This window comes from Rhizobium sp. LjRoot258, from assembly GCF_964254185.1.
GTDB lineage: Bacteria > Pseudomonadota > Alphaproteobacteria > Rhizobiales > Rhizobiaceae > Rhizobium.
Window position 1 is genome coordinate 3,770,916 of record NZ_CAXUST020000001.1, and the last position, 57,671, is coordinate 3,828,586.

Consider the following 57,671-nt stretch of genomic DNA (forward strand, 5'->3'; position numbering starts at 1 on the left):
CTGTCGCGGCGGCCATCGTGGTGTTCGCCCGTGCAATTACTGCCGTGCGCGCCATCTGGCCGAATGACGGCATTCCCGAGGGGCAGTGTGTTTATTTTGCCAATCATTCCAGCCATGGCGATTTCATTCTGGTCTGGGCCGTCCTGCCGCCGAGCTTGAGACGCCGAACACGCCCTGTCGCTGGCGCCGAATATTGGCTGAAGTCGTCGATCAACCGTTTCATCGGCCGCGACGTCTTCGACGCCGTGCTTATCGAGCGGGATCGCGACAAGCGCACCCGCGATCCGATTGAAGTCATGGCCGAGGTGGTCGATTCCGGGGCGTCACTGATTCTCTTTCCCGAAGGCACGCGCAACCAGACAGAGGCGCAGCTGCTGCCGTTCAAAAGCGGGCTTTTCCATCTCGCCTCGACCCGGCCGGGCATTCACCTCGTGCCGGTCTGGATCAACAATCTCAATCGCGTCATGCCAAAGGGCGAGATAGTCCCGATCCCCCTTATCTGTACCGTGACCTTCGGCAACTCCATGCAAATCGAAGCCGGCGAGAGCAAGGAAATCTTCCTCGACAGGGCGCGCACGGCGCTGCTCGATCTGTCACCAAAACACCCAGGCGGTAACGAATGAATGCAGCAAACTCCGACCTGTGGACGCTTGTCCTTGGTATCTTCACGCTCCTCGTCGTTTCCTCGGCCATTGGCTACCTGCTGCAGCGACGCCTGCCCGCCGGTAAGTCAAATGCCGCAATCGAAAACCTGAACGCGCGCATCAAGGCATGGTGGATCATGGTCATCCTGATCGGCCTTGCCTTTCTCGCCGGTCGGATCGGCGTGCTGCTGCTTTTTGGCTTCTGTTCTTTCGCGGCGTTGCGCGAGTTCATTACCCTGACCGACACCAAACGTGCCGATCATTGGGCGCTCGCGGCTGCCTTCTTCGTCGTGCTGCCGATCCAGTATTGGCTGCTGTGGGAGAAGCAATACGGTATCTTCTCGATCTTCATCCCCGTCTACGCGTTCCTGCTGATGCCGATCATCTCCGTGTTGCGCGGCGATACCGAGCGTTTCCTGATACGCATTGCCGAAGTGCAATGGGCACTGATGATCTGCGTATTCTGCGCCTCACACGTTCCGGCATTGCTGACGCTGACGATCCCAGGCTACGAAGGCCGCAACGTTCTTCTGATCGCCTTCCTGGTGATCATCGTGCAGCTTAGCGATGTCCTGCAATATGTCTGGGGCAAGCTGCTCGGTCGAACCAAGATCGCGCCAAGCCTGTCTCCGTCGAAGACTGTGGAAGGCTTTGTCGGCGGCGTCGTCAGTGCGACATTGATCGGCGCCGCCCTGTGGTGGATCACGCCTTTTACGCCATTTCAAGCTGGGGTCCTGGCCTTCGTCATCACGATGATGGGCTTCTTCGGCGGTCTCGTCATGTCGGCAATCAAGCGAGATCGCGGGGTCAAGGACTGGGGCCATCTGATCGAAGGCCACGGCGGATTGATCGACCGGCTCGACTCCGTGGTCTTTTCCGCGCCGATCTTCTTCCACATTGTCCGCTATTGGTGGTCGACCACATGATGGCACCCGTTCGCCGGCTTGCCCAAAGCAGTGTTACGCACGTGCTTTTCGCGTTCGTCGCGATGGGCGGTTGGGCGGTCCTTGCCAACAGCAATCACTCTGCGCGACGGGCACTGCTTGCCGGTATCGTGCAGGGCGCACTCTCAGCCTGTCTCACCCTCTTTCTCAAGACGGTGATCGAACGGCTCTCGAAGCAGTTCAAAGGAGGCGCCGGTCTCTGGGCGCCACCGTTGATCGCATGTATTGCGTCGACTGCGGTGCTGATCTCGATCCACGCATTGAGCGGCACGCCGGAGATTCTAAGAACCATTGCGGTGCCGCTGGCCGTCTCGACGAGCTACGCGGCGGTTTACAACTACCTTCTCTATCGAAAGAGGATCAGGGCATGACGGAAACGGGCGATCGGCGGCCGCTGGCAAGCAGAGACACCCAATGGGCGCGGCGCATTGCACAATGGCTGGCAACGAAGTCGGTCACTCCGAACCAAATCTCTCAGGCAAGCATGGTCGCGGCGGCGTTGGCGGGCGGTTCGTTCTTCCTTGCCGGATCTGAAGTGGGATGGGCGCGGGCTCTTCTCCTTGTGTTCGCGGCCGCCTTCTGCCAGCTGCGTCTCTTGTGCAATCTCTTCGATGGCATGGTTGCCGTCGAAGGTGGCAAAGGTGCAGCCGACGGACCGTTCTGGAACGAATTCCCCGACCGTGTCGCGGATATCCTGATCCTGGCCGCTGTGGGGTATGGCATCGGATCGCCCGGGCTCGGATGGGCAGCGGCGTCGTTTGCCGTGCTGACGGCGTATGTTCGCGAGCTCGGTCGAGCAACGGGAACGGCGAGCGACTTCTCTGGTCCCATGGCAAAGCAGCACCGAATGGCGACAATCACGGCCGCAGCGGTTCTCTCCGTTCTCGAGCCACTGTGGAACGGGCACAACCAAATCCTGGTCGCAGCCCTCTGGCTGATTGCCGTCGGCGCCGCGTTCACGGCCATGCGGCGGAGCAAAAACCTCGTTCGGAACCTGAAAGCGGGGCACACCCACAACTGACAGATTTCCTTTTGTCATCGTCAGGCGTACCGAAAAGCCCGAAAGTGCGCTTTGCAGCCGAATGGCCGGGCAATAGAACAGCCGCGCCGCTTCTTCTTTTCCCCGAAGCGGCCTAGGACTAGCCTCGCTTCGGCGAGGCATTTTTCTTCCATCTGCATTTATAAGATTTTTATATCCGCGGCCCGCCGCCGATCTCGAACGCTTATGCGGTTCGGTCGCATATTAACGTCCGAGAGATCCAAGGATATCTCCACGCCAGAAAGCATGAAAGGTGCCGTCCGGTGGATGGCGCCCTTTGTCTTGTCTGACTCCAAAAGAACAACAGGAGTCAAGATCGATGATGGACATAGTTCTACTCGCGACAGCAATCGTATTTTTCGCCCTCTGCTTTGCTTACACCAAAGCCTGCGACCGGCTTTGACCGGAGGAAACGCCATGACCATCGACTATATTCTCAGCGGTGCCGTCACCGTATTTCTCACGGTTTACCTCACCTACGCTCTCATTCGCCCCGAGCGCTTCTAGTATCGCGCCCTCTCCCATTGCGCGACAGGCGGAACCAATCGGGTATTGAAAGTTACCTCCCATGACCCTCAACGGATGGCTTCAGATTCTGCTCTACTGCGGGATCATCATCGTGCTCGTCAGACCGCTAGGCGGTTACATGACTCGCGTCTTCAGCGGCGAACGCACGTTTCTCTCACCGGTCCTCGTCCCGATCGAACGGGGACTTTACGCGCTTGCAGGCACCAGTGAGCGCGAGGACCAGCACTGGACTTCCTACGCATTTGCGATGCTGATGTTCAACCTGCTCGGCGTCGTCGTTCTCTATGCGTTGCTGCGCTTGCAGGCTGTCCTGCCCTATAACCCGGCCGGCATGGCTGCCGTCGGGCCGGAGCTTTCCTTCAACACCGCCACGAGCTTCGTCAGCAATACCAACTGGCAGAACTACGGCGGCGAAAGCACGATGTCTTATCTCAGCCAGATGGCGGGCCTAACCGTTCAGAATTTCGTGTCTGCCGCGACGGGTATGGCGATCGCGATTGGCCTCATCCGCGCCTTCTCGCGCGCTTCGGGCAAGGCCATCGGCAATTTCTGGGTCGATATGGTCCGCAGCACGCTCTATGTGTTGCTGCCGATCTGCATCGTGCTGACGCTGGTCTATGTCTATCTTGGCGTCCCGCAGACCCTGGGTCCCTATGTCGATGCAACAACCCTCGAGGGCGCCAAGCAGACAATCGCCCTCGGCCCGGTCGCCTCGCAACTCGCCATCAAGATGCTTGGCACAAACGGCGGCGGCTTCTTCAATGTGAACTCTGCGCATCCGTTCGAGAACCCCGACAACATCTCGAACATGATCCAGATGGTCTCGATCTTCGCAATTGGCGCCGCCTTCACCAACGTCTTTGGCCGGATGGTCGGCAACCAGCGCCAGGGCTGGGCCATTCTTGCGACCATGGGCATCCTCTTCATTGCCGGCGTGGCTGTCACCTACTGGGCTGAAGCCGCTGGCAATCCGCTGATGCATGCCTTTGGCCTGCAGGGCGGCAACATGGAAGGCAAGGAGGTGCGCTTCGGCGTCGCCATGTCCTCGCTCTTTGCGGTGATCACGACAGCGGCTTCCTGCGGCGCGGTCAACGCCATGCACGGCAGCTTCACGGCGCTCGGTGGGCTCATTCCGCTGATCAACATGCAGGTCGGCGAAGTCATCGTTGGCGGCGTTGGCGCGGGCTTCTACGGCATCATCCTCTTCATCATTGTCGCTGTCTTCGTGGCAGGCCTCATGGTCGGCCGCACACCGGAGTATCTTGGCAAGAAGATCGAGGCGAAGGAGATGAAGATGGCCGTTCTCGCCATCCTTTGCCTGCCGCTCGCCATGCTGGTCTTCACCGCGATCGCCAGTGTGCTGCCCTCCGCAGTCGCCTCGATCGGCACGGCTGGCCCGCACGGTTTCTCCGAAATCCTCTATGCCTATACGTCCGCTGCGGCGAACAACGGCTCGGCTTTCGGCGGCCTGACGGGTAACACTGCCTGGTACAACATCACGCTCGGTATCGGCATGCTGATGGGCCGCTTCCTGGTCATCGTTCCGGCTCTTGCGATCGCAGGTTCGCTGATTACCAAGAAGACGGTTCCCGCCTCGGCAGGTACGTTCCCGACCGATGGCCTACTCTTCGTCGGCCTTCTCAGCGGTACGATCCTGATCGTCGGCGGCCTGACCTTCTTCCCGGCGCTGGCGCTTGGCCCGGTCATCGAGCACCTGGTCATGATCGCCGGCCAAACCTTCTGAGGTGAAGCATGATCCTCCGTCACAGGCTTCGCAAATCCTTTCGATCCACGTCCCGGTTCGCCGGGACGTGACAGCCAGCGGATGGCCCGCGCCTCCGACATCATTCTCGTGATGCTCGCCGGTCTCCTCGTCATCGTCGCGGTACTTCGGATCCTACACGGCTGATCGCACAACGGTCGCCTTACTCTTTCAAGCTGGAGTCTCTTATGAGCCAGGCAAAAACAGCGAGCATCATGGATTCTCGCATTCTCATTCCGGCCGTGGGCGCTGCCTTCAAGAAGCTGAACCCGCGCACCCTTGCCAAAAACCCGGTCATGTTTGTCGTGGCCACGGTTTCGGCGTTGACCACCCTCCTTTTCATCCGCGATCTCGTCACCGGCGGTGAAAATCTCGGCTTCTCCTTCCAGATCAACCTCTGGCTCTGGTTCACCGTGCTCTTTGCCAACTTCGCCGAAGCAGTCGCCGAGGGGCGAGGTAAGGCGCAGGCGGACTCGCTGCGCAAAGCCCGCACCGAGACCCAGGCAAAACTGCTGACGGCCAATAACGGCACAGGCTACCGCCTAGTCCCGGGCACGAGTCTTAAGGTCGGCGATCTCGTCCTCGTCGAGGCCGGCGACATCATTCCCTCCGACGGCGAGGTGGTCGAAGGCGTGGCCTCGGTCAACGAGGCCGCAATCACCGGCGAATCCGCCCCTGTTATCCGCGAGTCCGGCGGTGACCGTTCAGCGGTTACCGGCGGCACACAGGTTCTCTCCGACTGGATTCGCGTCCGCATCAGCGCCGCTGCCGGGTCCACCTTCCTCGACCGCATGATCTCTCTTGTCGAAGGCGCGGAGCGCCAGAAGACGCCGAACGAAATCGCGCTCAACATCCTGCTCGCAGGCATGACGTTGATCTTCGTTCTGGCAACCGCCACGATCCCGAGCTTTGCAAGCTATGCCGGCGGGTCTATTCCAATCATCATCCTCGTTGCTCTCTTCGTGACACTGATCCCGACCACTATCGGCGCGCTTCTCTCGGCGATCGGCATTGCGGGCATGGACCGTCTCGTGCGCTTCAACGTGCTTGCCATGTCGGGTCGCGCCGTTGAGGCAGCCGGTGACGTCGATACGTTGCTCCTTGACAAGACCGGAACGATCACCCTCGGCAACCGTCAGGCGACGATGTTCCGCCCGGTTCGCGGCGTTTCCGAACAGGATCTCGCCGACGCGGCGCAGCTTGCATCGCTCGCCGACGAAACGCCGGAAGGCCGCTCGATCGTCGTGCTCGCCAAAGAGATATACGGCATCCGCGGCCGCGACATGGCGAGCCTGAAGGCTACCTTCGTGCCCTTCACTGCACAGACGCGCATGAGCGGCGTGGATGTCGAAGGCTCGTCGATCCGCAAGGGCGCCGTCGATGCCGTCCTTGCCTATGTCGGCGCCGCGCTGGCACCGGTTTCCGGCAATGCGGCTGTCGCCATCCGCAGCAACACAGAGGTCGTGCGGGAACTGCAGGCCATCGCTGATGAAATCGCCAAGGCAGGTGGCACGCCGCTGGCTGTCGCCCGCGACGGACGCCTTCTCGGCATCATCCAGCTGAAGGATATCGTCAAGGGCGGTATTCGTGAGCGCTTCGTTGAACTGCGCCGGATGGGCATCCGCACGGTCATGATCACTGGCGACAACCCGATGACAGCGGCTGCAATCGCCGCCGAAGCCGGCGTGGACGACTTCCTCGCGCAGGCCACACCTGAGAACAAGCTGTCCCTGATCCGTGAGGAACAGGCCAAGGGCAAGCTCGTTGCCATGTGCGGCGACGGCACGAACGACGCCCCCGCACTCGCCCAGGCCGATGTCGGCGTCGCCATGAACACAGGTACCGTCGCCGCCCGCGAAGCCGGCAACATGGTCGACCTCGACAGCGACCCGACGAAGCTCATCGAAATCGTCGAGATCGGTAAGCAGCTGCTGATGACGCGTGGCGCGCTGACGACCTTCTCGATCGCCAACGACATCGCCAAGTATTTTGCCATTATCCCGGCAATGTTCCTGGCGTTCTATCCGCAGCTCGGCGTGCTGAACATCATGGGACTCGCGACACCGCAGAGCGCCATCCTGTCGGCCATCATCTTCAACGCGCTGATCATCGTCGCGCTGATCCCACTGTCTCTTAAAGGCGTGAAATACCGCGCGATCGGCGCCGGCGCGCTACTTTCCCGCAACCTACTCGTCTACGGCCTCGGCGGCATCATCGTCCCGTTCATCGGCATCAAGGCGATCGACATGGTCATCACGGCCATCGGTCTCGCCTAAGGAGTTGACATCATGTTGAAAGAACTTCGTCCGGCAATCGTTATGATCGTTACCACCACGGCTATTACCGGCCTGCTCTACCCGCTCGCCATGACGGGTGCTGCGCAAGCGCTCTTCCCGGCGCAAGCAAACGGCAGCTTGATAGAAAAGGACGGCAAGGTGATCGGTTCGACGCTGATCGGCCAGGCGTTCACGAGCGATAAATACTTCCACGGTCGTCCTTCTGCCGCGGGCGATGGATACAACGCCGCCTCATCTTCGGGCTCGAACCTTGGCCCGACCAGCCAGAAGCTGCTTGATCGCGTAAAGGCTGACTATGAAACAGCAAAGGCGACCAATCCGAATGCGGAGGTACCGATCGACCTCGTAACCGCCTCGGGCAGTGGCCTCGACCCGCATATTTCACCTGAGGCTGCCTACTTCCAGATACCGCACGTGGCCAAGGCCCGCGGCACGGATGAAGCCAAGCTGAAGGCGATTGTCGATGCTGCCATCGATCACCCCGAACTCGGCATTCTCGGTGAAGCCACCGTCAATGTTCTGGCATTGAACCAGTCCCTTGATGCTTCTATGTCTCAGTAAGGTTGAGAGCCCCGGGCGCCCGCGTGCGCCCGGGGTTTGCTCGTCAGGGAAAGATGACACGCATGCCGGAAGACAACCGCGACAAGGTCGGCAGGCCCTCGCCCGATGCGCTGCTTGAGAAGGCGCGTCAGGAGACCCGCGGCCGTCTGAAAATCTTCCTCGGCGCCGCGCCCGGGGTGGGCAAGACCTATGAGATGCTGGAATCGGGCCGCGCCAAGATCTCCGATGGCGTCGACGTGGTGATCGGTATCGTCGAGACCCATGGGCGCAAGGAAACCCAGGCGCTGGTCGACGGCTTCGAAGTCATTCCCCGCGCCAAGATCGACTACAAGGGCCGCCCTCTCGAGGAGATGGATATCGACGCCATCCTCGCACGCCATCCGAGCCTCGTTCTCGTTGACGAACTGGCACATACGAACGCCGAGGGTAGCCGTCATCCGAAGCGCTACCTCGACGTGAAAGAATTGCTCGACCGCGGCATCGACGTCTATTCGACGCTGAACATCCAGCATGTCGAAAGCCTGAACGACGTCGTCTCGCAGATCACCCGCATCCGCGTCCGCGAGACCGTTCCGGATTCGATCATAGACATGGCCGACGACGTCGAGATCATCGATCTGACGCCAGATGATCTGATCAAGCGACTGCATGACGGCAAGGTCTATGTCCCGAAGACTGCCGAACGGGCTCTGACCAACTATTTCACTCCCGGCAACCTGACTGCGCTGCGCGAACTCGCATTGCGCAAAACCGCGCAGCGTGTCGACGACCAGCTTCTGACCCACATGCAAGCGCATGCCATCCCCGGCCCCTGGGCCGCGGGTGAAAGGGTTCTTGTGTCTGTCGATCAGCATCCGCGCTCCACCTCGCTGGTGCGCTACGCGTCTCGAATGGCTGCGCGACTGCGTGCGCCATGGGCAGCCGTCTATGTCGAGACCAACCGGGCGATCAATCTGACGGAGGCCGACCGCGACACGATTGCAGCCACGCTTCGGCTGGCTGAACAGCTGGGCGGCGAGGCAATCACCATTCCCGGCCGCGAGGTCTCCGAAGAACTGGTCCGGCACGCCGCGGCCAACAATGTCACGCATATCGTCATCGGCGCACCCAGCAAGCCGTCATGGCGTGACTGGTTGCACCGTTCCATAGCCGACGATCTGATCAGAAAGTCTGGCAATATCAGCGTTCACGTGATTTCGGGCAGTGGGAGCGAAGGGGCATCCACGCGCGGCGTCAAAGCCGCTCCTTCTTCGCCGGCATTCAATATCCAAGCCTATCTCTCCGCCACCGCCTATGTTGCAATCGCGCTCATCGCCGGGGTCGTGCTCGATCAAGTTCTTGATGTCCGCAACCTTGCCCTCGTGTTCCTGATGGCCGTGCTGACCTCAGCCGTCATCCACGGCCTTCGTCCAGCGCTCTACACCTGCATCCTCAGCGCGCTATCCTTCAATTTCTTCTTCCTGCCGCCCCGCTACACGCTGACGATCAGCGATCCGGAGAGCGTGCTTGCGCTGTTCTTCTTCCTGGGCGTCGCCGTCATCGCGAGCAACCTGACCGCAACGGTCCAACGCCAGGCCGCGGCGGCCCGGCAGCGCGCCAGAACGACGGAAGACCTCTACCTGTTTTCCAAGAAACTGGCCGGCACCGGCACGCTTGATGATGTTTTGTGGGCCACAGCATTCCAATTGGCCTCGATGCTCAAGGTGCGCGTCGTCCTTCTGCTCCCTGAAGAAGGCACCATCGCCGTTAAAGCCGGCTATCCGCCGGATGACACGCTGGACGAGGCAGACATTGCGGCCGCCCGGTGGGCCTGGGAGCATAATCACGCTGCCGGTCGCGGCGCCGACACCCTGCCCGGCGCCAAGCGCCTCTATGTGCCGCTGCGAACCGGACGCGCAGCCGTGGGCGTGATTGGCCTGGACAATGACCGACGCGACGGCCCGCTCCTGACGCCCGAGCAGCAACGTCTTCTCGACGCATTGGCGGACCAAGCGGCGCTGGCGATCGAGCGCATTCAACTCGTGGCAGATGTTGATCGCGCAAGACTTGCTGCCGAAGCCGACCGTTTGCGCTCTGCCCTGCTGACCTCGATCTCGCATGACCTGAAGACGCCGCTCGCGGCCATCCTTGGCGCTGCGGGCACACTCCGCGACTATCTTGACTCCATGTCTGAGGAAGATCGCGTCGATCTTCTCTCGACCGTCATCGACGAATCGGAACGGCTCAACCGCTTTATCGCCAACCTGCTCGACATGACGAAGATCGAGTCTGGGGCGATGGAGCCGAACTATGCGCTGCACTACCCGGGCGACATTGCCGGCAGCGCGTTGCGCCGCGCCGAGAAAATTCTCGCACACCACAAGACCGTCATGACAATTCCGGCAGACCTGCCGATGGTTCGCGTGGACCCCGTATTGTTCGAACAGGTGCTTTTCAATCTGCTCGACAATGCTGCCAAGTATGCGCCGCAAGGATCATCGATCCGTATCGATGGGTGGGCGGACGGATACAATGTCATGATTGAGGTTTCGGACGAGGGACCCGGTATTCCGCCGGCTGACGTGGATCGCGTCTTCGATACATTCTATCGCGTGCGCAAGGGTGATCAGGTTCGAGCGGGAACGGGCCTCGGCTTGTCAATCTGTCGAGGTTTTGTCGAGGCGATGGGCGGGACGATCACAGCCGGAAATCGCTCCGATCGCTCCGGTGCCGTCTTCACCATCCGTCTTCCAAAGCCAAATGAGATTCAGAAACTGGATGAGCTCCAATGACCGGTTCAGCCGTAAAAATTCTTGTCGTCGACGACGAGCCTCCGATCCGCAAGCTGCTTCGCGTTGGCCTCACCGCGCAAGGCTATGAGGTGCACGAGGCGCCGAACGGCGCTGCGGCCCTACAGTCGGCGAAGGACGTGCCACCTGATCTGATCGTGCTCGACCTTGGCCTGCCGGACAAATCAGGCCACGAACTGTTGAGGGAGTGGAGAGACGCCGGCCTTACCTTGCCGATCGTGATCCTCTCCAGCCGCACAGACGAAACGGGTATCGTCAACGCGCTCGAGGCTGGGGCCGACGACTACCTGACAAAGCCGTTTGGCATGAACGAACTCGGCGCCCGGCTGCGTGTTGCCTTGCGTCATCGGTTACAACAACAGGGTGAGCGGGCGATCTTTCAGGCCGGAGGCCTGTCCATCGATCTCGTCAAGCGCATCGTCAAAATCGATGGCAGGGAAATCAAGCTCTCTCCCAAGGAATACGACATTCTAAGGGTCCTCGCCCAGCACGCAGGAAAGGTCCTGACCCATCAATTCCTGCTGAAGCAGATCTGGGGACCGGCTGCCGACGTGCAGTATTTGCGCGTCTACGTTCGCCAGCTGCGCCAGAAGATCGAACTGAGCCCGGACCAGCCGCAATACATCACGACCGAAACCGGTGTCGGATACAGGCTGAAAGAAGCAGACCCGCCGCCGGTCTAACTTGGTTCATCGGTAGGCACGCTCAGACAACGCACGCATGCCGAGCCCGACCATCACTTCGTAGGCGATGCGGCGCCGCATCGGATTGTGTAACCGGATCGCCTTCGAGCCGAGGAATTCGGTTTCAAGGTGATCGAATGCCTTGAGCTCGGGCGACGTCTTGATCGTGCGCGAGTAAAACTCGTGGAACGGCTGGCGGCAAACATACGTCTTGTATTTCGTCAGGCAGAAAACCGAAAAGCGACCGGCCTCTTCGCGCAGGAAGTCGGTTACCCCGGCAGTGACCTCCGGCCAAGCCGGATTGAAGGTGTCGTCGAAAACGATGATGCCATGCTCGGCAAGCGACGCGGCAGCAAGACGGCTATCGGCCTCGACGTGATGCAGCATGTGGCCGCCGTCAATGCTGAAGAAGCGGACCATGCCGGCTCTTTCGAAAATGTCCTCGGGCCTGAGCAGCGTGCTGTCGCTCTTGATGACGCGCGCTCCATCCACGGAAAGGCCGAGTTGGCGCCCGCCCGCCACGAAACGGTCATACTGCGTGGCACCGTGATCTGGCTTCACGATATCGAAGGGATCGATAGCGACGATCTTCTCCGCGTCTCCGCAGATTTTTCGCAACAGGAAGTAGGATCGGCCGTAGTAAACGCCTATCTCGGCTAAGCCGCCTTGCAAGGATTGCGCCTGCTGGGACCGCAAAACGGCGAGAAATACCAGCGCGTCGGGCGGATCAATGTATCCCTCGATCGCCTGAAGATCATGGAATATGAACTTTCTGATCGACGAAGTCATAGAGATACGCTTCCCGATTTATCGAAGATATTACCAGATTAAACTCCTCTCGCAAAAAATACGAATGCGAGTCAATTCTGTTTAAAATAATACAATAGAAATATATTCTGTCGCGAGAACAATCCGAAAACCGCGGCTACGTTACTTCAAGACATAGCCGTTGCGGGCGTTTCACGAACAGCAAATTCATCAGAAAAACTTCGGTCGAACAATTTGCTAATGCCGTCATCGACAAAATGAAGGCAACGCCCCGCCCCGTACGTTTCTTTCTTTTTCTCGCCATCGACCTGCCCTAAGTCTACCTTCATCCGAAACGGGAATTGAAGGTGGTGCATGGCAGGTGAAACGGTTCTGGTCGTGGGCGGCGCTGGGTATATCGGCTCGCACACGTGTCTCGATCTTGCGAACAAGGGCTTCAAGCCTGTCGTTTTTGACAATTTCTCCAACGGACATCGCGAGTTCGTGAAGTGGGGACCTGCGGAAGAAGGCGATATCCGGGATCGAGCTCGTCTTGACGAGGTTCTGGCCAAGCACAAACCGGCCGCCATCCTACACTTTGCCGCGCTCATCGAGGTCGGTGAATCGGTAAAAGACCCGGTTGCTTTCTACGAAAACAACGTCATTGGCACGCTGACGCTATTGGCCGCCGCTCAGGCGGCTGGCGTCAAGGCATTCGTCTTTTCGTCCACCTGCGCAACCTATGGCTTGCCGCAGAGCGTGCCGCTTGATGAAGCGCATCGTCAGGTGCCGATCAACCCATATGGCCGAACGAAATACATCGTCGAGCAGGCGCTTGCCGACTATGACAGGTACACGGGGTTTCGATCTGTCGTGCTTCGCTACTTCAATGCGGCCGGGGCCGATTTCGAAGGTAGAATCGGCGAGTGGCATCAGCCGGAAACCCACGCCATACCGTTGGCGATCGATGCCGCCCTCGGTCGCCGTGAAGGCTTCAAGGTGTTCGGCACCGACTATGAGACGCGTGATGGCACCTGTGTCCGCGACTACATCCATGTGCTCGACCTCGCCGACGCCCATGTCCGCGCCGTGGAGCATCTGCTGCGGGGCGGGGAGTCGATTGCTCTCAATCTCGGCACCGGCACGGGAACCACGGTGAAGGAACTGCTCAGCACTATCGAGCGTGTGTCGGAGCGGCCGTTTCCTGTGGAATATGCGGGTCGTCGCGAGGGCGACTCGCACACGCTGGTTGCCAACAATGACAAGGCGCGGGAGATTCTCGGCTGGACGCCGCAATATGACTTGTCTGAGATCATCCGTTCGGCGTGGAACTGGCACGCAAAATCAAACCAGCACTAAAATGCATCCATGACCGGTCGACCGAACATCCTGCTGATCACCGCGGACCAGTGGCGCGGTGATTGTCTGTCGGCGACCGGGCATGCGTGCGTCGGGACGCCGAGCGCGCCACCTGCAACTCACGAAACGGGGTCAGCCGCCGGCCGTAAGTTCCATCAGGCGAGGCGTCCGAGATAGTCCATCTTGCCGACCGGAACGCCCTGGTTGCGTAGGATCGCGTGTGCCGTCGCAAGGTGGAAGAAGAAGTTCGGCAGTGCGAAGGTCATGACATACTCGTCGCCGCGGAACGTGATCTTGTTGCCCCCCGGCGAAAGAGTGATTTCCCGCGCTTCCGTTCCCTCGAGTGCAGCAGGCTCGACGGTAGCGAGATAGGCTTCCGTCTTGGCGACACGCTCGCGCAACTGGGTGATCGTCACTTCATTGTCCTCGAATTTCGGCGCTTCGCTACCTGTCAGCCGCGCGATCGCCAGTTTGGCGCTATCGGTCGCGCGTTGATACTGACCCGAGAATGGCAGCATGTCCGAAGACAACCGCGCGGCAACGAGATCCGCTCCGTCGATGCCTTTTTCTTTCGCGAAGTTTTCGGCTTTATCGAGATAGGTCTTGAGGGTTCCAAGACCGTGCTGGAAGACGGGAACTGTCAATCGGTACATCGAGATGGGCATCGGTTTCTCCATGGGAGGCAGCGAACTGCTGCCGTTGGCGCATTTATATAGTTCGCAACAGCGCGCTTTTCAGCGCCATGCGGTTGTCCCGCGAGATTTTCGTAAGGCGTCGGCGGCCTCATCCTTGAATTGGACTTGACGCCCTCGGCAGAAAATGGAATGAATATTCCGCAATAGATATTTTACGGTTCGTTTGTTCCGTTTCTTGACGGACGGCCAACGGGAGATGGCACACAGCGAACAGATACTGGCTTTTGGGCACTGCCCGAAGCTCCGGCGTGAGGAGGGTGCAGCCGGACACCGCTTTGTGGAGGAAAGAAAATGAAGAAATTTATCATGGGCACTGCTATGGCGCTCGTCCTGTCGACGGCCGCTCACGCTGAGACCGTCGGCGTCTCTATGTCGAAGTTCGACGACAACTTCCTGACCGTTCTGCGCAACGGCATGCAGAACTATGCCAAGACGCTGAACGGCGTGACACTGCAGGTCGAAGACGCCCAGAACGACGTCGCCAAGCAGCAGAGTCAGATCCAGAATTTCATTGCTTCCAAGGTCGACGCGATCATCGTCAACCCGGTTGACACCGACGCTACCGCAGCCATGTCGAAGATCGCAGCTGAAGCCGGCGTTCCGCTGGTTTATGTCAACCGTGAGCCGGTCAACGTTGACAGCCTTCCGGACAAGCAGGCTTTCGTCGCTTCGAACGAGCAGGAATCCGGCACGCTTGAGACCAAGGAAGTGTGCCGTCTGCTCGGCGGCAAGGGCAAGGCTGTCATCCTGATGGGCGAACTCTCCAACCAGGCTGCTCGCATGCGCACCAAGGATGTCCATGATGTTGTCGCAACCGACGACTGCAAGGGTATCGCGATCGTTGAGGAACAGACGGCAAACTGGTCGCGCACAGAAGGTTCGGATTTGATGACCAACTGGCTCTCTAGCGGCATCGAATTCGACGCCGTCATCTCGAACAACGACGAAATGGCAATTGGCGCCATCCAGGCCCTCAAGGCGGCCGGCAAGGATCTCAGCAAGATCGTGATCGGCGGCGTTGACGCCACCCAAGATGCGCTTGCCGCGATGCAGGCCGGTGACCTCGACGTGACGGTCTTCCAGGACGCTGCCGGGCAGGGCAAGGGCTCGCTCGATGCAGCTCTGAAGCTTGCAAAGGGCGAGAAGGTGGAGAAGAAGGTTTACATTCCTTTCCAGCTCGTCACGCCTGAGAACGTCAAGGACTTCGTCGCGAAGAACTAACGCTTTGGAGAGCCAGGATGCGGGACATGGTTCCGCATCCTTCTTCAGTCCCTGTCCGGAGGAGATGAGATGGTTGTCAGCCCGTCTACAATGGCTGCAGTGCGTCAGAGTGGCGCTGTTCCGAATGCGGAATACCTGCTGAGCGCAGAAGGTGTTCGGAAGGAGTTTCCGGGTGTCGTCGCGCTCGATGACGTTCAGTTCCGGCTGAAGCGCGGCACAGTGCACGCTTTGATGGGCGAGAATGGCGCCGGCAAGTCGACATTGATGAAAATCCTCGCCGGCATCTATATTCCCGATAAGGGCGAAGTGCGCCTCAAGGGCGTGGAGATTCAGCTGAAATCACCGCTCGACGCGCTGGAAAACGGCATCGCCATGATCCATCAGGAACTGAACCTGATGCCGTTCATGACGGTGGCCGAGAACATCTGGATCCGTCGTGAGCCGAAGAACAAGTTCGGCTTCGTCGATCACGCGGCAATGTTCCGCCAGACGGACGAGCTGTTTCGACGGCTGAATATCGACATCGACCCCGAGATCCAGGTTCGTGAGCTTTCGGTCGCCAACCGGCAGATGGTCGAGATCGCCAAGGCTGTCTCCTACAATTCCGACGTGCTGATCATGGATGAACCGACATCGGCGCTGACCGAGCGCGAGGTCGAGCATCTCTTCAGGATCATTCGCGACCTGAGGGCTCAAGGCATCGGCATCGTCTACATCACGCACAAGATGAACGAGCTGTTCGAGATTGCCGACGAATTCTCGGTGTTCCGTGATGGCCGTTATATCGGCACACATGCGTCAACGGACGTCACCCGCAATGACATCATCCGCATGATGGTCGGCCGCGAAATCACCCAGATGTTCCCGAAGGAGGAGGTGCCGATCGGCGACGTCGTCCTCTCGGTCAAGAACCTCTCGCTGAACAACGTCTTCCATGATGTTTCCTTTGACGTGCGATCGGGCGAGATCCTCGGCGTTGCCGGCCTCGTGGGATCAGGCCGATCGAACGTCGCCGAGACCTTGTTCGGCGTGACGCCGGCGACGTCAGGCACGATCGAGCTCTTCGGCAAGAAGACCGACATCGCCTCGCCGACCGTCGCAATCCGGCATCGTATGGCATTCCTGACCGAGGACCGCAAAGACACAGGCTGTCTGCTGATCCTCAGCGTTCTCGAGAACATGCAGATCGCCGTTCTCCAGGATAGCTTCGTCAAGGGTGGCTTTGTGCAGGAAAGCTCGATCGAGGCGACTTGCGAAGACATGGCCAAGAAACTCCGGGTCAAGACCCCCAACCTCGATGAGCGCGTGGAAAACCTTTCCGGCGGCAACCAGCAGAAGGTTCTGATCGGTCGCTGGCTGCTTACGAAACCGAAGATCCTCATTCTCGACGAGCCGACACGCGGCATCGATGTCGGCGCCAAGGCCGAGATCCATCGTCTGGTGACGGAGATGGCGAGAAATGGAGTAGCAGTAATCATGATCTCGTCCGAAATGCCGGAAGTCTTGGGCATGAGCGACCGCATCATGGTGATGCACGAAGGGCGTGTAACCGGTTTTCTCAATCGCGACGAAGCAACGCAGATCAAGGTTATGGAGCTTGCCGCGCAGTGACGCGCGGCCTCCGGCAACCGAAGGGAGGATATCATGAATACAGACGCAGCTGAGGCGGCAGCCCCCCTCGCAACGCGCGCGCGGAGACGACGTGTTCCGCCTGAACTCAGCATTTTCCTCGTCCTGGTCGGCATTGCGCTCATCTATGAAATTCTGGGCTGGATTTTTGTGGGCCAGAGCTTCCTGTTCAATTCGCAGCGCCTGACGATCATGATCCTTCAGGTCGCCGTCATCGGCATCATTGCGGTGGGTGTGACGCAAGTCATCATCACCGGCGGCATCGACCTATCATCCGGCTCGGTCGTCGGCATGACCGCGATGATTGCGGCAAGCTTCGCGCAGGCATCGACCTGGCCACGAGCGCTCTATCCTTCGCTGACCGACCTACCCTTCTTCATCCCGATCGGCGTCGGCCTCCTCATCGGCCTCGCAGCCGGCTTCATCAACGGACAGCTGATCGCAAAGACCAAGATCCCGCCGTTCATCGCAACGCTGGGCATGATGGTCTCGGCACGCGGCATTTCGAAGTGGTACACCAAGGGCCAGCCGGTTTCGGGGCTCACCGATCAGTTCAATTTCATCGGCACCGGCATTTGGCCCGTGATCGTTTTCCTCGTCGTCGCGCTGATCTTCCACATTGCGCTGCGCTATACCCGCTACGGCAAGTTCACCTATGCCATCGGCGCCAATGTGCAGGCCGCGCGGGTTTCCGGTATCAACATCGAAGCCCACCTGATCAAGGTTTACGCAATCGCCGGTCTCCTGGCGGGTCTTGCTGGCGTGGTCACGGCAGCCCGCGCCCAGACCGCGCAGGCCGGCATGGGTGTTATGTACGAACTGGACGCCATTGCTGCGACTGTTATCGGCGGTACGTCTCTGACCGGTGGCGTCGGCCGCATCACCGGAACGGTTATCGGCACGATCATTCTCGGCGTGATGACCTCGGGCTTCACCTTTCTCAGGGTTGATGCCTACTACCAGGAGATCGTCAAGGGGCTGATCATTGTGGCTGCCGTCGTGATCGACGTTTACCGGCAAAAGAAACGCGCCAAGCACTGACGAAAAGCACTTCAAAACGGGAGCCTCGGCTCCCGTTTTTCGTTTCCGCTAACCATTGATGCGGAAGCGCAAAATTTCTGAAAAAAGGGGTAGCGTATTCCGCCAGCTTTTCTATTCTGCGCTCTTCATATCGCCCGCCCGGGCACACAGGAACGCAGATGCAATTCGTATTCGACGGCCATAACGACGTCCTCCTCCGGCTTTGGACACATGAACGGGATGGTGGCGATCCAGTCGCTGAATTTTCAAACGGAACAGATCTAGGCCATATCGATGCCCCGCGCGCCAAGGCTGGCGGGCTGGCCGGCGGCCTCTGCGCAATCTACGTGCCCTCCGGCGATCTCGTTTTTGCCGATCCCGACAAGAACGGCCACTATGTCACCCCGCTTGCCGCGCCCCTCGAACCGCTTCCCTCTCTGAGGATCGCGACGGAAATGGCCGCGATCGCGCTTCGCCTCGACCGCGCAGGCGCCTGGCGCCTCTGCCGCAGCGTCAAGGAGATTCGCCAAGCGATGGCCGACGGCGTCTTTGCAGCTGTGATGCACATGGAAGGCTGCGAGGCCATTGGCCCTGATCTCGCAGCGCTCGAAGTGTTTCATGCCGCCGGCCTGCGGTCACTGGGACCGGTATGGAGCCGGCACAATGTCTTCGGCCACGGCGTGCCCTTCGCCTTTCCGATGTCGCCGGACACCGCGCCCGGCCTGACCGAGGCAGGCTTAGCCCTTGTGCGCGAATGCAACCGGCTCGGCATCCTGATCGATCTGGCGCACATCACCGAGAAAGGCTTCTGGGATGTTGCAAAGACAACCGATCAGCCGCTCGTGGCCAGCCACTCCAACGCTCATACGCTAACGCCCGTTGCTCGCAACCTCACTAACAAGCAGCTCGACGCCATCAGAGAAAGCCGCGGCCTCGTCGGCGTGAACTATGCGACCGCGATGCTGCGCAGCGACGGTCGCTCCGATGGCGACACACCGCTCAGCGACATGGTGCGCCATATCGATTTTCTCGTCGAGCGCCTCGGCATCGATTGTGTGGCTCTCGGCTCGGACTTCGATGGCGCAACCATTCCCGAACAAATAGGGGATGCCGCTGGTAACCAGAAGCTGATTGCCGCGCTCCAGCGCGCTGGCTATGGTGCACGAGATCTCGAAAAATTGGCCAGCGGGAACTGGCTGAGAATTCTGGCTTCGGCGTGGGGAGAAGAGTACGCCTAAGCTTGCCTATTGCTTTGTATTGAAATGGAAAACAGGGGAACAAAAACCATGATAATCAGCAAATTCAACCGCACCTTCCGTCTGCTTTCGGCAGGCGCCGCTCTGTCGATCATGATGGCCGCCGCACCGGCTGCCTTCGCGGAAACGCCGAAGGACACGCTGGTCGAAGGCTTCGCCATCGACGACATCATCACCATGGACCCGGGTGAGGCGTTCGAACTGTCGACGGCCGAAGTTACGAGCAACACCTATAGCCTGCTCGTCCGTCTCGACATGAGCGACACGTCGAAGGTCAAGGGCGATCTCGCCGACAGCTGGACGGTGTCCGATGATGGCCTGACCTACACCTTCAAGCTCAAATCCGGCCTGAAGTTCGCCTCCGGCAATCCGATCACCGCCGAAGACGTTGCCTGGTCCTTCGAGCGCGCAGTCAAGCTCGACAAGAGCCCGGCGTTCATCATTACCCAGTTCGGCATCAATGGCGACAACGTGACCGAGAAGGCAAAGGCGACAGATGAAAACACCTTCGTCTTCACAGTCGACAAGCCCTACGCGCCGAGCTTCGTCCTGAACTGCCTGACGGCAACTGTTGCCTCGGTCGTCGACAAGAAGCTGGTCATGGAGCACATCAAGTCCGTGACGCCGAGCGCCGACTACAAGTACGACAACGACTTCGGCAACGAATGGCTGAAGACCGGTTATGCGGGCTCCGGCGCTTTCAAGCTGCGCGAATGGCGCGCCAATGAAGTTGTCGTGATGGAACGCAACGACAATTACTATGGCGACAAGGCGAAGCTCAACCGTGTCATCTATCGCTTCATGAAGGAAAGCTCGGCACAGCGCCTGGCGCTGGAAGCAGGCGATATCGATATCGCCCGCAACCTGGAGCCCGGCGATCTGGATGCGATCGCCAAGAATGCCGACCTGACGACTGTCGCTGCGCCGAAGGGGACGGTCTACTACGTCAGCCTCAACTCCAAGAACGACAACCTGAAGAAGCCGGAAGTCCAGGAAGCCTTCAAGTACCTTGTCGACTATGATGCGATCGGTTCGACGCTGATCAAGGGCATCGGCGAAATCCACCAGACCTTCCTGCCGAAGGGCCAGCTCGGTGCGCTCGATGAAAACCCTTATAAGCTCGACGTGGCCAAGGCGAAGGAACTGCTTGCGAAGGCCGGCCTGAAGGACGGCTTCTCGGTGACGATGGACGTTCGCAATACGCAGCCGGTAACGGGTATTGCCGAATCCATCCAGCAGTCGCTCGCCCAGGCCGGCATCAAGATGGAAATCATCCCGGGCGACGGCAAGCAGACCCTGACGAAGTTCCGTGCACGCACGCATGACATGTACATCGGCCAGTGGGGTTCGGACTATTTCGATCCGAACTCGAATGCCGACACCTTCACCACCAACCCAGACAACTCGGACGCTGGTACGGTCAAGACGCTCGCATGGCGCAACACCTGGGAAGCGCCAGAGCTCGACAAGGAAACGAAGGCTGCATTGCTGGAGCGTGACGGCGCCAAGCGCGCTGCCATGTACGAGGACATCCAGAAGAAGTTCCTTGCCAACAGCCCCTTTGTGATCATCTTCCAGCAAATCGAAGTCGCAGGCGCTCGCAAGAGCTTGAAGGACTTCAAGCTCGGCCCGAGCTTCGACACCAATTATGTCGGCCCGATCGGCAAGGAATAATCCGGCAGGATTGATCCGTTGAGCATCGTTGAGACAAAGACGGAGGCACGGCCCAAACAGGGCCGTGCTGTTCCCGTTGCCAAGGCGGTCGGGCGATTTCTTGTCGCCGCCGTCACCACTTATCTCGGCCTCCTGGCCGTGACTTTCTTCATCGGCCGCGTCGTACCGATCGATCCGGTCCTTGCGATTCTCGGCGACCGCGCGCCAACACATGTCGTCGAACGTGTGCGTCACGAGCTCGGTTTCGACCTGCCGCTCTACCAGCAGTTCTATATCTATCTGAAGAGCATCCTTTCGGGTGACTTCGGAACCTCGGTGCTGACCACCAATCCTGTCATGGTCGACATCAGGCGCGTCTTTCCCGCGACGATCGAGCTCGCAACGCTCGGGACGATCATCGGCTCCGCAATTGGCGTCCCGCTGGGCGTACTCGCTGCAGTCCGGCGAGGCAGCGCCGTCGACCAGGTCGTCCGCGTCATTGGCCTGATTGGCTATTCCGTGCCGATATTCTGGCTGGCACTCATTTCGCTTGTCATCTTCTACGCCCAATTGCGTTGGGTGGCCTTCCCGGGCCGCATAGATATTGTCTTTGAATACAGTTTCACGCCGGTAACCGGCTTCTATCTCCTCGACAGCGCCATGCAGGGGCAATGGGACGTCTTCTACGACGTTTTTCGCCACATCATCCTGCCTGCCTCGTTGCTCGGCTATTTCTCGCTGGCCTACATCAGCCGCATGACCCGAAGTTTCATGCTCAACGAGTTGAGCCAGGAGTATGTGGTCGCAGCGCGCGCCAAGGGACTATCGGAAACCCGGGTCATCTGGGGTCATGCATTGCGCAACGCCGCGGTGCCGCTGGTAACCGTCATTGCCCTTTCATATGCCGGCTTGCTTGAGGGTTCGGTGCTCACCGAGACTGTGTTCTCCTGGCCGGGCATAGGGCTCTATATCACCAATTCCCTTCAGAACGCGGATATGAACGCCGTCCTCGGTGGCACCATCATCATTGGCACGGTTTTCATCGGCATCAATCTTCTGTCCGACCTTCTCTACCGGACGCTTGACCCCAGGACGCGCAGCCGATGACGGTTCCCGCAAATCAATCAGCGCCGCTGAGCCGCCGCGAGTGGCTGCTTTCCGATCGGCCGCAGTCGCGCACGCAGGCGCGATTGGGCCGAGCCTACGTGACCTGGCGCCAGTTCAGCGCAAACCGCCTCGCCGTCGTCGGCTTGCTGATCATCATTGCGCTCCTGTTTGTGGCAGCCTTTGCGAGTGTACTTGCAACCCATTCGCCTGTTGTGGGTGACCTGAAAAATGCGCGATTGCTGCCGCCGGGCTCAGAGGGCTTTTGGCTTGGCACCGACGATCAGGGACGCGATATCTATTCCCGCCTCATCTATGGCTCTCGTCTGACGCTGCTCGTCGTCGTTCTCGTCGCAGCCATCTCGGCGCCGATCGGCCTGATCGTCGGGACGGTGTCGGGCTACGCCGGCGGCTGGGTCGATGCGACGCTGATGCGCATCACCGATATCTTCCTGGCATTCCCGAAGCTGGTTCTGGCCCTCGCCTTCGTCGCGGCGCTCGGGCCTGGGATTCAGAACGCCATCATCGCCATTGCCATCACCTCCTGGCCGCCTTACGCCCGCATTGCACGCGCGGAGACGCTAACCGTGCGACGCTCCGACTATATTTCGGCGGTCAAGCTGATGGGCGCGTCGCCTTTGCGCATTGTGGTCCGGCATGTCATGCCGCTATGCCTTTCCTCGCTCATCGTGCGCGTCACGCTCGACATGGCTGGGATCATCCTGACAGCCGCCGGTCTCGGCTTCCTCGGTCTCGGCGCGCAACCTCCCTTACCCGAGTGGGGCGCGATGATCGCCTCCGGCCGGCGTTTCATCTTGGACCAGTGGTGGGTCGCCGCAATGCCTGGTTTCGCTATCCTGATCGTCAGCCTCGGCTTCAACCTGCTCGGCGACGGCCTGCGCGATGCCCTTGACCCGAAGGAGAGCGGCCAATGACCGAGCTCCTCACCGTTCAAAACCTCAAAGTCAGCTATCCCACGCGCACCGGCGTGATCGAAGCCGTCCGCGGCGTCTCCTTTGCGCTTGGAAAGGAACGCCTGGGTATTGTCGGCGAGTCCGGCTCCGGCAAGTCCCAGACGGGGCGCGCCATCATGGGACTAACCCCGAAACACGGCATCGTCTCGGCCGACAAGCTCGACTTCAACGGCATCGATCTTCTCGCCGCATCCGCCAAGCAGCGCCGACAGTTGCGCGGCAAACGCATCGCGATGGTTCTGCAGGATCCAAAATATTCGCTCGATCCCGTCATGTCGATCGGCCGGCAGATTTGCGAAACGTTGCGAACCCATGAAAGGGTCGGCAATGCGGAGGCGCGCGATCGCGCGCTGGCGATGCTGGAGGCGGTTCAAATCCGCGACCCGAAGCGGGTATTCGACCTCTATCCGCATGAGGTTTCGGGCGGCATGGGGCAGCGCGCCATGATCGCCATGATGCTGATTGCCGATCCGGAGCTCTTGATCGCCGACGAACCGACCTCCGCACTGGACGTCACGGTCCAGCTCGACGTTCTAAGGATCATGGACCGACTCGTGTCGGAACGCGGTATGGGGCTGATCTTCGTGTCCCACGACCTCCGCCTGGTTTCGTCCTTCTGTGACCGTGTCATCGTTATGTATGCCGGCAAGGTTGTCGAAGAACTCAAGGCATCGGAACTCAAGAACGCGCGCCACCCATACACGCAGGGTCTGTTGAACTGCATGCCCCAAATTGGCGAAAGCAGGCATCCCCTGCCAGTCCTCGATCGCAAGCCGGAGTGGGCCGCATGACCATCGCACTGTCAGTCGACAAGCTGAGTGTGATCTATGATCACTACCACGCGCTAAGGGACGTCAGCGTCGATATCGAGACCGGCGAGTCATTCGGCCTAGTGGGCGAGTCCGGATCCGGAAAGTCGACCTTGCTCCGTGCTGTTGCCGGCTTAGCGCCGGTGGCGAGCGGCAGCATCACAATCCATGGCGATCCCCTCGTCGGCGCCAAGCGATCCAAGGCCTTCTACAGACAGGTGCAGATGGTCTTCCAGGATCCCTATGGGTCCCTGCACCCCCGCCAGACCATCGATCGCCTCCTGCTCGAGCCGCTGGCGATACATGGCATCGGTGACAGTGACATGCGCATTGCCCGCGCCCTCGATGAAGTGGGGCTTGGAAACGGCTTCCGCTTCCGTTACCCGCACCAGCTTTCTGGCGGTCAACGCCAACGAGTTGCGATTGCCCGCGCATTGATCGTCGAGCCGTCGATTCTCCTGCTTGACGAGCCGACCTCGGCTCTTGACGCCTCGGTGCAGGCGGAGGTTCTGAACCTGCTCGAGCAGATTCGACGTGATCGCAAGCTGACCTTCGTTATGGTCAGCCATGACCTCGGCGTCGTCACGCATATGTGTGATCGCCTGGCAGTGATGCGCGACGGCACGGTCGTCGAGCGACTAACTGCGACCCAGCTGGCGCAGGCAGCCGTGACGGAGGAGTACACGCGAAATTTGATGATCGCCAGCAAGGGCTTCGTAAAAGCTTGAAGGGCAATCATTGCAAAGAATTGACTTCGCTGAGGCACGCTGGACCTCAGCCTTAACGATCAACTAAAACACGACCATTCGACTAGACTATTGACACCTGCCTTACTTCTGTCATGATCCGGTTAACGCCCGTTAATTTTCGTGATCATGGAGATCAGGCATGTTTTTTCTCGGCGGCATGACTATGGGATACCTGCAGCCACCGGCCAAAACCGATAGAAAAGCTGCAATCTCGACATCCATTCCCGCAGAGAAAGACCGGCGCTTGCTGGAAACGCCAGAAGCAGCCGTGAGGCCGCGCTATGGTGCCGGGAACGAGCGTTCCCTGCTTTGGGCGTGGCGAACTCTCGTCTAGCCACAAACGGACGGATTTTTTAACGCCCCCTAGCAGGACAGAATTTTATCTCTACTTCTCAGATAGAGAAAATACGAAAACACGCTCTAACAAAAAAGAAGCGCGGAGAAACGGAGGCAGCACATGGCAGACTTGGGTATCTCGCACGCTCATGTGAATCAATATGGTTCCGTCCAGACCAAGAAGCCTGTCACGGCACGCGGCAAGATTCAGCTTGTCGTTCACGCAACGCTTGTCACGGCGGCATTTCTTTTCGTCGCAGCCCTCGTCTTTGGCATCGTAGGATAAGGCAAGGACACGTAGCAGTCGGAAGATGGCCTGTCGGAACCATCCCGGCTCATTCTCTGGGTTGATCCCGGTGATTATTCAGCTCTGTCTCTTCCATGCAGTTTAAGACTGCATTCGGCTGCCGGTATTGCAAAGGCGCGTCGATTTGAACGCGTCTTTTCTATTGGCTGAACCCGGCCTTGGAGTTCCAACGGAACCAATAGGGCGACCTCCCGTTATTTCGTCAGCAAAGACAAAGGAGATCGCCATGCTTTACTATGCACTTGTATTTCTCGTTGTGGCGCTGATCGCCGGCGTTTTGGGCTTTGGCGGCATTGCAGGTGCTTCGGCGTCAATCGCTCAGGTTCTTTTCTTCCTGTTCCTGATCCTGTTCGTCGTCTCGCTGGTTATGCGCCTCATGCGACGCGCTTGACAAAAACATTGGCGCAAAATTGGAAACCGGCGCTTGCCCAAGCGCCGGTTTCTTTCCGACCGCAGGAAATATCCGCACGCTGCCCGATTGCATCCTTTGAAACATCTTGACTTGAATTATCGCAATGGTGTCCAACTTTCCCGGAATGGCTCCGAAAGGGTGGAGGGCGCAACGGAGCCGTGTTCGCACATCGCCCACATAGGTCGCGTTTAGACCGTTTCGCACCGTCGGTTGAATGCCGCTTCGATCTTGCTGTCCGGGATCAGGAAACCTCGGCGCTGTTCATGCGGCAGTCATATTTGGCAGTGCAAAAGGCTACGCAAAATCATCATAACTTTGTTTGGATCCAGAACCGAACCCATGTCCATTTCCGCCACGTCTCCGAGCCCGTCCCGCGAGTCCGAAACGAAGCAGATCGATCATAACGACTCGATCCGCTCAACCTATCTTTCCATCGAGGATATCAAGGCAATAGGCGCCTCCGTCGCCGCCCGCGGCGTCGATTTCCTGCCCGCTTTTGCGCCCTTCGATTTCTTCGCGCGGCATAAGGAAAACGAGAAGGAAATCCTGCGGGTCTACCGCACCACGGCAACGGACGTGGAATCGGGTGAAACGATCACTCCCGCAGCGGAATGGCTGCTCGACAACCACTACATTGTCGAGGAAGCGATCCAGGAAATCCGTCGGGACTTCCCGCGGCGCTTTTATCGGGAACTGCCGACGATCGACATCAGCGGTGTGCAGATTCCGCGCACCCTGGCACTCGCGTGGCTTTATGTCGCCCACACCCACAGCACGATCTCACAGCAAAGCCTGACGGCCCTCGTCGATGGCTTCCAGCAGAGCGAAACGCTGAGGATCGGTGAACTCTGGGCACTGCCGTCGCTTGTTCGCTATGTGCTCGTGGAAAACCTGCGTCGCATTTCGATCCGCGTCGAGCGCAGCCGTCGGTTGCGTCGGCGCGCCAACGAGGCTGCAGATGAGCTTGTGCGGCTGACGGACCCGGCAAAGGCGGCCGAGTATCTTAAGTCGCTCGAGTCTCTTGCAGAAGACAACACCTTTGCGACGCAGTTCCTCTATCGCATGCGCGACGGCTCGCAAGCGTCCAGCGTGGCGATCACATGGCTGGACGAGCGTCTTGAAGCCCTCGGCCGTGACACCGAAGAGGCGACGATGGCGGAGCATAGCCGCCTGTCCTCCGGCAATGTCACGATGGGCAACATCATCCGCAGTCTTCGCGAGATCGACGACACCGAATGGTCGGTCTGGGTCGAGCAGGTGAGCCATGTTGACAAGCTGCTGTGGGACCATTCCGACTACGGTGACCTTGATTCCGGCTCGCGCAACAAATACCGCAAGCAGATCGAAAAGCTGGCCAAGCGCTCGCCACTGTCGGAAATGGAAATTGCCCAGCTGGCGCTCGATATGACTGAGGAGGCCAAGGCCTCCGGCGAGACGCAGCCACATGAACCAAACGTCGGTGGCTTCCTCACCGGTGCCCAACGGCCAAAACTCGAGGCGCAATCGAACTACCGCCCAACGCCGACGCAGCATTTTGTCCGCGCTGTTCGCCGATTCAATTGGCTGTCGATCGCCGCTCCGGTGATCCTGCTCACTATCATCGCGATGGCGATCGTCGGCAAGTTCATGGCCAATGCAGGCATGGGGCCGCTGGAAATCGCGATCCTGCTGATCATGTTCTCGCTTCCGGCCTCCGAAGGAGCGACCGGTCTCTTCAACACCGTGCTGTCGTTCTTCGTCACACCGGCTCGACTGGTCGGCTATGAATTCAAGGAAGGCATTCCCGAGGAAGCCCGCACGCTTCTGGTCGTTCCCTGCCTTATCTCCAACCGTGACAGCGTCGATGAGCTGGTCCGAAATCTCGAGGTCCACTACCTCGCCAACCCGCGCGGCGAAATCTACTTCGCGCTGCTCAGTGACTGGCCCGACAGCCAGGTCGAGGAAACCCCTGCCGATCTCGAGGTTCTGGACTACGCTCGCCGCGAAGTCGCAAACCTCTCGGCGCGCTATGCTTTTGATGGCAAGACGCGTTTCTATCTCTTGCATCGCCGCCGGCTCTACAACCCGTCCGAAGGTGCCTGGATGGGATGGGAACGCAAGCGCGGCAAGCTGCACGAATTGAACGTACTGCTTCGCGGCGACCGCGATACGACCTACCTTCCGGGTGCAAATGTCGTACCGGCAAACGTTCAGTACGTGATGACGCTCGATGCCGACACACGCCTCATGCGCGATGCGGTCACGAAGCTCGCAGGCAAGCTCTACCATCCGATCAACCGTCCGGTCATCAATCCGGCTACGGGTCGCGTCGAAAGCGGCTATGGCGTGCTGCAGCCGCGCGTTACCCCATCCCTGACAACAGGCAAGGACGCTTCGGTCTTCCAGCGCGTGTTCTCGATCAACCGCGGCCTCGACCCCTACGTCTTCACCGTCTCTGACGTCTATCAGGATCTGGCGGGTGAGGGCACTTTCACCGGCAAGGGCCTTTATCACGTCGATGCCTTTGAAGCGTCGCTGAAGGGGCGCATCGAGGAAAACGCGGTGCTCAGCCACGACCTGCTCGAGGGTTCGATGGCCCGTTGCGCGCTGGTCACCGATCTGGAGCTCGTCGAAGATTTCCCGATCCGTTACGAGGTCGAAACCTCGCGCCAACATCGTTGGGCGCGTGGCGACTGGCAGCTGTTGCCGTACATGTTCAATCCGAAGCACGGCGTGACCGGGCTCGGCCGCTGGAAGATGTTCGACAACCTCCGCCGCTCTCTGACGCCGATCGCCTGGTTTTTCGCCTCGGTGCTCGGCTGGTATTTCATGAGCCCACTTGGCGCGCTCGTCTGGCAGATCTTCTTAATTTTCTGCCTCTTCGTCGCTCCCACGCTCTCGCTGATCCACGGCATCATTCCGCGCACCAGCGATATCGTCGCGACGGCTCACCTTTACACCGTTTGGTCCGACATCCGCGCGGCCAATGCCCAAGTGGCCCTGCGGATCGTCTTCATCGCCGATTCCGCTTGCATGATGGCCGATGCCATCGGTCGCTCGCTCTATCGCCTGCTTTTCAGCCACAAGCTGATGCTGCAGTGGCGAACGGCAGCCAGTGTCCAGGCCGGCAAGCAGGGAACGATCCGGTCTTACTACAAGGCAATGTGGCACGCCCCGGTGCTGGCCCTGCTCGCGCTCGGCTTTGCCGCACTTTCCGGCGACAACGCCTATCTCGTCGGCGTTCCTTTTGCTCTTCTCTGGTTCCTGTCGCCACTGGTCGCCTACTATGTCAGCCAGTCTGCCGAGACCGAAGACCGGCTGGAGGTCGCCGATTCCGTTTCCAGCGAACTCCGCAAGATTGCCCGCCGCACGTGGCGATATTTCGAGACGTTCACGACCGCCGACCAGAACTACCTGCCGCCGGACAACGTTCAGGAAACGCCGCATGTGATCGTGGCGACGCGCACATCTCCGACCAATATCGGCGTCTACCTGCTATCCGTCGTCTCCGGCCGCCATTTCGGATGGTTCTCCTTCGAGGAAACCATCGAGCGGCTCGAACAGACGATCGCAACGATCGACAGGATGGAGAAGTTTCGCGGGCACCTGTTCAATTGGTATCACACCGACACGCTCGAGACGCTTGGACCGCGCTATGTTTCCGCAGTCGATAGCGGCAACCTTGCTGGCCACCTCATCGCGATCTCGTCCGCCTGCCGCGACTGGGCGGAAGCGCCGTCAGCTCATATGCAGGGCAACCTCGACGGCGTCGGCGATACTGCCGGCATCCTTGCAGAAGTGCTGTCCGAGCTGCCAGACGATCGCAAGACGGTTCGCCCGCTGCGCCGTCGCCTGGAGGAACGCATCATCGGCTTCCAGAACGCGCTGGCTGCAGTCAAGCGCGAGCACGAGTTCGCATCCATTCGCATCATCAACCTTGCCGTACTGGCACGTGATATCCAGAAGCTCGCTGCCAACCTCGACCACGAAGTAAAGTCTGCTTTGAGCGTGGAAGTCACGCGCTGGGCGGAATCTCTGGTCAAGATCTGCGAAGCCCACATCTCCGACAGCACTTTTGATCTATCCAACATCGACGCGTTGCGCCCACGCCTGACTGCCTTGCGCGACAAGGCACGCGACCTCGCCTTCTCGATGGACTTCGGTTTCCTGTTCCGACCCGAGCGGCGCCTGCTCTCCATCGGCTACCGTGTGGAAAGCGGCGAACTCGATCAGGCGTGCTATGACCTGCTGGCGTCGGAATGCCGCCTCACCAGCCTGTTCGGTATCGCCAAGGGCGACTTGCCGACCGAGCATTGGTACCGACTCGGCCGCCAGGTCGTTCCGGTTGGCTCGCGCGGTGCACTCGTCTCCTGGTCCGGCTCGATGTTCGAGTACCTCATGCCGCCGCTCGTCATGCAGGAGCGTGGCGGAGGCATCCTCAACCAGACCAACAATCTGGTCGTCGTCGAGCAGATGAACCATGCTCGCAAGCTGGGGATTCCGTGGGGTATTTCGGAAGCGGCGTTCAATGCACGAGACCACAACCTGAACTACCAGTACACGAACTTCGGCGTACCGTCGCTCGGCCTGAAGCGTGGCCTTGGCCACAACGCGGTTATCGCGCCCTATGCTTCGATCCTCGCCAGCCAGTACGATCCTGACGCGGCGCTTGAGAACCTTCAGCGCCTGCGCAAGCTCGGCGCGCTCGGCAAGTTCGGCTTCCACGACGCCGTCGATTTTACGCCGACCCGCGTGCCCGAAGGCAAGACTTGCGCGGTCGTCTACAACTACTATGCTCACCATCATGGCATGTCGATCGCGGCCGTCGCGAACGTCGCCTTCAACGGCCACTTGCGCGAACTCTTCCACTCGGATCCGGTGATCGAGGCTGCCGAGCTCCTTCTCCAGGAGAAGGCACCGCGGGATATTCCGGTCATGAGTGGCAAGCACGAGTCCGATACGCCAGCCAGCATCCAGGATGACCTGTTGCGTCCTGAACTGCGCAAGATCTATGATCCGGCATCGCGCGACCGCGAGCTGGTCTTCCTCTCGAACGGCCATTACTCGCTGATGCTGACCGCAACCGGCGCCGGCTATTCCAGGTGGAACGGCCAGTCGGTCTCCCGTTGGAAAGCCGATCCAACCGAGGATCGCTGGGGTAGCTTCATCTTCCTGCGCGATACCGCAACCAACGAATGGTGGTCGGCGACCGCGGAGCCAAAAAGCGTCGAAGGCGAGCAGGTCAGGGTTCTCCTCGCCGACGAAAAGGCGGAGTTCACCAAGACCGTCGGTGACCTTACCAGTGAGGTCGAGTGCATCGTCGCCACTGAGCACGACGCCGAAGGCCGACGCCTGACGCTCGTCAACACCGGGACGGAGGATCGCTTCATCGAGGTGACCTCGTATCTCGAACCGGTTCTGGCGACGGATGATGTCGACAACGCACACCCGGCATTTGCCCGGATGTTTGTCAGGACGGAAATCGGCAAACGCGGTGACGTCATCCGCGTCGAGCGCAACAAGCGCGATCCGAACGAACCGAACATGGCCGTTGCCCACCTTATCGTCGACAACTCCGGTTCTTCGCGCCACACCGAGTTCGAGACCGACCGCCGCAAGTTCCTCGGACGGGGACGCCCCCTCTCCAATGCTGCCGCTTTCGACCCAGGCGCGACCCTTTCCGGCACCGACGGCTTCGTGCTCGATCCGGTTCTCTCCCTTCGCCGCACGGTCCGCGTGCCGCCCGGCAAGAAAGTCAGCGTCATCTTCTGGACTATTGCTGCCCCGAGCCGCAATGAGGTGGACCAGGCGGTTGATCGGTATCGCCACGCGGACGCCTTCAACCACGAGCTCGTCCAGGCATGGACCCGCACGCAGGTGCAGATGCGCCATGTCGGCGTCACGTCGCAGCAGGCGGCAGCCTTCCAGCATCTCGGCCGCCACCTGGTTTATCCGGATATGTATCTGCGCGCCGATGCGGCCGCAGTCGCCGCCGGCATGCAGTCGCAGTCGTCGCTTTGGCCGCTGGCAATTTCGGGGGATTTCCCGATCTTCACCCTGCGAGTCAACGATGACATGGATCTCGACATTGTCAGAGAGGCATTGCTTGCGCAGGAATACCTCCGCTCGCGTGGCGTCACCGCCGATCTGGTCATCATGAACGAGCGCGCCTCATCCTATGCGCAGGACATGCAGCACGCCGTCGACCAGATGGCAGAGAACGTTCGCCGTATGGGTCAGGCCGATGGCTTGCGTCAGCACATTTTCACGGTCCGCAAGGATCTGATGGAAGAATCGACATATCACGCCCTCATCTCCGCCTCGCGCGTGACCTTCCACGCCAAGAACGGCAAGATCATCGATCAGATCAATCGCGCCGTCGCGCTCTTTTCCCCAAGCAAGGAAGAGCAGCAGGAACTGGAACGCGCCGACCGGGCAAAGACGCCTGTCAAGCTGGTCGCCGCGGCACCCGCCTCACGGCCGTCAAAGGTGGTGATCGAGGAGGAAGGCGACCTTAATTTCTGGAACGGCATCGGCGGCTTTGCCGTCGATGGTCGCGAATATGTCGTGCGTCTTCCTGGGGGTCACGCGACGCCTCATCCGTGGATCAATGTGATCTCGAATGAGAAATTCGGCTTCCACGTGTCTGCGGAAGGAGCGGGTTTCACGTGGAGTGTAAACTCGCGCGATTATCAGTTGACCTCGTGGTCGAATGACGCGGTCATCAACCGCCCGGGCGAAGCGATTTACGTCGTCGATCGCGAGAGCGGCGCGGTGTTGACCCCGTTCGCGAGCCTCTCGGAGCGGCAGGATATTCGCTTCGAAGCACGACATGGTCTGGGCTATTCCGTATTCTCCAGCGTCCAGAACGAAATCGCGCTTGAGGTCACGCAAACCGTCGATCGCGAGAAACCGGTCAAGCTGCAGCGGATCCGGCTACGCAATACCGGCTCCAGACCAAGAAAGCTGCGGCTCTACGGCTACGTCGAGTGGGTTTTGGGCAACAACGCGCAGAAGTCTGCACCGTTCATCCTCTCTGAGCACGACGAGGAGACGGGCGCGCTGCTGGCGAGCAACAACTACAGCATCGATTATTCCGGTCGCGTGACTTTCTTTGTGGCCAGCGAGAAGCCGTCGAGCTTTACCGCCAGCCGTCGAGAATTTATTGGCAAAACAGGTACGATCCAGACACCGCAGGCACTGAGTTCGGGGGCCAACCTTTCCGGCACGACCGAACTCGACGGCGACCCGGCAGCGGTTCTGGCGATCGATATCGAGATCGGACCCGACGAGGAGCGGGATGTCTGCTTCTTCCTCGGCGATACCACGACGAAGGCCGAGGCGAGGGCGTTGATCAGCGATATCCGCAAGATCGCCTTCGAGGACGTTGTCCAGGCAAACCGTGCCTTCTGGCAGGGTTTCACTGGGAAGCTGCAGGTTTTCACGCCCGATCAGAGCATGAACAATCTGATCAATACCTGGCTGCCCTACCAGAGTCTTGGCTGCCGCATCATGGCGCGTACGGCCTTCTATCAGGCGAGCGGTGCCTTCGGCTTCCGCGACCAGTTGCAGGATACGTTGGCATTCGTCATCCATGAGCCGTCGATTGCCCGCAAGCAGATCCTGAACGCCGCCTCGCGTCAGTTCCGTGAAGGTGACGTGCAGCACTGGTGGCTGCCCGGCACCGGCGCCGGCGTCCGGACATTGATTTCGGACGACGTTGTTTGGCTCGCCTACGCGATCCATCACTACTGCAGCGTTACGAGCGACAAGAGCGTCCTTGACGAGCAACTCGCCTTCCTGGAAGGGCCGGCGCTCCTCGAGGGCCAGCACGATTCCTTCTATCTGCCGGAGGTCTCCGACGACAAGGCGAGCGTCTACGAACACGCCGCCATCGCGCTTGATCTCGCGATCGCCCGGAAGGGAAAGAACGGGCTGCCGTTGTTCCTTGGCGGCGATTGGAACGATGGCATGAACCGCGTCGGCATCGGCGGCCAGGGAACTAGCGTCTGGCTCGGCTGGTTCCTTGCGGGCGCGCTGCGCTCGTTCACCGCCTATGCGCAGGAGCGTGGCGACACGGCACGGGTCGAGCGGTGGACCAAGCACCTGACCGAGCTCAAGGCTGCGCTTGAAACTGCCGCTTGGGATGGCGCCTACTACAGGCGTGGTACGTTTGACGACGGCAGCTTGCTTGGTTCGAAGGAAAGCCTCGAATGCCAGATCGACTCGATCGCCCAGTCCTGGAGCGTGCTATCCGGCGAAGGAGATCCAGCGCATGCCGCGAAGGCGATGAACTCGGTCTTGGATAAGCTGGTCGATCCCGAAGCGCGGATCATCCGCCTCTTTACCCCGCCCTTTGCTAACTCGGCTAAGGATCCGGGCTACATCAAGGCCTACCCGCCAGGTGTTCGCGAAAACGGTGGTCAGTACACCCATGCCGCGACCTGGGTCGTCATGGCGCTGGCCGAGCTTGGCCGTGGCGATGACGCTCTGCGTTGTTTCGAACTGCTCAATCCGATCAGCCATGCGCGTGACCCGGTTTCGGCTGAGCGCTATCGCGTCGAACCCTACATCATCGCGGCTGATGTCTACGGCGAGGGCACGCTCACCGGGCGCGGCGGCTGGACGTGGTACACGGGCTCAGCCGGCTGGCTCTACCGGGCGGTGACCGAGGGCATCCTTGGTATCCGGGTAAAGGACGGTCGCTTGTACGTACGTCCGGCACTGCCGAGCACATGGGACGGCTTCTCTGCCGAGATCGAGCATGCGGGTGCTAAATATCTCATTTCGGTCTCAAAATCGTCCCATCCGAAAGGTTACGGTGTCACCATCAACGGACGCGAAGTCACCGATCCCGACGAGGGATATCCGGTCGGATAACAGCATTTTTCCACGCTAATCATCCGGCGATTCGTTGCGGCCAAAAGGGAACGCTTTTGGCCGCAACTGCGTTTGCAAATCGGAAAGCAGGAGAAGTCCATGGCAATAGCGCTCGAAGGAACGATCAGCGCCAAGCAAAGTTCTGTGACGGTAGCGACGCCGAAACGTGACACGCGATTGGACGTTCTGCGCGGGCTCGCGCTCATCACGATTTTCATCAATCATGTTCCCGGTCAGATTTTCGAGAACCTCACAACCAAGAATTTCGGCTTCTCCGATGCGGCCGAAGGCTTTGTCCTGATCTCGGGCATTGCCGTCGGCCTTGCCTACGGATCGCGCTTTCAGCCAGGCGCGTGGCTGCAGACGGCAACAAAAGCCACGAAGCGAGCATTCACGCTTTACCTGGCTCACATGATCACGACATTCATGACGCTCGCCCTGTTTCTTACCGGCGCATGGATCTTCCATCGGCCCGGGCTTTTGTGTGAGATCAACATCCTTGCCGTCCTCACCAATTTGAAGGCCGGGATCCCCTCGTTGCTGCTGCTCGGGCATCAGATCGGCTACAACAACATCCTGCCGATGTATGGCGCGTTGATGTTGATGATCCCGATCATCCTTCTGCTCAACGCGGCAAGCCCCCTCCTTGCCCTCGCCGTTTCGGGCACTGTCTGGCTGTTTGCCGGCGTTTACGAGATTGCTCCGCATAACATGCTGATCGAAGGCTACTGGTTCCTCAATCCGTTGTCCTGGCAGTTCCTCTTTACGATCGGCATCGTCGGAATGATGCATGTGCGCCGCGGCGGCAAACTGCCGCAGCACCCAATTCTTTTTGCGCTCGCGGCTGCCTATATCGTGTTGTCCTTTGCCTGGGTTGTCGGTCAGCTCTGGAGCTTCGGAATCGCACTGACATCGCTCGGGCTGCCGCCCGTACTGACGGGCTTCGACAAGACGTTCCTGTCGCTACCGAGGCTGCTGCACGTTTTGGCGTTGACCTATCTCGTCATCAATATTCCGGTAATATCACGCCTGCTTCAACGGTCCACGGACAATCCACTGACCGTCCTCGGTCGCCATTCGCTGAGCATCTTCGTCGCCGGCACCATTCTGGCGATGGTTGGTCAGGTCGTGCTCTACATCAACAACCACGATCAGATCGTCGGCCCAGTCTTCGTGGTCATCGGCATCGCGATCCAGTTCGCCTACGCCTACCATCTTGAGCGCAAGCGCAGGCTTGAGACGGGGAGCCATAGGCGATTGCCCGACCGAAGCATGGTTCCGGTTCCCGTGCGCGTCGATCGTTCGCGGGATCGGCGCTAGACGCCGGCGGCATGAGGGCTGCTGGAAGACCGTCCATTCGCCGCCAAGCTGCCGTATCTGATCGCAAAAACCTTGACTCCTGTGGAAAACCTTTTAAGAGCAACGGCGGAAAAGGGATATCCATGGTTCGCGACGAACACTCCATTGCTGCATGCAATGACCGGGCACAAAGTGCCGGGATGGGTATTGCGGTTCCGGTTTCTTCCAAAACCAAGGCCAAAACGACGACGAAAACCGTCTGACGTCTCTGGCCTGCCGCTCTCTCCCCGGCCCGGCTGGGGACAAGGAAGCCGCGATGTTTTCGCGCTTCCCCCTCACCGGATAAGAGGAGAGAAGAGAAAGAGAGCTTGAGAAATGGGTTTTAAAGTTGCAGTTGCGGGAGCGACCGGAAATGTTGGCCGGGAAATGCTCAACATCCTCTCCGAGCGCGGTTTCCCGGCGGACGAAGTCGTAGCGCTTGCGTCTGCGCGTTCGCAGGGCACTGAAGTTTCCTACGGCGACAAGACGCTGAAGGTCTCCAACCTTGAAAACTACGACTTCTCCGATACCGACATCTGCCTGATGTCGGCCGGCGGCGAGGTTTCCAAGAAGTGGTCGCCCAAGATCGGCGCCCAAGGCTGCGTCGTCATCGACAACTCGTCGGCATGGCGCTACGACGCGGACGTGCCGCTGATCGTTCCGGAAGTGAACCCGGACGCCATTACCCAATTCAACAAGCGCAACATCATTGCCAATCCGAACTGCTCGACTGCGCAGCTCGTCGTGGCACTCAAGCCGCTGCACGACTTCGCCAAGATCAAGCGCGTGGTCGTTTCGACCTATCAGTCCGTTTCCGGTGCCGGCAAGGACGGCATGGACGAGCTGTTCAACCAAACGCGCGCCGTCTTCGTCGCGGATCCGATCGAGAACAAGAAGTTCACGAAGCGCATTGCCTTCAACGTCATCCCCCACATCGACAGCTTCATGGAAGACGGTTACACGAAGGAAGAGTGGAAGGTTCTCGCCGAGACCAAGAAGATGCTCGATCCGAAGATCAAGGTGACCTGCACGGCAGTTCGCGTTCCGGTCTTCATCGGCCACTCTGAATCGGTCAACATCGAATTCGAGAACGAGATCACCGCCGATCAGGCTCGCGACATCCTGCGCGAAGCTCCCGGCTGCCTCGTCATCGATAAGCGCGAGAACGGCGGCTACATCACGCCGTACGAGTCTGCCGGCGAAGACGCGACCTACATCTCGCGCATCCGCGAGGACGCGACGGTCGAGAACGGCCTGAATATTTGGGTGGTTTCCGACAACCTCCGCAAGGGGGCTGCTCTCAACGCGATACAGATCGCCGAGCTGCTTATCAATCGCGGACTTGTGAAGCCGCGCAAGAAGGCAGCCTAACCAACTGTTAACTGTGATTTGTTAAGTCCCGCTTATTAAGATAGGGCTTGCTTGGCGCGGGTTTGCTGTTTTTGGCTTCCCGCGCTTGCCAATTCAAAGATGGTGACAACATTGCCGAAAGCGGGCCGCTGGCCCGGTTTGAAGGCTAGTCAGATCGGGATCGGGGTATCTCCATGCGCATGACAAAATTTTTGCTGGTAGCTGCGGCCGCCTGCATTCTCCACGCAGTTCCTGCAGCCGCCAGGGCCGCCCAGTGCGGCAACAACGGTGCCGGGTTCGAGGCCTGGGTTGGCGAGTTCAAACAAGAGGCTGCGACACACGGTGTCAGCCCCTCGATTCTTGATCGCGCCTTCGCGAACGTCGCCTATAACAGGCCCACAATTGCCGCCGACCGCGGCCAGAAGAGCTTCAAGCTTTCCTTCGATGCCTTCATGCAGAAGCGTGGCGGCGCGACAATCATTTCACGCGGCAAGGGGATGAAGCGCTCCAATGCAGCCCTCTTTGCATCGATCGAACGCCGCTTTGGTGTTCCAGCCGGCCCGCTGATCGCGATTTGGGGCATGGAGACTGGATTCGGCAGCTACATGGGCAACCAGCACACGCTGTCGGCCGTGTCGACGCTCGCTTATGATTGCCGGCGCTCTGATTACTTCACCGACCAGCTATACGCAGCGCTGCAACTCGTCTCGGAGGGTTACCTCAGCCCGCAGGCGCGCGGCGCAGCCCACGGCGAGATCGGACAGACGCAGTTCCTGCCGCGCAATGTCGTGCGCTTCGGCGCCGATGGCGATGGCGACGGCCGCATCGATATGGTTGGCTCACGCGCTGACGCGCTTGCCTCGACTGCCAACTTCCTGAACGGCCATGGTTGGCAGGCTGGTGCCGGCTATCAGCCAGGCGAGCCCAACTTCGCAGCCATTGCCGGCTGGAACGCGGCGACGGTCTACCAGCAGGCAATCGCCTACATCGGCCAGCAGATCGACGGCAACTGAAAAGAGTTCAACGTACGCCAAGAGCGCCGAACGGAAGTTCGGCGCTTTTTATTTTGGCCTAGACGTCAGGGCGAATGAAGTCACGGGTTTCAGCATCCATAACCCACAGCTCTCCGGTCGAAATGTCAAACCAGGCACCGTGAAGCGCTATCTTGCCGGCGTCTTCTAAGGCCTTGATGTCCGGAAACGTCCTGAGATTCTCGATCGAATTGCGGATCGACACGCGCTCGAGGGCGGTTTGGCGCTCGGCGAGGGTCATGACGTCATTTGCGCCGATCTGCTCAGCCGCAGGCCTGACGAGCGACATCCAGCGTCCGATAAAGTCGCCCGGCGACAGGGGCTCAGCATTCGGGTCCAGCGCCGCCCGAATACCCCCGCAACGGCCATGACCCATGACGACGATATCTTGAACCTTCAGCACCTGGACCGCAAATTCCAGCGCTGCCGACGTCGCGTGGAAATGGCCATCCGGCTGATAGGGCGGCACCATGTTGGCAACATTCCGGATGACGAAAAGTTCACCGGGGCCTGCGTCGAAAATCAGTTCGGGGGCAGCGCGCGAGTCCGAACAGGCGACCACCAGCGTATTTGGATTCTGGCCGTGCTCCGCCAGTGTCCTATAGCGATCGCGGGCGTCCGCATAACGCCCGTTCATAAAGTTGCGATAACCGTCCAGAAGGGTGTTTGGAAAACGCTGCATGATCTTCGATTACAGCCTACGCCCCCCAAGATCAATATCGCACTGCAAGATAGCAAATGCGGGTGCGTGACCGCTACCTCTTGCGCCTTTGTGCCGGGTGTAACAAGCGTCGCATCTGGACCATCGCCATCGGCGTTGCCAGGCTCGACGAGTCGCTTGCCAGTGTCAATTCATCACTGCCCCGCTTCACTGCCCGGGCAAGCACCTCGTAGACGCTCGCCGTTGCAAGCTGAAGCGCCTTCTCATCCTCCATGCCGGAGAGAAGCCGCGATAGAAACAGCGCCGCGAGAAGATCACCAAGGCCATTCGGCGGCTTGTCGATAAGGCGATGTTCCGCCAGCAGCGCATGGCGCCCCGAGAGATAGAGATTCCCTGTGCCGCCAGCCATCATGGGCACGGCGGAGGTCACCAGCATGCGCGACGGTCCCAGCGATAGGGCAGCATCCATGATCGCTGTATTGTCCTCCAGCGGAGCACCAGCGAGCCAGGCGAGTTCGTATCGATTGGGCGTTGCAAGCGAAGCGAGCGGTATCAGATGATCCCTGATTGCCTCGGCCGTTGCCTGCGGCACGTATAGACCGCCCAGATCCCCCATGACCGGATCACAGACATACAGCAGCTCCGGCTTCCGCTCCCGCAAAGCCGTCACCAGCCGGGCAACCGAGCGCGCCTGCGCGGCATTGCCGAAATACCCCGAGAGAACAGCCTTCACTTCGCCGATCCAGGGCGCGCGGATGAGATCGTCGATCGCCGCATCAAAATCGGCTTGCGCAAATGTGAGCCTTGTCGACGGGCCGTGGCCGGGGTGCCACGGAAGCACGATCGTCGGCAGTGCCCAGACCTGATGGCCTAGAGTCTCTAATGCAAAGACCGCCGCACGATTTCCGACGGAACCGCGGACAACGTGGCTCGAGATAACGATGACAGTTCCTGCGGCGTTTTCCGACATGATGCTCCACTCGGCTTTCGATGAACGTTGATCCCCTTTTTGCGGCTTCACTGTCAACTGCTCTTCACACAGGCATGAAAACGTCGGCTCCGAGAAATTCCACATGTCTACGACGAAGCAAAATCTTTCGAGAATCTGCGTTCCGGTGGCCAAAAACGCATGAAAGCTGCCCCGAAATGCGCTCTTTTAGAGATTCTTTCGTCAAATCTTCTGCTATTTTGCGCCAAATCGAGGAGATGAGGAGTATCTGCGATGGCTGGTCGAAACAATCCGAAACGAGAAAAACAGCTCGAAAGCGCGACCAAAATCGCGGCGGCAACCGGGGAAACCTCTCTCGATCCCGAGTTTTTGTTCGGCCGCGCCAGCGGCGACGATCTGGAACACTACACACCCGAAATGCTGGCGCTTTCTGCCGTGCATTCGGCGAAGGAATTAGCAGCCTGGGCGGGCAATTCGGCGCGCATCACCATCGATACCATCGCCGATGTGGAGCCTGACGGTGTTGCCGTATCCATTCTCTCGGTCACCGACCACAACATGCCGTTCCTGTATGAATCGGTGATGGGCGAGGTCACCAGCAGCTATCGCGACCTCTATATGGCCGTGCACCCGATCCTAGTGCTGGAGGAAGGCAAAGCGCCGGAACTTTACTCCGCTGATCTCCCGAGCGAGCCGGTCAATCGCGTCAGCCATATCCAGCTGCACCTTGCGCCTCTGACGGCGGCCCAGGCCGCCGACCTCATCAAGCGGGTGAAGACCGTGGTCGAGCAGGTGCGCGTGACGGTGTCCGATTGGAGGCCCATGCTGGAGAAGCTCGGAACGGTGATCGATGAGCTTTCCGCCTACAATGCCAGCCGTAGGAAGGCGGAACGGGATGAAGCGCTTGCCTTTCTGACGTGGCTACGCGATGCAAACTTCACGTTCCTGGGGATGCGTGAGTATGTCTATTCCGGAAAAGGCGCCAGCGCGAAGGTGGAGCGTGACAAGGGCACCGGTCTCGGCATTCTTTCGAACCCCGACGTGCTTGTTCTGCGCACCGGCAAGGACGCTGTTACGACAACACCGGAAATCCTGGCATTCCTGGATGGCCCGGATTTCCTGATCGTTACCAAGGCCAACGTGAAGTCGATCGTCCATCGTCGCGCCTATATGGACTATGTCGGGGTCAAGCGCTTTGACGCCGACGGGAATGTGACCGGCGAGTTGCGCATTGTCGGCCTCTTCACCTCGACCGCCTACACATCCCTCGCCAGCGATATCCCGCTGCTCCGTTCCAAAATCGAGCGGGTGAAGGAACACTTCGGCTTCGACCCGATGAGCCACTCGGGCCGTATGCTGGACAATACGCTGGAATCCTATCCGCGCGACGACCTCTTCCAGATCGACACGATGCTTCTGGCCGGCTTCGCCGAGCAGATCAACGATCTCGCCGACCGGCCGCGCGTTCGCGTCCTGCCCCGCATCGATCATTTCGACCGTTTCGTTTCAGTGATCGTTTACGTGCCGCGCGAAGAGTACGATTCGATCGTGCGTGAGAAGATCGGAGCCTATCTGAAGACCGTCTATGATGGCCGTGTCTCGGCTTATTACCCGGCCTTTCCTGAAGGCGGCGTTGCCCGCGTACACTTCATCATTGGCCGGTCCTGGGGCAAGACGCCACGCGTGCCACAGGCAAAGCTAGAGGAAGCTATTCGCGCCATCACCGCACGCTGGGATGATCGCTTCGAAACCCTTGCCGGGCCGAAGGCGCCACGCCTGCAGGTCAGTCACGCCTTTCAGGATCTCTTCACGCCGGAAGAGACCTTTGGCGATCTGGGGGACATTGCTGCATGCGCAGCTGGAGAACCGATCCGTATCGCTTTCTACACGCGAGAAAAGGACGGCGTTGAACTCCTGTGCCTGAAGATCTTCCACTCTGGCGGCCAACTCGCCTTGTCCCGCCGCGTCCCATTGCTTGAGAACCTGGGTTTCAACGTCATCAGCGAAGGAACCTTCGATATCGATGTGACCCTGCCCGACGGCTCGGAGAAGCTGGTCGTGCTGCATGATATGGAGCTCGAAGCTCGAGGCGGCATTGAAATCGACCTCCACCGACATGGAGCGACGTTGGAGGAAGCCTTCCTCGCAGCTTTCAGCGGAGTCATCGACAATGACAACTTCAACCGGCTGATCGTCTCTGCGGGACTGACGGCGCGCGAAACCAGCGTGCTTCGCGCCTACGCACGTTATCTGCGCCAAGCGGGTATTCCTTACTCGCTGGACTATATCGCAACGACGCTTGACAAATATCCGGCAATCGCGGCGATGGTCTTCCGGCTATTCCACGACACGCTCGATCCCAAGATCACCGACAAGACGCGGATGAAGAAGGCGAGCGAACGGCATGAAAAGATAGAGGCGGCGCTTTCCGACGTGCCTAGCCTCGACGACGATCGAATCCTGCGCCGCTACGTCAACGTCGTGGACGCGACACTGAGGACCAACTACTTCCAGCGCAATCAAGACGGCTCACCGAAAGCGATGCTGGCTTTCAAGCTTGACCCCAATCTGGTCGACGGATTGCCCGAACCACGGCCATTCCGCGAGATGTTCGTCTATGGCGTCGAAGTCGAAGGCGTACACCTGCGCTTCGGCAAGGTGGCCCGTGGCGGCCTGCGTTGGTCCGACCGCGCTGAGGACTATCGAACCGAAGTGCTGGGGCTTGTGAAAGCGCAACAGGTCAAAAACGCGGTCATCGTGCCGGTTGGCGCGAAAGGTGGCTTCTATCCGAAGAAGCTCCCGGTCGGCGGCAGCCGCGACGAGATCTTCAACGCCGGTCGCGAAGCTTACAAGACTTATATTCGCACGCTGCTGTCGATCACCGACAACATCAGTGGCGCCGATATCGTGCCCCCGAAGGACACGGTAAGGCTCGACGGCGACGACCCCTATTTCGTCGTGGCAGCCGACAAGGGAACCGCAACCTTCTCGGATACTGCCAACGCTCTCGCGCAGGAAGCTGGCTTCTGGCTTGACGACGCCTTCGCTTCAGGCGGCTCGGCTGGGTACGACCACAAGAAGATGGGCATTACTGCACGCGGCGCCTGGGAAACGGTGAAGCGACATTTCCGTGAAATGGACATCGACATCCAGACCACGCCGTTCACAGTTGCAGGCGTCGGTGACATGTCCGGCGACGTGTTTGGCAACGGCATGCTGCTGTCGCCAAAAATCCGGTTGGTCGCCGCTTTCGACCACCGCGACATCTTCATCGATCCCGATCCGGACATGGAGGAGACCCTTGCCGAACGGCAGCGGCTTTTCAATCTGGCGCGGTCGAGCTGGCAGGATTTCGACAAGGGTGTCCTTTCGAAGGGCGCCATGATCATTTCGCGATCGGCAAAGTCCGTCACACTGACGCCCGAAGCGATGGCTGCGATCGGCATCGACAAGGCCGTGGCAACGCCGTTCGAGATCATGACGGCCATTTTGAAGAGCCCGGTCGATCTGCTCTGGTTCGGCGGTATCGGCACTTACGTCAAAGCGCCGTCGGAAACAGACGCCGAGGTCGGCGACCGTGCCAATGACCCCATTCGGGTAGCGGCGGAAGACGTGCGCGCCAAGGTGATCGGCGAGGGCGCAAATCTTGGTGTCACGCAGAAGGGCCGTATCGCCTACGGACTCAGGGGCGGGCGCTGCAATTCCGACGCGATTGACAATTCGGCCGGCGTCAACACGTCGGACGTCGAGGTCAACATCAAGATCGCGCTTGCCGCTGCGATGCACGATAATCGCCTCACGCGGGCAAAGCGCGACCAGCTGCTGTCATCGATGACGGAGGAAGTCGGAAAGCTGGTGCTCAGGAACAACTATTTGCAGTCTCTGGCGATTTCGCTGATTGAGCGCAAGGGCACAGCCAACGGGCTGGAACTTGCCCGGCTCATGACGGTGTTCGAAGGCGCCAAGCAATTGAACCGCAAGGTGGAGACGCTACCCGACGATACGGTCCTTGCCGAGCGCTATGCGGCAGGCAAGCCACTGACCCGACCCGAGATCGGCGTTCTGCTTTCCTATGCAAAGATCGTATTGTTCGATGCCCTGGCAGCCAGCGATTTGCCTGACGATCCCTATTTCGCTGCAACACTTTCGAACTACTTCCCCGCAAAGATGCGGAAGACGAACGCGTCTGACATCGACGCCCATCGTCTGAAACGCGAGATCATTGCGACTGTGCTCGCCAACGAGGCCATCAACCGAGGCGGCCCCGGCTTTGCTGTCAGCATGATGGATGCCACCGCAGCATCCGCGCCTGAGGTCGTTCGGGCGGCAATCATCGCCCGTGACGGCTTTGATCTTGGACGGCTTTGGACGGAAACGGATGCGTTGGACGGCAAGATTGGCGGCCAGATGCAGAACCGCATCTACGAGGAAATCAGCCACACCTTCACGCTGCTGACGCGCCTCCTTCTGAAGACACAGATGGTCAAGGGCGATATGGCCGCTACGATTGAAGGACTTCAGACTGCTCTGAAGAAGCTCAAGCCGATTTTCGCCAACCAGACGGTGCCAGAGCTCGAGGCGCGCCAGCAGGAATATCGCGACGCCGGCGTGCCGGATAAGCTGGCCGGCGAGATCTCGGGGCTGCTCGGCTTTGCGCTCGTGCCCGAGATCATGCAGATCGCCGAACGCACGGGCGAACCGCTGGCTCGCGCCGCGGAAAGCTATTTTGCCGTGTCCCAGACCTTCCGGATCGGGCGGTTGCTCGCCGCCGGATCGCGGATCATCACAGCCGACCATTACGAGAACCTGGCGCTGGCACGCAGTATCGACCAGATCGCCAGTGCGAGGCGCGATATCGTCATTTCGGCACTTGCCAACCATGGGAAGGACAAGCTTCCGGTCCAGGCTTGGCATGCCAGCGATCGCGTCAGGATCAACCGGATTGCAGAAGAACTATCCGGGTTGAGTGACAGCGGCGATCCGAATCTTGCCCGGATCACTGTCGCCGCAGGTCTGTTGACCGATCTTGCGCGCGACGGGACGAGGTGACACAGTTCCGCTCGGAATCAGGAGCGGATTGTGAATCGGATCGACTGGACGGGAACTCAGCCGGCTAGGGCATCGGAAAAGGGCATCTGGGGCTGGATGCTCTTTGACTGGGCGGCCCAGCCGTTCTTCACGGTCGTGACAACGTTCATCTTCGGGCCTTACTTCGTGTCACGCCTGACAGCAGATCCGGTCTCCGCCCAGGCGATGTGGAGCAACATGGCGACGATCTCCTCGGTGATCATCGCCATTTTATCGCCCGTCCTCGGATCGATCGCCGACCAGTCCGGCGCGCGAAAGCCGTGGATCGCTTTCTTTGCCGTCATCAAGATTGCAAGCCTCTTCGGCCTCTGGTTTGCGGCACCGGGTTCGCCGCTGATCTATCCAGTCACCTTCATGATCCTGGCGTCGATCGCAGCCGAGTTCTCAATCGTCTTCAACGACTCCATGATGCCGCGGCTTGTCAGCAAAGACGAGGTCGGCAAACTATCCAATACGGCCTGGGGTCTCGGTTATCTTGGCGGGATGATCGTACTGATCGCCGTGGTGGTCCTGCTTGCGGGAAGTCTCGAATCCGGCAAAACGATTCTCGGTCTCGAGCCCTTGTTTGGTCTCGATCCACACCAGGGCGAGGATGCCCGCATCACCGGGCCGATCTCGGCCGTCTGGTACCTGATCTTTGTTCTTCCGATGTTCTTTTTCACGCCGGACATAAGCAAGGGCCTTCCGTTCGGCGCCGCCGTCCGTACTGGCCTTGCCGAGCTGAAAAACACGCTTGGCGAGCTAAGGCACCGCCGAGGCATCCTTCACTTCCTGATAGCGCGAATGATCTATCAGGACGGCGTCAACGGACTGCTGATACTCGGTGGAGCGTTTGCCGCCGGAATGTTCGGATGGGCGACGATCGAGATCGGGATCTACGGGATTATTCTTAACATCGTTGCGATTTTCGGCTGCATCATTGCAGGTCGGGTGGACCGGCGCATTGGCTCCAAATCGACGATCATCATCAGCTTGACGATGTTGCTGCTCGCGACTATTGGCATTGTGTCAACGGGGCCGGGATATACGCTCTTCGGCTTATTCGAGTTGCCAACCGTCGATTCCGGCGGCCTCTTCGGGACGGCGGCCGAGAAAGCGTACATTGCCTACGGCCTGCTGATCGGCCTTGCGTTCGGCCCGGTGCAGGCATCGTCGAGGTCCTACCTCGCGCGGAGCGTAAGCCTGAACGAGGCGGGCCGCTATTTCGGCATCTATGCGCTTTCGGGACGCGCCACGAGCTTCATGGCGACGCTGTTGTTTTCCGCCGTGACCTACATGACTGGCTCGTCGCGGCTCGGAATGGCAACGCTTGTGCTCTTCCTGGCCGCAGGGCTCGTCCTGCTTGTCCGAACGCCCTATCCTGCAGACAGGGCGTAGCGGCAGGGCTACCGCTCAGTGGCGGAAGTGCCGCATTCCGGTAAAGACCATCGCGACATTGTGCTCATTGGCAGCGTCGATCACTTCCTGGTCGCGCATCGACCCGCCGGGCTGGATGACCGCCGTCGCACCAGCCGCAATCATTGACAGCAAACCATCGGCGAAGGGCAGGAATGCCTCCGAGGCTACGGCCGAACCGCGCGTCAGCGGCTCTGCCAGGCCAAGGGCCCTCGCCGCTTCCTCGGCTTTCAAGCCGGCGATGCGCGCAGAATCCACGCGGCTCATCTGGCCTGCCCCAATGCCGGCCGTCTGCCCGTCCTTCGCATAGACCACGGCGTTCGACTTGACATGCTTGGCCACTTTGAAGGCAAACGTCATGTCTTCGAGTTCCTGCTGCGTCGGTGCCCGCTTGGTGACCACCTTCAGTTCCAGGTCTTCGACCATGCCATTGTCGCGGCTCTGCACGAGCAAGCCGCCGGAGACGGTTTTCGCCGTGAGACCGGCAGCCCGCGGATCCGGGAGGCCGCCTGCCGTGAGCAGGCGGAGGTTTGCCTTGCGCGCGACGATGGCCTTTGCCTCCTCAGTCACATCGGGCGCGATGATGACCTCGGTAAAGAGTTTGATGATCTCTTCGGCCGTTTCAGCGTCAAGCGTCCGGTTAAGCGCGATGATGCCACCGAAGGCAGAGACGGAATCGCAGGCAAGCGCGCGCTTGTAGGCCTCAAGCAGGCCGGAAGCAGTCGCCACGCCGCAGGGGTTTGCATGCTTGATAATCGCGCAGGCCGCGGATTTCTCGGGCAGGAACTCTGCGACAAGCTCGTAAGCCGCATCAGTGTCGTTGATGTTGTTGTAGGAGAGCTGCTTGCCCTGAAGCAGTGACGCCGTGGCAACGCCGGCACGGCGTTCGCCCGTAACATAGAACGCCGCCTTCTGGTGCGGATTCTCGCCGTAGCGCATCTCTTCCTTGAGGACGCCGCCAATGACGCGGTGTCTCGGCGTGTCGATCGAAAGCGCCTCGGCAAACCAGTTGGAGATCATTGCGTCATAGGCCGCCGTGCGCGCGAAGGCCTTGGCTGCCATCTGCTGGCGGAACGCGTGTACCGTCTGGCCGCCACCGGAAGTAAGCTGCTCGAGCAGTTCGGGATAGTCCGCTGGGTCGGTCAGGATGGTGACATAGGCGTGGTTCTTGGCCGACGCGCGGATCATCGCCGGACCGCCGATATCGATATTCTCGACGGTCGTCGGGTAGTCCCCGCCGGCGGCACGGACGTCCTCGAACGGATATAGATTGATGACGACGAGATCGATACCCTCGATGCCGTGCGCCTTCATCGCCGCTTGGTGTTCCGCATCGTCGCGGATGGCAAGCAGGCCGCCATGCACTTTCGGGTGCAACGTCTTGACGCGACCATCCATGATCTCGGGAAAACCTGTGACGTCGGAGACATCGATCACCGCAAGTCCGGCCGCTGCAATTGCCTTATGAGTGCCCCCGGTCGACAGGAGGCGAACACCCCTATCGGCAAGTGCGCGCGCGAGCTCGACGATACCGGTCTTATCAGATACCGAAAGCAACGCAGTCCTGACGTCGACTTTGTCGGGTGCGGGGATTTTCTTGGAAACAACGGCCATGAGGCTTCTCCGTTTTCGTCTTCAGGAGATATCCGGCGAGGGATAAGCGGATGATGGCGCCGCGTTAGCACAGCTTTGCGTCCGCGAAAACAGTCACTAGCTCTTGCGTGATAAAAACCAGCGTATTTCCGGCCGGTCAGGGTAGGAGAAGGCGATCTCCATCTGATCGGATCCGCAGATACCCGAGGCGTCCGCGAAGAAGACGTCCTCGCCGATCAACACCTCGTTGCCGGGCGAGGAGAACAGCCATGTCTCGCCATCGGGCGCTGTCATCATCACCGACTCTTTGTCGAGCTGCTTCAGATTGATCGAGGGGTGGGCATGGAAGCGCGCCACGGCACGCACGGCCTCATCGACCTTGCCTTCCGGCGCGACAAGCCGATCACAGCCGGTAACGATCAATCCCGTGGCGTTCAGGGTCAGCTCTCGCTCATGCAGAACGCCAAAGGCGTTGAGGTAGCCGTCGTGGCTCGCCTTGATCACGTCGCGTCCATCATCGGCGAGCGCGCGATCGACACTCACAGTCTTCACGCCATCGGTGATCACATTCGCGATGAAGTCGGACGGTGCAAAACGGCTGGACGACGTGTCGTTAACCGTCACGGTACTATGCGCGGCAGTCGTTCGTGCAATCTGCACGTAACGCCGGCCGGCAAATTTCGGCGATCCCGAATTGACGATGAAGCGGTGACGCCCCGAGGACATCTCAAACGACAGGCAACCGGCATGCGCCGTGCTGGACAAATTTCCAGCGGGCGGCAAACCGGTATCGGCAATGACCACGGTTCTTCCCGCGGCCAGCCGCTGATAGCGCGAATGGGGCATCGCCTTGAAGGGATCGCCCGCAGTCTCGTCATACCGCAGCAACGACATCAGTTCCGTCGCGAGGGTCGACGTCGCGCCGTTGAAAAGCGCGAGATCGCCATCCTGATGCCTGAAGAAGCGCAGAGCCGGATACATCCGATCGATGCCGGAGATCAGCTTCTGCGGCAGGTCATGGCCCAGATTGACGTAAGTTTGCCTCAGCGGAAGGAGATCGAGGAGCAATTCCAACCCGACTCGCGGATTGCGCGAGACATGGCCTCCGTCAGGCAGAATCTGGCTGTCGAACTCGTGGTCCAATGCTTCAGCGGCGCGTCGGAGCGCACCTGCACGTGTCGGCATTGCAATGGAGGCCATCGCGAGGGCAATCCGCAACCGGAAGCGAACCTCTCCGGGCGGAGCGTACTTTGCAATTCGCCGTAGAAAGCGGACTTGAAAGGCAAGTGAGCGCAAGAAGCGGCGATAGAAGCCGCGATCGGCATTGTGAAGAACAACGGGAGAATGCGAGAGCCAGGCAATCACGCGCTGCGCTGTAACATCGATCTCCCAGGCAATACCTTCGATGCGGCCGCCATGCAGCGATAGCCAGTTGTTGACGATGGAGCGGGCAACGCTCGAGTGAAGGTCACTCTTCTTGGTCCGCATGTGGCGAAGCCAGCCGAAGTTATGAAGTCGCAGCGCGAAGGATCGGGACGGAAGACTGAAATTGAAAGGCGACTTGCCGCCTGTTTCGAGAAGGCGTCCGGCAAGCGGGAAGCGGCCGTTCAAAATCTCTTCGGCCACATGCGGATCAACCGCACGCAGATCGGTGGGAGCGACGATTAAGCGCTCCGGAGCGTGAATCGTATGGCGGAAGATACGCAGCCGCAGGATTGCTCCGCGGCACAGGGTGCGCCGCCAAGCTTCTCCCACGTAAAGAGTCGAGAACCCGGACCACATATCTATCGTCTATTGACCCGCGTCGTTAAGAATAAGTGAATAAGCCCGGAATCAGTGACACTTACGTATCAAATTATGACAGGTGCTCAACTATGCCAGTTGCCTTTCGATCAGGCAACACGGCGCATGACGACGGCGTAGAAGCCATCGAGACCACCCGCAAAACCGGAGGGCACCTCCAGCATGTCAGGTGTCGTGCGGAATTCGCCGAGGGGACTGATAGCAGACTCGAGCCCCGGCCAACGCTTGGCATCAATTGCAACGCGCTCGACCATCGGTGTATCCGAAAGGACGCGGGCTGCGACCTCTTCTCCCTCGGTGGGATCAAGCGAGCAATTGGAAAAGACGATTGTTCCACCCGGCTTCAGCAAGGTGAGTGCGTGGCGCAGCAGGCGCTCCTGAAGCACTGCAAGTTTCGCTATGTCTGCCGGTCCCTTGGCCCAGAGAACATCCGGATGCCGGCGCGTCGTCCCCGTCGATGAGCAAGGCGCATCCAGTAGTATCGCGTCGAAAAGCTCCGCCGGCTCGTACTTCGTCAGGTCGCTAGCGACCGTTTCGGCACTCAGTCCCAGCCGATCGAGATTGGCCCGCAAACGCTTGATACGGTTTTCGGATTGCTCGACCGCCGTGACGTCGCCGCCAGCGAACACCAGTTGGGCCGTCTTTCCGCCAGGGGCCGCACATAGATCGGCAACCCGTTTCCCTGTCAGGTCACCAAAGAGTTGAGCGGGGATACTGGCGGCTGCGTCCTGAACCCACCATGCGCCCTCCGCAAATCCCTCGAGGGAGGGAATACTGCCCTCGAAGGCGGCCAGCCGCACACCGCCGGTCGGCAGCGCAAAACCACCCAAACGTTGCGCCCAGCCTTGCGCATCGGCCTTGACAGTAAGATCGATCGCTGCCGGCTCGAGCTGCGATTGAGAAATCGACTGTGCCTTCTCCTTGCCGTAGGCCTTTTCGAGCCTTTGAAGAAACCAGTCCGGCATCACCGGAATGGCGTTGATCGTCGCAAGGACCTCCTCTTTCTCGCGGCCAAGACGGCGTAGGACAGCGTTTACCAACTTGGCAAAGCGACGATTGCGCGGGTCTTGATGTGATTGCTCGACCGCGAGATCGACCGCGGCGTGATCCGGCACATCGAGGTAGAGGATCTGCGCCGCGGCGATCGCGAGAACATGATGCAATGCCCGCGCGCCTTCGGGAAGCGGCGATTCAAGCAGGCGGGAGATCGCGGCATCTATGCGTGGCAAATGGCGCAACGTCGTATTGAGAATGGCGCGCACCAATGCGCGGTCACCCTCGTTGAGAGCCTTGTAAGCCGGATTGCCATGCTCATTGTCCAACGCGCCGTCGAGCGGGAGCTTCCGGTCAACGACCGCTGCCAGGATCTTGGCGGCGGCGGCACGAACCTGCAATCCAGGTTTTGCCGGCCCAAAGACGGGCCCCGAGCTGGAAGGCCTTGGTTTACGAAATGTCTTTTTCTTGCCGTCTGAATTCAAGACCACGGACCTTTCGGCGGTTGTGAACCACCGCGATCAAGACCGGTATCCGGAACCGAGCGCGATTTGCGCATCGGATTATCAGCGCGAGCCGGCGGCGTCGAGACATTCATCCCGCTGCGTGCCATTTCCTGCAGCGCCGCAATCCGGTTTTCCGTGTTGGGGTGTGTGGAGAACAGGTTATCCATGCCGGCGCCGGTCAGCGGATTGATGATGAACATATGGGCGGTTGCCGGGTTGCGCTCGGCATCGTAGTTCGGCACATGCGAGGCGCTCCGCGCGATCTTGCCAAGTGCCGAAGCAAGCCACAGCGGATTGCCGCAAATCTCCGCGCCACGGCGATCGGCCGAGTATTCGCGCGTCCGGCTGATGGCCATCTGAACCATCATCGCGGCAAGCGGCGCGACAATCATCGCCAGCAACACCCCTATGAAACCGAGCGGATTGTTGTTGTTTTCCCGGTTGCCACTGAAGAAGAACGCAAAATTGCCCAGCATGGAGATCGCGCCGGCGAGCGTCGCCGTGATCGTCATCGTCAGGGTATCGCGGTTTTGCACGTGGGCGAGCTCATGCGCCATGACGCCGGCGACCTCTTCCGGTGTCAGCGCGCTCAATAAGCCGGTGGAGGCAGCAACGGCAGCGTTCTCAGGATTGCGACCCGTCGCGAAGGCGTTTGGTTGCGGGCTGTCGTAAAGATAGACCTTCGGCATGGGCAGGCCGGCATTACGCGCCAGATCCCTTATGATTGCGAAGAACTCCGGCGCATTGCGCTCGTCTATCTCCTGCGCGTGATAGGCCGAAAGCACCATGCGGTCGGAATTCCAGTAGGAAAAGAAGTTCATGCCAGCGGCGATCACGAACGCAATCATCATGCCGCCGCGCCCGCCAATCAGAAAGCCGAGGGCCATGAACAAAGCGGTCATGAAGGCGAGCAACATGGCTGTACGGATGAGGTTCATCGCTATCTCCAAAATACCCCTAAGCAGACCGCACAAGGCTACAGGGTTTCAATTGCGGCGCCGGCGCACTATGATTTGGTCATTCACCAGCCATTTTCAATGTTTTTCGGGCGGAATCGCGTGATGCAGGCAGCGGATAATGACAACAACGAAACCCTGGCGACTGAAGCCGCCGAGCCTCCCCGCAAGTTGCTCTCACCGGCTGCCAAGCGCGCGCTTGCCGAGGCCGAAGAGCGTCGCCGAAACGGGAAGCCGGTAGAAATGCCGCCTGAGATAGGTGGCCGCGGCGGTGCAGATCCTTCCCGCTTCGGGGACTGGGAAATCAACGGCAGAGCGATCGATTTCTAAGTAAATATACCTATTTGGTTTTCTCAAATCGGAAGTTAGAATCCTGAGGGCGATCGATGGCGACAGGCTGCTGGTTGAAGCTCGCCCTTGGCCGCACCAAACGATGGAAGTCCACGTGCAGATTCGCGGCATCGACGCGCTGGAGATGCACTCCAGACGCGCCGAAATGCGCGCGGCGATCGGTGCTCACCACGCACTGGAACCGTGACATCCAGATCACCCGAGATCCAGCCTACGCAGATTGCCGGTGACAAGTATTTCGGCCGTATCCTTGCGAATGCCACCCTTTCGGATTGCAGGAATCCGGCTCAGGATCCCTTAGAAGAAGGGATCCTACGGCTCTACGACAGCGGCCGATATCCACGAGAAATCTGTCCCAAAGAGAACTAATGCCGCCCCGATGGCTCGGAGCGGCCTGTTGCTTAGGCGGTCGCCTTGTTCTGGCGGTTGGCAATCAGGTCGTCGACAACAGCCGGATCGGCAAGCGTCGAGGTATCGCCCAGAGAGCCGAAGTCGTCCTCGGCGATCTTCCGCAGAATGCGGCGCATGATTTTGCCCGAACGGGTCTTCGGAAGACCCGGCGCGAACTGTATCTTGTCAGGAGCGGCGATCGGGCCGATTTCACTGCGAACGTGCTTGACGAGTTGCTGGCGCAAATCGTCCGAGCCTTCATTGCCGGCCATGAGGGTGACGTAGCAATAGATGCCCTGGCCTTTGATCGGGTGAGGGTAGCCGACGACAGCCGCTTCCGAGACAAGATTGTGCGAAACGAGCGCCGATTCGACCTCGGCGGTGCCCAGACGGTGACCCGACACGTTCAGCACGTCATCAACGCGACCGGTGATCCAGTAGTAGCCGTCCTCATCCCGTCGGCAGCCATCGCCAGTAAAATACTTGCCTTTGTAGGTCGAGAAGTAGGTCTGGATGAAGCGCTCGTGGTCGCCATAGACAGTACGCATCTGCCCCGGCCAGCTGTCGGTAATGCACAGGTTCCCGTCGGCGGCACCCTCCAGCACCTTGCCGTCATTGTCGACGAGCTGCGGCTTGACGCCGAAGAATGGCTGCGTCGCCGAGCCTGGCTTCAAGTCGGTCGCGCCCGGCAGCGGTGTAATCATGTGGCCGCCGGTTTCCGTCTGCCACCACGTATCGATCACCGGGCAGCGCTTGTCGCCAACGACATTGTAGTACCATTCCCAGGCTTCTGGATTGATCGGCTCGCCAACCGTTCCGAGCAGGCGCAGGCTTGAGCGCGACGAGCGCGTGACGAAATGGTCGCCGGCGCCCATCAGCGAGCGAATCGCTGTCGGCGCGGTGTAGAATATATTGACCTTGTGCTTGTCGATAACCTCCCAGAACCGGCCCTGATCCGGAAAATTCGGCACGCCTTCGAACATCAGCGTCGTCGCACAGTTCGCAAGCGGGCCGTAGACGATGTAGGAGTGTCCGGTCACCCAGCCGACGTCGGCGGTGCACCAGTAGATATCACCGGGGTGGTAGTCGAACACATATTCATGGGTCATTGCCGCATAGACGAGGTAGCCACCCGTCGTATGCAAGACACCTTTCGGCTTTCCGGTGGAACCAGAGGTGTAGAGGATGAACAGCGGATCCTCCGCCTTCATCTTCACCGGTGGGCACTCCGGCTTAACCGCAGCGGTTTCCTGATGGTACCAGAGGTCGCGGCCCGGCGCCCAGCCGGTCTTGCCACCGGTACGCCGTACCACGAGAACCTTGTCGACGATGACATGCTGCCGAGCGGCGATATGGATTGCGGTATCGGTATTGTCTTTCAGCGGCACCGGCTTGCCGCCACGCACGCCTTCATCGCAAGTGATCACGAAAGTGGATTCGCAATCGACGATACGGCCGGCCAAGGCTTCCGGTGAAAACCCTCCGAACACCACTGAATGGACCGCCCCAATGCGGGCGCATGCGAGCATCGCATAGGCCGCCTCAGGAATCATCGGCATATAGATGGTGACGCGATCACCCTTCCTGACGCCATGCTTCTTCATCACGTTCGCCATCCGGCAAACATGCTCATAGAGCTCGTTGTAGGTGATCTTCTTGTCGACGTAAGGATTGTCGCCCTCGAAGATGATAGCCACCTGGTTGCCGTTGGTCTTCAGGTGCCGGTCAATACAGTTGTACGAAACGTTCGTCTGCCCGTCCTCGAACCACTTGATCGAGACCCGGCCGGTGAAAGACGTGTTCTTGACCTTCGTATAGGGTTTGAACCAGTCGATCCGCTTGCCATGCTTGCCCCAGAACTTGTCGGGGTTCTCGACGCTTTCCTCGTACCATTGCTCGTACTTGGCCTTATCGATAAGCGCATGGTTCTTCACCGGCTTTTGCACCGGATAGATCTTTTCGGGCATGGAACTCCTCCTCACTCGGACCCCGGGCGACCAAAAAAGCGAAGCAGCCCGGACTGACTGTAGGCATTCATAGCAGGTCACATTTGCCCGGCAATTAGACAAAGGTCATTTCATTCGTGATCAATTGCAATTCTGCGTCACTGCGGTTATATAGCGCCATATTTCCCGGACATAGTGGTGACAATCCACGGACCGCGACACCGGCGCGGACGACAGAAGGACTATATCCATGGCTCAACAATTGCTCATGCCGAAGGCGACTGCCATCTGGCTCGTCGACAACACAGCCCTGTCTTTCGACCAGATCGCTCAGTTCTGCAGACTGCATCCGCTCGAAGTGAAGGCAATTGCCGACGGCGAAGCCGCGCAGGGCATCAAAGGTCTCGATCCGATTGCGACCGGCCAGCTTTCGCGCGACGAAATCGGCCGCGCTGAAAAAAACCCGGCGCACAAGCTGAAGCTCTCCGAGCCCAAGGTTCGCGTGCCCGAATCCAAGCGCCGCGGCCCGCGCTACACGCCGGTTTCCAAGCGCCAGGATCGCCCGAACGCCATTCTCTGGCTGGTGCGCAACCATCCGGAACTGAAGGATGCTCAGATTTCTCGCCTAGTCGGCACCACGAAGTCGACGATCGAGCAGATTCGCGAACGCACGCACTGGAACTCTGCAAATCTCGCGCCGATGGACCCGGTAACGCTCGGTCTTTGTAGCCAGATCGACCTCGACATGGAAGTCGAGAAGGCGGCGAAGGGCCGTCCGCTGCCGACCGCCGCCGAGCTTGGTGCGACCCTGCAGTCGGCGCACGAGACAGAGCGCCTGACGCCGCATGAGCGGGAAGAGGAGAAGGAAATCGATGCCGATGCCGTCTTCGCTAAGCTCAAGTCTCTGAAATCTTCTCCGAAAGACGAGGACGAAGACGATCAGTATTGATCGTCTTTGATGATCGACACACACGGCCCTGCGTAGGCGGGGCCTTTTCTTTTGCGCCTACATCGGTAGGGAACCGAACCCACGCTTGCGCAGCGCTTCGGCTATCTCCTCGAGAATAGTGGGATCGTCGATCGTCGCTGGCATTTTCCACGGCACGCCGTCGGCGATCTTCTGGATTGTGCCGCGCAATATCTTGCCGGAGCGGGTCTTCGGAAGGCGGTCGACGGTTATTGCGGTCTTGAATGCGGCGACCGGGCCGATCACCTCGCGGATCAGCGTCACGACTTCCGATTCGATCGCCGATGTTTCCCGTGAAACATTTTTCTTCAGGACGAGAAAGCCACAAGGTACCTGGCCCTTCAGCTGATCAACAATTCCGACAACAGCGCATTCGGCAACATCTGGATGCGTAGCGCAAACCTCCTCCATTGCCCCCGTGGACAGTCGATGACCAGCGCAGTTGATGATGTCGTCGGTGCGCGACATGATGAAGAGATAGCCATCTTCGTCGATATAGCCGGCGTCCGCAGTTTTGTAGTAGCCAGGAAACTCTGCCAGATAAGCCGAACGGAAGCGCTCATCAGCATTCCACAGCGTGGGTAGGCAACCGGGGGGCAGGGGAAGCTCGACAACGATATTCCCAAGCGTCCCTGACGCAACCGAGTGGCCGGCATCATCAAGCACGTGGATAGCATAACCGGGCATGGCCACCGATGGTGAGCCATGCTTCACCGGCATGACCTCAAGACCGAGCGGGTTCGCCACCATCGGCCATCCGGTTTCCGTTTGCCACCAATGATCGATCACCGGAACGTCTAGCATTCGCTCGGCCCATTTCAGTGTCTCCGGATCCGCGCGCTCTCCCGCCAGAAACAGGGCACGGAAATTCGGCATCGCATAGGCCTTGATGTGAATACCATCACTGTCTTCGCGGCGAATGGCGCGGAAAGCGGTGGGTGCGGTGAAAAGAACGCGGACATCATGCTCTGAAGCGATGCGCCAGAAAACGCCGGCATCCGGTGTGCCAACCGGCTTTCCCTCAAAAATCACGCTGGCAGCGCCTACTAAAAGCGGTGCGTAGACGATGTAGGAATGGCCGACGACCCAACCTATATCGGAAGCTGCCCAGAACACTTCACCTTGCTTGACGCCGAAGATGTTGGCCATTGACCAGGCGAGGGCGACCATGTGACCGCCATTGTCGCGCACGACGCCTTTCGGCTGGCCCGTCGTCCCGGATGTGTAGAGAATATAGAGTTCGTCCATTGCACTGACGGGGGTGCATTCAACATTCACGCCGCGATTTCTCGCAACGGCAGTTTCGAAATCCTCGTCGCGACCATCGATCAGCTCGGCCGCAAGCTGCGGCCTCTGCAACACAAGACAATGGGCAGGCTTCGACTTGGCGATTGAAATCGCCTGATCGACTAGCGGCTTGTATGGAACGACACGTCCCGGTTCGAGCCCGCAACTTGCCGTGACGATCAGTTTCGCTCCCGAATCGTCAATGCGCGCGGCGAGCTCGTTTGCCGCAAAGCCGCCAAACACCACGGAATGAACCGCGCCGATACGGGCGCAGGCAAGCATTGAAAAGATGGCTTGCGGCACCATCGGCATATAGATGATGACGCGGTCGCCCTTCGCGATCCCACGTTGTCGCAGCGCCGCTGCAATGGCGCTCACTTCGGCAAGGACTTCGCCATAGCTAAATGCGGCCTTCGCACCGCTAACCGGGCTATCGTAGATAAATGCGGTATCGTCGCCGCGGCCGGCCAGAACATGGCGGTCAAGGCAATTGAAGCAGGTATTGGTTTCGCCTCCAGCGAACCAACGGCCGTATGGGCCACCCTCCGGTGAGAAAGTCCGCTCCGGTTGTTTGAACCAGCTGATTTCCGCCGCCGCCTCGCGCCAGAAGGCCTCCGGATCGCTTTTCCATCTGGCATAGGTCTTTCGATAGTTTCCCTGCATTTGCTCCTCCCCAGAACATGCAAGTTG

At 59.7% G+C, this 57,671-nt stretch carries 42 protein-coding genes (1 of these 42 only partly in view); 32 read left to right on the forward strand and 10 right to left on the reverse strand.

The genetic code is table 11. The features are described from left to right. From ACSQ9D_RS18540 to ACSQ9D_RS18585, 10 genes are all read left to right on the forward strand, one after another. Positions 1-623, forward strand: the 3' portion of a protein-coding gene (locus tag ACSQ9D_RS18540) for a lysophospholipid acyltransferase family protein (RefSeq protein WP_436283381.1). Its footprint begins 22 nt before the window's first position; the window shows 623 of its 645 coding nt (coding positions 23-645); its start codon lies beyond the left edge, outside the window; its stop codon occupies positions 621-623. Beyond that, a complete protein-coding gene (locus tag ACSQ9D_RS18545) occupies positions 620-1,570 on the forward strand; it encodes a phosphatidate cytidylyltransferase (RefSeq protein WP_037116638.1) in 951 nt (316 codons plus the stop codon). The genes ACSQ9D_RS18540 and ACSQ9D_RS18545 overlap by 4 nt, the downstream gene beginning before the upstream one ends. Continuing rightward, positions 1,567-1,959 carry a hypothetical protein gene (locus ACSQ9D_RS18550; protein WP_436283382.1) on the forward strand — a complete coding sequence of 131 codons (393 nt, stop codon included), beginning with the start codon at positions 1,567-1,569 and terminating at the stop codon, positions 1,957-1,959. Before ACSQ9D_RS18545 ends, ACSQ9D_RS18550 begins: the two co-directional genes overlap by 4 nt. Next, entirely contained in the window at positions 1,956-2,609 is a 654-nt protein-coding gene (locus tag ACSQ9D_RS18555) for a CDP-alcohol phosphatidyltransferase family protein (protein WP_436283383.1), read from the forward strand. The genes ACSQ9D_RS18550 and ACSQ9D_RS18555 overlap by 4 nt, the downstream gene beginning before the upstream one ends. Before the next feature lie 435 nt (positions 2,610-3,044). Beyond that, positions 3,045-3,134 carry a K(+)-transporting ATPase subunit F gene (locus ACSQ9D_RS18560; protein WP_037116641.1) on the forward strand — a complete coding sequence of 30 codons (90 nt, stop codon included), beginning with the start codon at positions 3,045-3,047 and terminating at the stop codon, positions 3,132-3,134. Positions 3,135-3,195: 61 nt separating this feature from the next. Further along, positions 3,196-4,899, forward strand: coding sequence for a potassium-transporting ATPase subunit KdpA (kdpA, locus tag ACSQ9D_RS18565; protein ID WP_436283384.1), 1,704 nt, complete (start codon positions 3,196-3,198; stop codon positions 4,897-4,899). A gap of 206 nt (positions 4,900-5,105) precedes the next feature. Then, positions 5,106-7,193: a potassium-transporting ATPase subunit KdpB gene (gene kdpB / locus ACSQ9D_RS18570; RefSeq protein ID WP_436283385.1), complete on the forward strand. Its 2,088-nt coding sequence runs from the start codon at positions 5,106-5,108 to the stop codon at positions 7,191-7,193. 12 nt (positions 7,194-7,205) lie between these two features. Further along, entirely contained in the window at positions 7,206-7,775 is a 570-nt protein-coding gene (gene kdpC, locus ACSQ9D_RS18575) for a potassium-transporting ATPase subunit KdpC (protein WP_436283386.1), read from the forward strand. A gap of 62 nt (positions 7,776-7,837) precedes the next feature. Continuing rightward, positions 7,838-10,546 carry a DUF4118 domain-containing protein gene (locus ACSQ9D_RS18580; RefSeq protein WP_436283387.1) on the forward strand — a complete coding sequence of 903 codons (2,709 nt, stop codon included), beginning with the start codon at positions 7,838-7,840 and terminating at the stop codon, positions 10,544-10,546. Continuing rightward, positions 10,543-11,247 carry a response regulator transcription factor gene (locus tag ACSQ9D_RS18585; RefSeq protein ID WP_037116647.1) on the forward strand — a complete coding sequence of 235 codons (705 nt, stop codon included), beginning with the start codon at positions 10,543-10,545 and terminating at the stop codon, positions 11,245-11,247. Before ACSQ9D_RS18580 ends, ACSQ9D_RS18585 begins: the two co-directional genes overlap by 4 nt. A gap of 6 nt (positions 11,248-11,253) precedes the next feature. Here the strand turns inward: ACSQ9D_RS18585 and ACSQ9D_RS18590 are convergent, their stop codons facing one another. Next, on the reverse strand, positions 11,254-12,036 hold the full coding sequence (locus ACSQ9D_RS18590; RefSeq protein WP_436283388.1) for a class I SAM-dependent methyltransferase: 783 nt from the start codon (positions 12,034-12,036) through the stop codon (positions 11,254-11,256). Between the two features lie 333 nt (positions 12,037-12,369). Between ACSQ9D_RS18590 and galE the strand changes: the two genes are divergently transcribed. Beyond that, complete coding sequence (galE, locus tag ACSQ9D_RS18595; RefSeq protein ID WP_436283389.1) at positions 12,370-13,353, forward strand: UDP-glucose 4-epimerase GalE; 984 nt, start codon at positions 12,370-12,372, stop codon at positions 13,351-13,353. Positions 13,354-13,508: 155 nt separating this feature from the next. Here the strand turns inward: galE and ACSQ9D_RS18600 are convergent, their stop codons facing one another. Further along, positions 13,509-14,018 (reverse strand): DUF1993 domain-containing protein, encoded by a 510-nt coding sequence (locus ACSQ9D_RS18600; protein ID WP_436283390.1) that lies wholly within the window; start codon positions 14,016-14,018, stop codon positions 13,509-13,511. Positions 14,019-14,339: 321 nt separating this feature from the next. On the opposite strand from ACSQ9D_RS18600, the gene ACSQ9D_RS18605 reads away from it, so the two are divergent. The 17 genes from ACSQ9D_RS18605 to ACSQ9D_RS18685 all read left to right on the forward strand — a co-directional run bounded on the left by ACSQ9D_RS18605 (position 14,340) and on the right by ACSQ9D_RS18685 (position 38,078). Further along, the gene (locus ACSQ9D_RS18605; RefSeq protein WP_436283391.1) at positions 14,340-15,269 is read left to right on the forward strand and encodes a sugar ABC transporter substrate-binding protein; all 930 of its coding nucleotides are present in this window, start codon (positions 14,340-14,342) and stop codon (positions 15,267-15,269) included. A 69-nt stretch (positions 15,270-15,338) separates the two neighbouring features. After that, positions 15,339-16,880: a sugar ABC transporter ATP-binding protein gene (locus ACSQ9D_RS18610; RefSeq protein WP_436283392.1), complete on the forward strand. Its 1,542-nt coding sequence runs from the start codon at positions 15,339-15,341 to the stop codon at positions 16,878-16,880. A 33-nt stretch (positions 16,881-16,913) separates the two neighbouring features. Then, on the forward strand, positions 16,914-17,939 hold the full coding sequence (locus ACSQ9D_RS18615) for an ABC transporter permease (protein WP_436283393.1): 1,026 nt from the start codon (positions 16,914-16,916) through the stop codon (positions 17,937-17,939). 158 nt (positions 17,940-18,097) lie between these two features. Continuing rightward, the gene (locus ACSQ9D_RS18620) at positions 18,098-19,156 is read left to right on the forward strand and encodes a dipeptidase (protein ID WP_436283394.1); all 1,059 of its coding nucleotides are present in this window, start codon (positions 18,098-18,100) and stop codon (positions 19,154-19,156) included. A 48-nt stretch (positions 19,157-19,204) separates the two neighbouring features. Continuing rightward, entirely contained in the window at positions 19,205-20,848 is a 1,644-nt protein-coding gene (locus ACSQ9D_RS18625; RefSeq protein ID WP_436283395.1) for an ABC transporter substrate-binding protein, read from the forward strand. Positions 20,849-20,866: 18 nt separating this feature from the next. After that, complete coding sequence (locus ACSQ9D_RS18630; RefSeq protein ID WP_436283396.1) at positions 20,867-21,934, forward strand: ABC transporter permease; 1,068 nt, start codon at positions 20,867-20,869, stop codon at positions 21,932-21,934. Beyond that, on the forward strand, positions 21,931-22,866 hold the full coding sequence (locus ACSQ9D_RS18635; RefSeq protein WP_436283397.1) for an ABC transporter permease: 936 nt from the start codon (positions 21,931-21,933) through the stop codon (positions 22,864-22,866). Before ACSQ9D_RS18630 ends, ACSQ9D_RS18635 begins: the two co-directional genes overlap by 4 nt. Beyond that, the gene (locus tag ACSQ9D_RS18640) at positions 22,863-23,696 is read left to right on the forward strand and encodes an ABC transporter ATP-binding protein (RefSeq protein WP_024313243.1); all 834 of its coding nucleotides are present in this window, start codon (positions 22,863-22,865) and stop codon (positions 23,694-23,696) included. The genes ACSQ9D_RS18635 and ACSQ9D_RS18640 overlap by 4 nt, the downstream gene beginning before the upstream one ends. Then, positions 23,693-24,442: an ABC transporter ATP-binding protein gene (locus ACSQ9D_RS18645; RefSeq protein WP_436283398.1), complete on the forward strand. Its 750-nt coding sequence runs from the start codon at positions 23,693-23,695 to the stop codon at positions 24,440-24,442. The genes ACSQ9D_RS18640 and ACSQ9D_RS18645 overlap by 4 nt, the downstream gene beginning before the upstream one ends. Before the next feature lie 160 nt (positions 24,443-24,602). Next, positions 24,603-24,797 carry a hypothetical protein gene (locus ACSQ9D_RS18650; RefSeq protein ID WP_436283399.1) on the forward strand — a complete coding sequence of 65 codons (195 nt, stop codon included), beginning with the start codon at positions 24,603-24,605 and terminating at the stop codon, positions 24,795-24,797. A 123-nt stretch (positions 24,798-24,920) separates the two neighbouring features. Beyond that, positions 24,921-25,085, forward strand: coding sequence for a hypothetical protein (locus ACSQ9D_RS18655; RefSeq protein ID WP_197065960.1), 165 nt, complete (start codon positions 24,921-24,923; stop codon positions 25,083-25,085). A gap of 247 nt (positions 25,086-25,332) precedes the next feature. After that, positions 25,333-25,497 (forward strand): DUF1328 domain-containing protein, encoded by a 165-nt coding sequence (locus ACSQ9D_RS18660; RefSeq protein WP_007798213.1) that lies wholly within the window; start codon positions 25,333-25,335, stop codon positions 25,495-25,497. A gap of 360 nt (positions 25,498-25,857) precedes the next feature. After that, on the forward strand, positions 25,858-34,377 hold the full coding sequence (locus ACSQ9D_RS18665) for a GH36-type glycosyl hydrolase domain-containing protein (protein ID WP_436283400.1): 8,520 nt from the start codon (positions 25,858-25,860) through the stop codon (positions 34,375-34,377). A 99-nt stretch (positions 34,378-34,476) separates the two neighbouring features. Next, positions 34,477-35,697, forward strand: coding sequence for an OpgC family protein (locus ACSQ9D_RS18670; protein ID WP_436283401.1), 1,221 nt, complete (start codon positions 34,477-34,479; stop codon positions 35,695-35,697). A gap of 11 nt (positions 35,698-35,708) precedes the next feature. After that, positions 35,709-35,939, forward strand: a complete 231-nt coding sequence (locus ACSQ9D_RS18675; RefSeq protein WP_436283402.1) for a hypothetical protein — start codon at positions 35,709-35,711, stop codon at positions 35,937-35,939. Positions 35,940-36,051: 112 nt separating this feature from the next. Further along, on the forward strand, positions 36,052-37,086 hold the full coding sequence (locus ACSQ9D_RS18680; protein WP_037116674.1) for an aspartate-semialdehyde dehydrogenase: 1,035 nt from the start codon (positions 36,052-36,054) through the stop codon (positions 37,084-37,086). Between the two features lie 173 nt (positions 37,087-37,259). After that, complete coding sequence (locus ACSQ9D_RS18685) at positions 37,260-38,078, forward strand: lytic murein transglycosylase (RefSeq protein ID WP_436283403.1); 819 nt, start codon at positions 37,260-37,262, stop codon at positions 38,076-38,078. 58 nt (positions 38,079-38,136) lie between these two features. On the opposite strand, the gene ACSQ9D_RS18690 is transcribed toward ACSQ9D_RS18685, so the two are convergent. Both ACSQ9D_RS18690 and pdxY read right to left on the reverse strand, forming a co-directional pair. Beyond that, positions 38,137-38,778: a carbonic anhydrase gene (locus tag ACSQ9D_RS18690; RefSeq protein WP_436283404.1), complete on the reverse strand. Its 642-nt coding sequence runs from the start codon at positions 38,776-38,778 to the stop codon at positions 38,137-38,139. A gap of 73 nt (positions 38,779-38,851) precedes the next feature. Further along, positions 38,852-39,727, reverse strand: a complete 876-nt coding sequence (pdxY, locus tag ACSQ9D_RS18695; protein ID WP_436283405.1) for a pyridoxal kinase PdxY — start codon at positions 39,725-39,727, stop codon at positions 38,852-38,854. Positions 39,728-39,979: 252 nt separating this feature from the next. On the opposite strand from pdxY, the gene ACSQ9D_RS18700 reads away from it, so the two are divergent. After that, positions 39,980-44,755, forward strand: coding sequence for an NAD-glutamate dehydrogenase (locus ACSQ9D_RS18700; RefSeq protein WP_436283406.1), 4,776 nt, complete (start codon positions 39,980-39,982; stop codon positions 44,753-44,755). 27 nt (positions 44,756-44,782) lie between these two features. Next, positions 44,783-46,171, forward strand: coding sequence for an MFS transporter (locus ACSQ9D_RS18705; RefSeq protein WP_436283877.1), 1,389 nt, complete (start codon positions 44,783-44,785; stop codon positions 46,169-46,171). 15 nt (positions 46,172-46,186) lie between these two features. On the opposite strand, the gene purH is transcribed toward ACSQ9D_RS18705, so the two are convergent. From purH to htpX, 4 genes are all read right to left on the reverse strand, one after another. Next, entirely contained in the window at positions 46,187-47,803 is a 1,617-nt protein-coding gene (purH, locus tag ACSQ9D_RS18710) for a bifunctional phosphoribosylaminoimidazolecarboxamide formyltransferase/IMP cyclohydrolase (protein ID WP_436283407.1), read from the reverse strand. A 96-nt stretch (positions 47,804-47,899) separates the two neighbouring features. Beyond that, entirely contained in the window at positions 47,900-49,564 is a 1,665-nt protein-coding gene (locus ACSQ9D_RS18715; protein WP_436283408.1) for a heparinase II/III family protein, read from the reverse strand. Positions 49,565-49,674: 110 nt separating this feature from the next. After that, complete coding sequence (locus ACSQ9D_RS18720; RefSeq protein ID WP_436283409.1) at positions 49,675-51,069, reverse strand: RsmB/NOP family class I SAM-dependent RNA methyltransferase; 1,395 nt, start codon at positions 51,067-51,069, stop codon at positions 49,675-49,677. Beyond that, positions 51,060-52,022, reverse strand: coding sequence for a zinc metalloprotease HtpX (gene htpX / locus ACSQ9D_RS18725; RefSeq protein WP_436283410.1), 963 nt, complete (start codon positions 52,020-52,022; stop codon positions 51,060-51,062). The genes ACSQ9D_RS18720 and htpX overlap by 10 nt, the downstream gene beginning before the upstream one ends. 123 nt (positions 52,023-52,145) lie before the next feature. On the opposite strand from htpX, the gene ACSQ9D_RS18730 reads away from it, so the two are divergent. Beyond that, the gene (locus ACSQ9D_RS18730) at positions 52,146-52,370 is read left to right on the forward strand and encodes a DUF1674 domain-containing protein (RefSeq protein WP_436283411.1); all 225 of its coding nucleotides are present in this window, start codon (positions 52,146-52,148) and stop codon (positions 52,368-52,370) included. 422 nt (positions 52,371-52,792) lie between these two features. Here ACSQ9D_RS18730 and acs read toward each other — a convergent pair whose 3' ends face one another. Beyond that, entirely contained in the window at positions 52,793-54,748 is a 1,956-nt protein-coding gene (acs, locus tag ACSQ9D_RS18735; RefSeq protein WP_436283412.1) for an acetate--CoA ligase, read from the reverse strand. Positions 54,749-54,977: 229 nt separating this feature from the next. On the opposite strand from acs, the gene ACSQ9D_RS18740 reads away from it, so the two are divergent. Next, complete coding sequence (locus ACSQ9D_RS18740; RefSeq protein ID WP_436283413.1) at positions 54,978-55,676, forward strand: DUF1013 domain-containing protein; 699 nt, start codon at positions 54,978-54,980, stop codon at positions 55,674-55,676. Positions 55,677-55,733: 57 nt separating this feature from the next. Here the strand turns inward: ACSQ9D_RS18740 and ACSQ9D_RS18745 are convergent, their stop codons facing one another. After that, positions 55,734-57,644, reverse strand: a complete 1,911-nt coding sequence (locus tag ACSQ9D_RS18745; RefSeq protein WP_436283414.1) for a propionyl-CoA synthetase — start codon at positions 57,642-57,644, stop codon at positions 55,734-55,736. Positions 57,645-57,671 lie beyond the last annotated feature (27 nt).

Excerpts from the sequence above, each read along its gene's own strand:
- htpX (WP_436283410.1), bottom strand. The coding sequence starts at position 52,022 with ATGAACCTCATCCGTACAGCCATGTTGCTCGCCTTCATGACCGCTTTG.
- ACSQ9D_RS18545 (WP_037116638.1), top strand. The coding sequence starts at position 620 with ATGAATGCAGCAAACTCCGACCTGTGGACGCTTGTCCTTGGTATCTTC.
- ACSQ9D_RS18560 (WP_037116641.1), top strand. The coding sequence starts at position 3,045 with ATGACCATCGACTATATTCTCAGCGGTGCCGTCACCGTATTTCTCACG.
- kdpC (WP_436283386.1), top strand. The coding sequence starts at position 7,206 with ATGTTGAAAGAACTTCGTCCGGCAATCGTTATGATCGTTACCACCACG.
- ACSQ9D_RS18650 (WP_436283399.1), top strand. The coding sequence starts at position 24,603 with ATGTTTTTTCTCGGCGGCATGACTATGGGATACCTGCAGCCACCGGCC.
- ACSQ9D_RS18670 (WP_436283401.1), top strand. The coding sequence starts at position 34,477 with ATGGCAATAGCGCTCGAAGGAACGATCAGCGCCAAGCAAAGTTCTGTG.
- ACSQ9D_RS18685 (WP_436283403.1), top strand. The coding sequence starts at position 37,260 with ATGCGCATGACAAAATTTTTGCTGGTAGCTGCGGCCGCCTGCATTCTC.
- ACSQ9D_RS18625 (WP_436283395.1), top strand. The coding sequence starts at position 19,205 with ATGATAATCAGCAAATTCAACCGCACCTTCCGTCTGCTTTCGGCAGGC.
- ACSQ9D_RS18680 (WP_037116674.1), top strand. The coding sequence starts at position 36,052 with ATGGGTTTTAAAGTTGCAGTTGCGGGAGCGACCGGAAATGTTGGCCGG.
- ACSQ9D_RS18615 (WP_436283393.1), top strand. The coding sequence starts at position 16,914 with ATGAATACAGACGCAGCTGAGGCGGCAGCCCCCCTCGCAACGCGCGCG.
- kdpA (WP_436283384.1), top strand. The coding sequence starts at position 3,196 with ATGACCCTCAACGGATGGCTTCAGATTCTGCTCTACTGCGGGATCATC.
- kdpB (WP_436283385.1), top strand. The coding sequence starts at position 5,106 with ATGAGCCAGGCAAAAACAGCGAGCATCATGGATTCTCGCATTCTCATT.
- ACSQ9D_RS18600 (WP_436283390.1), bottom strand. The coding sequence starts at position 14,018 with ATGCCCATCTCGATGTACCGATTGACAGTTCCCGTCTTCCAGCACGGT.
- ACSQ9D_RS18635 (WP_436283397.1), top strand. The coding sequence starts at position 21,931 with ATGACGGTTCCCGCAAATCAATCAGCGCCGCTGAGCCGCCGCGAGTGG.
- ACSQ9D_RS18745 (WP_436283414.1), bottom strand. The coding sequence starts at position 57,644 with ATGCAGGGAAACTATCGAAAGACCTATGCCAGATGGAAAAGCGATCCG.
- ACSQ9D_RS18730 (WP_436283411.1), top strand. The coding sequence starts at position 52,146 with ATGCAGGCAGCGGATAATGACAACAACGAAACCCTGGCGACTGAAGCC.
- ACSQ9D_RS18655 (WP_197065960.1), top strand. The coding sequence starts at position 24,921 with ATGGCAGACTTGGGTATCTCGCACGCTCATGTGAATCAATATGGTTCC.
- ACSQ9D_RS18660 (WP_007798213.1), top strand. The coding sequence starts at position 25,333 with ATGCTTTACTATGCACTTGTATTTCTCGTTGTGGCGCTGATCGCCGGC.
- ACSQ9D_RS18740 (WP_436283413.1), top strand. The coding sequence starts at position 54,978 with ATGGCTCAACAATTGCTCATGCCGAAGGCGACTGCCATCTGGCTCGTC.
- galE (WP_436283389.1), top strand. The coding sequence starts at position 12,370 with ATGGCAGGTGAAACGGTTCTGGTCGTGGGCGGCGCTGGGTATATCGGC.
- ACSQ9D_RS18700 (WP_436283406.1), top strand. The coding sequence starts at position 39,980 with ATGGCTGGTCGAAACAATCCGAAACGAGAAAAACAGCTCGAAAGCGCG.
- ACSQ9D_RS18590 (WP_436283388.1), bottom strand. The coding sequence starts at position 12,036 with ATGACTTCGTCGATCAGAAAGTTCATATTCCATGATCTTCAGGCGATC.
- ACSQ9D_RS18640 (WP_024313243.1), top strand. The coding sequence starts at position 22,863 with ATGACCGAGCTCCTCACCGTTCAAAACCTCAAAGTCAGCTATCCCACG.
- ACSQ9D_RS18550 (WP_436283382.1), top strand. The coding sequence starts at position 1,567 with ATGATGGCACCCGTTCGCCGGCTTGCCCAAAGCAGTGTTACGCACGTG.
- ACSQ9D_RS18580 (WP_436283387.1), top strand. The coding sequence starts at position 7,838 with ATGCCGGAAGACAACCGCGACAAGGTCGGCAGGCCCTCGCCCGATGCG.
- ACSQ9D_RS18585 (WP_037116647.1), top strand. The coding sequence starts at position 10,543 with ATGACCGGTTCAGCCGTAAAAATTCTTGTCGTCGACGACGAGCCTCCG.
- acs (WP_436283412.1), bottom strand. The coding sequence starts at position 54,748 with ATGCCCGAAAAGATCTATCCGGTGCAAAAGCCGGTGAAGAACCATGCG.
- pdxY (WP_436283405.1), bottom strand. The coding sequence starts at position 39,727 with ATGTCGGAAAACGCCGCAGGAACTGTCATCGTTATCTCGAGCCACGTT.
- ACSQ9D_RS18610 (WP_436283392.1), top strand. The coding sequence starts at position 15,339 with ATGGTTGTCAGCCCGTCTACAATGGCTGCAGTGCGTCAGAGTGGCGCT.
- ACSQ9D_RS18715 (WP_436283408.1), bottom strand. The coding sequence starts at position 49,564 with ATGTGGTCCGGGTTCTCGACTCTTTACGTGGGAGAAGCTTGGCGGCGC.
- ACSQ9D_RS18675 (WP_436283402.1), top strand. The coding sequence starts at position 35,709 with ATGAGGGCTGCTGGAAGACCGTCCATTCGCCGCCAAGCTGCCGTATCT.
- ACSQ9D_RS18690 (WP_436283404.1), bottom strand. The coding sequence starts at position 38,778 with ATGCAGCGTTTTCCAAACACCCTTCTGGACGGTTATCGCAACTTTATG.
- purH (WP_436283407.1), bottom strand. The coding sequence starts at position 47,803 with ATGGCCGTTGTTTCCAAGAAAATCCCCGCACCCGACAAAGTCGACGTC.
- ACSQ9D_RS18555 (WP_436283383.1), top strand. The coding sequence starts at position 1,956 with ATGACGGAAACGGGCGATCGGCGGCCGCTGGCAAGCAGAGACACCCAA.
- ACSQ9D_RS18605 (WP_436283391.1), top strand. The coding sequence starts at position 14,340 with ATGAAGAAATTTATCATGGGCACTGCTATGGCGCTCGTCCTGTCGACG.
- ACSQ9D_RS18620 (WP_436283394.1), top strand. The coding sequence starts at position 18,098 with ATGCAATTCGTATTCGACGGCCATAACGACGTCCTCCTCCGGCTTTGG.
- ACSQ9D_RS18665 (WP_436283400.1), top strand. The coding sequence starts at position 25,858 with ATGTCCATTTCCGCCACGTCTCCGAGCCCGTCCCGCGAGTCCGAAACG.
- ACSQ9D_RS18645 (WP_436283398.1), top strand. The coding sequence starts at position 23,693 with ATGACCATCGCACTGTCAGTCGACAAGCTGAGTGTGATCTATGATCAC.